Source organism: Streptomyces sp. NPDC058646 (assembly GCF_042716875.1).
GTDB lineage: Bacteria > Actinomycetota > Actinomycetes > Streptomycetales > Streptomycetaceae > Streptomyces.
The window spans coordinates 124854-181927 of record NZ_JBHXRK010000012.1 but is presented as its reverse complement, the minus strand read 5'-3'; the positions used below and the strand labels follow the sequence as shown (position 1 = coordinate 181927).

At 71.7% G+C, this 57074-nt stretch carries 49 protein-coding genes, 1 pseudogene and 2 riboswitches (1 of these 52 only partly in view); of the genes and pseudogenes, 22 read left to right on the top strand and 28 right to left on the bottom strand.

The features are described from left to right. From ACFWUZ_RS17240 to ACFWUZ_RS17190, 11 genes are all read right to left on the bottom strand, one after another. A protein-coding gene (locus tag ACFWUZ_RS17240) for a cysteine desulfurase family protein (protein WP_384372911.1) crosses the window boundary here: on the bottom strand, positions 1-1030 show its 5' portion. Its footprint begins 134 nt before the window's first position; only the first 1030 of its 1164 coding nucleotides appear in the window; its start codon is at positions 1028-1030; its stop codon lies off the left edge, out of view. A gap of 118 nt (positions 1031-1148) precedes the next feature. Further along, a complete protein-coding gene (locus tag ACFWUZ_RS17235; RefSeq protein ID WP_384372909.1) occupies positions 1149-2006 on the bottom strand; it encodes a thioesterase family protein in 858 nt (285 codons plus the stop codon). 46 nt (positions 2007-2052) lie between these two features. Beyond that, complete coding sequence (locus tag ACFWUZ_RS17230) at positions 2053-2709, bottom strand: trimeric intracellular cation channel family protein (protein WP_384372907.1); 657 nt, start codon at positions 2707-2709, stop codon at positions 2053-2055. Positions 2710-3370: 661 nt separating this feature from the next. Then, positions 3371-4468, bottom strand: a complete 1098-nt coding sequence (locus tag ACFWUZ_RS17225; protein ID WP_384372905.1) for an ABC transporter ATP-binding protein — start codon at positions 4466-4468, stop codon at positions 3371-3373. Next, positions 4465-5487, bottom strand: a complete 1023-nt coding sequence (locus ACFWUZ_RS17220) for an ABC transporter ATP-binding protein (RefSeq protein ID WP_384373000.1) — start codon at positions 5485-5487, stop codon at positions 4465-4467. The genes ACFWUZ_RS17225 and ACFWUZ_RS17220 overlap by 4 nt, the downstream gene beginning before the upstream one ends. Positions 5488-5576: 89 nt before the next feature. Next, complete coding sequence (locus ACFWUZ_RS17215; RefSeq protein ID WP_384372903.1) at positions 5577-6578, bottom strand: ABC transporter permease; 1002 nt, start codon at positions 6576-6578, stop codon at positions 5577-5579. A gap of 133 nt (positions 6579-6711) precedes the next feature. Continuing rightward, the gene (locus ACFWUZ_RS17210; RefSeq protein WP_384372901.1) at positions 6712-8484 is read right to left on the bottom strand and encodes an ABC transporter substrate-binding protein; all 1773 of its coding nucleotides are present in this window, start codon (positions 8482-8484) and stop codon (positions 6712-6714) included. Positions 8485-8508: 24 nt separating this feature from the next. Beyond that, complete coding sequence (locus tag ACFWUZ_RS17205; protein ID WP_384372899.1) at positions 8509-9501, bottom strand: ABC transporter permease; 993 nt, start codon at positions 9499-9501, stop codon at positions 8509-8511. Between the two features lie 507 nt (positions 9502-10008). Beyond that, complete coding sequence (locus ACFWUZ_RS17200; RefSeq protein WP_384372897.1) at positions 10009-10749, bottom strand: enhanced serine sensitivity protein SseB C-terminal domain-containing protein; 741 nt, start codon at positions 10747-10749, stop codon at positions 10009-10011. Positions 10750-10810: 61 nt separating this feature from the next. Next, positions 10811-11545 (bottom strand): enhanced serine sensitivity protein SseB, encoded by a 735-nt coding sequence (locus tag ACFWUZ_RS17195; protein ID WP_384372895.1) that lies wholly within the window; start codon positions 11543-11545, stop codon positions 10811-10813. Between the two features lie 125 nt (positions 11546-11670). Next, positions 11671-12351 carry an AAA family ATPase gene (locus ACFWUZ_RS17190; protein WP_384372998.1) on the bottom strand — a complete coding sequence of 227 codons (681 nt, stop codon included), beginning with the start codon at positions 12349-12351 and terminating at the stop codon, positions 11671-11673. A gap of 180 nt (positions 12352-12531) precedes the next feature. Beyond that, positions 12532-12635, top strand: a riboswitch (glycine riboswitch). Positions 12636-12796: 161 nt separating this feature from the next. On the opposite strand from ACFWUZ_RS17190, the gene gcvT reads away from it, so the two are divergent. From gcvT to ACFWUZ_RS17170, 4 genes are all read left to right on the top strand, one after another. Beyond that, complete coding sequence (gene gcvT, locus ACFWUZ_RS17185) at positions 12797-13912, top strand: glycine cleavage system aminomethyltransferase GcvT (RefSeq protein WP_384372893.1); 1116 nt, start codon at positions 12797-12799, stop codon at positions 13910-13912. Between the two features lie 111 nt (positions 13913-14023). Further along, positions 14024-14404 carry a glycine cleavage system protein GcvH gene (gene gcvH / locus ACFWUZ_RS17180; protein ID WP_384372891.1) on the top strand — a complete coding sequence of 127 codons (381 nt, stop codon included), beginning with the start codon at positions 14024-14026 and terminating at the stop codon, positions 14402-14404. Positions 14405-14419: 15 nt separating this feature from the next. Next, entirely contained in the window at positions 14420-15676 is a 1257-nt protein-coding gene (glyA, locus tag ACFWUZ_RS17175) for a serine hydroxymethyltransferase (RefSeq protein ID WP_384372889.1), read from the top strand. A gap of 677 nt (positions 15677-16353) precedes the next feature. Continuing rightward, entirely contained in the window at positions 16354-17736 is a 1383-nt protein-coding gene (locus ACFWUZ_RS17170) for an L-serine ammonia-lyase (protein ID WP_384372887.1), read from the top strand. A gap of 85 nt (positions 17737-17821) precedes the next feature. Here ACFWUZ_RS17170 and ACFWUZ_RS17165 read toward each other — a convergent pair whose 3' ends face one another. Then, positions 17822-18445: a hypothetical protein gene (locus tag ACFWUZ_RS17165; protein ID WP_384372885.1), complete on the bottom strand. Its 624-nt coding sequence runs from the start codon at positions 18443-18445 to the stop codon at positions 17822-17824. Positions 18446-18666: 221 nt separating this feature from the next. Between ACFWUZ_RS17165 and ACFWUZ_RS17160 the strand changes: the two genes are divergently transcribed. The 6 genes from ACFWUZ_RS17160 to ACFWUZ_RS17135 all read left to right on the top strand — a co-directional run bounded on the left by ACFWUZ_RS17160 (position 18667) and on the right by ACFWUZ_RS17135 (position 22931). Further along, positions 18667-19200, top strand: a complete 534-nt coding sequence (locus ACFWUZ_RS17160) for a hypothetical protein (RefSeq protein ID WP_384372883.1) — start codon at positions 18667-18669, stop codon at positions 19198-19200. Positions 19201-19513: 313 nt separating this feature from the next. Beyond that, a riboswitch (cobalamin riboswitch) is annotated at positions 19514-19709 on the top strand. A gap of 28 nt (positions 19710-19737) precedes the next feature. Beyond that, positions 19738-20436, top strand: a complete 699-nt coding sequence (locus ACFWUZ_RS17155) for an energy-coupling factor ABC transporter permease (RefSeq protein ID WP_384372881.1) — start codon at positions 19738-19740, stop codon at positions 20434-20436. Further along, positions 20433-20777: an energy-coupling factor ABC transporter substrate-binding protein gene (locus ACFWUZ_RS17150; protein WP_384372879.1), complete on the top strand. Its 345-nt coding sequence runs from the start codon at positions 20433-20435 to the stop codon at positions 20775-20777. Before ACFWUZ_RS17155 ends, ACFWUZ_RS17150 begins: the two co-directional genes overlap by 4 nt. A 3-nt stretch (positions 20778-20780) precedes the next feature. Further along, positions 20781-21530, top strand: coding sequence for a cobalt ECF transporter T component CbiQ (gene cbiQ, locus ACFWUZ_RS17145; RefSeq protein WP_384372877.1), 750 nt, complete (start codon positions 20781-20783; stop codon positions 21528-21530). Further along, positions 21527-22348 carry an ATP-binding cassette domain-containing protein gene (locus ACFWUZ_RS17140; RefSeq protein ID WP_384372875.1) on the top strand — a complete coding sequence of 274 codons (822 nt, stop codon included), beginning with the start codon at positions 21527-21529 and terminating at the stop codon, positions 22346-22348. Before cbiQ ends, ACFWUZ_RS17140 begins: the two co-directional genes overlap by 4 nt. A gap of 22 nt (positions 22349-22370) precedes the next feature. Next, positions 22371-22931: a PadR family transcriptional regulator gene (locus ACFWUZ_RS17135; protein WP_384372873.1), complete on the top strand. Its 561-nt coding sequence runs from the start codon at positions 22371-22373 to the stop codon at positions 22929-22931. Positions 22932-22988: 57 nt separating this feature from the next. Here ACFWUZ_RS17135 and ACFWUZ_RS17130 read toward each other — a convergent pair whose 3' ends face one another. Continuing rightward, positions 22989-23201, bottom strand: coding sequence for an EF-hand domain-containing protein (locus ACFWUZ_RS17130; RefSeq protein ID WP_384372871.1), 213 nt, complete (start codon positions 23199-23201; stop codon positions 22989-22991). Between the two features lie 255 nt (positions 23202-23456). Here ACFWUZ_RS17130 and ACFWUZ_RS17125 point away from each other — a divergent pair, with 255 nt between their 5' ends. Both ACFWUZ_RS17125 and ACFWUZ_RS17120 read left to right on the top strand, forming a co-directional pair. Further along, positions 23457-24260, top strand: coding sequence for a tRNA-dependent cyclodipeptide synthase (locus ACFWUZ_RS17125; protein WP_384372869.1), 804 nt, complete (start codon positions 23457-23459; stop codon positions 24258-24260). Continuing rightward, complete coding sequence (locus ACFWUZ_RS17120; protein ID WP_384372867.1) at positions 24241-25479, top strand: cytochrome P450; 1239 nt, start codon at positions 24241-24243, stop codon at positions 25477-25479. Before ACFWUZ_RS17125 ends, ACFWUZ_RS17120 begins: the two co-directional genes overlap by 20 nt. 92 nt (positions 25480-25571) lie before the next feature. Here the strand turns inward: ACFWUZ_RS17120 and ACFWUZ_RS17115 are convergent, their stop codons facing one another. From ACFWUZ_RS17115 to ACFWUZ_RS17085, 7 genes are all read right to left on the bottom strand, one after another. Continuing rightward, on the bottom strand, positions 25572-26759 hold the full coding sequence (locus tag ACFWUZ_RS17115; protein ID WP_384372865.1) for a YncE family protein: 1188 nt from the start codon (positions 26757-26759) through the stop codon (positions 25572-25574). After that, positions 26756-27571 carry a polysaccharide deacetylase family protein gene (locus ACFWUZ_RS17110; protein WP_384372862.1) on the bottom strand — a complete coding sequence of 272 codons (816 nt, stop codon included), beginning with the start codon at positions 27569-27571 and terminating at the stop codon, positions 26756-26758. Before ACFWUZ_RS17110 ends, ACFWUZ_RS17115 begins: the two co-directional genes overlap by 4 nt. Positions 27572-27984: 413 nt before the next feature. Beyond that, complete coding sequence (locus tag ACFWUZ_RS17105) at positions 27985-28488, bottom strand: ATP-binding protein (protein WP_384372860.1); 504 nt, start codon at positions 28486-28488, stop codon at positions 27985-27987. Positions 28489-28733: 245 nt separating this feature from the next. Then, a complete protein-coding gene (locus tag ACFWUZ_RS17100; RefSeq protein ID WP_384372859.1) occupies positions 28734-29501 on the bottom strand; it encodes an enoyl-CoA hydratase/isomerase family protein in 768 nt (255 codons plus the stop codon). Positions 29502-29586: 85 nt separating this feature from the next. Then, entirely contained in the window at positions 29587-30825 is a 1239-nt protein-coding gene (locus tag ACFWUZ_RS17095; protein WP_384372857.1) for an Ig-like domain-containing protein, read from the bottom strand. Positions 30826-31099: 274 nt separating this feature from the next. Continuing rightward, entirely contained in the window at positions 31100-31852 is a 753-nt protein-coding gene (locus ACFWUZ_RS17090) for a collagen binding domain-containing protein (protein ID WP_384372855.1), read from the bottom strand. 128 nt (positions 31853-31980) lie between these two features. Continuing rightward, the gene (locus ACFWUZ_RS17085) at positions 31981-33177 is read right to left on the bottom strand and encodes an Ig-like domain-containing protein (RefSeq protein ID WP_384372852.1); all 1197 of its coding nucleotides are present in this window, start codon (positions 33175-33177) and stop codon (positions 31981-31983) included. A gap of 205 nt (positions 33178-33382) precedes the next feature. Between ACFWUZ_RS17085 and glgX the strand changes: the two genes are divergently transcribed. After that, positions 33383-35749 (top strand): glycogen debranching protein GlgX, encoded by a 2367-nt coding sequence (gene glgX, locus ACFWUZ_RS17080; protein WP_384372850.1) that lies wholly within the window; start codon positions 33383-33385, stop codon positions 35747-35749. Positions 35750-35897: 148 nt separating this feature from the next. Then, positions 35898-36620, top strand: coding sequence for a CDP-alcohol phosphatidyltransferase family protein (locus ACFWUZ_RS17075; RefSeq protein WP_384372848.1), 723 nt, complete (start codon positions 35898-35900; stop codon positions 36618-36620). Here the strand turns inward: ACFWUZ_RS17075 and ACFWUZ_RS17070 are convergent. Beyond that, positions 36601-37089, bottom strand: coding sequence for an adenylyltransferase/cytidyltransferase family protein (locus ACFWUZ_RS17070; RefSeq protein ID WP_384372846.1), 489 nt, complete (start codon positions 37087-37089; stop codon positions 36601-36603). The two genes, ACFWUZ_RS17075 and ACFWUZ_RS17070, sit on opposite strands and share 20 nt — an antisense overlap. Before the next feature lie 172 nt (positions 37090-37261). Here ACFWUZ_RS17070 and ACFWUZ_RS17065 point away from each other — a divergent pair, with 172 nt between their 5' ends. From ACFWUZ_RS17065 to ACFWUZ_RS17055, 3 genes are read left to right on the top strand one after another with little or no spacing between them, the layout of a single operon-like run. After that, a complete protein-coding gene (locus ACFWUZ_RS17065; RefSeq protein ID WP_384372996.1) occupies positions 37262-38467 on the top strand; it encodes a glycosyltransferase family 4 protein in 1206 nt (401 codons plus the stop codon). Further along, complete coding sequence (locus ACFWUZ_RS17060; protein ID WP_384372844.1) at positions 38464-40236, top strand: lipopolysaccharide biosynthesis protein; 1773 nt, start codon at positions 38464-38466, stop codon at positions 40234-40236. Before ACFWUZ_RS17065 ends, ACFWUZ_RS17060 begins: the two co-directional genes overlap by 4 nt. 53 nt (positions 40237-40289) lie before the next feature. Further along, positions 40290-41531 (top strand): hypothetical protein, encoded by a 1242-nt coding sequence (locus ACFWUZ_RS17055; RefSeq protein ID WP_384372842.1) that lies wholly within the window; start codon positions 40290-40292, stop codon positions 41529-41531. A 42-nt stretch (positions 41532-41573) separates the two neighbouring features. Here the strand turns inward: ACFWUZ_RS17055 and ACFWUZ_RS17050 are convergent, their stop codons facing one another. Further along, positions 41574-43085, bottom strand: a complete 1512-nt coding sequence (locus tag ACFWUZ_RS17050; protein ID WP_384372840.1) for a hypothetical protein — start codon at positions 43083-43085, stop codon at positions 41574-41576. Positions 43086-43208: 123 nt separating this feature from the next. Here ACFWUZ_RS17050 and ACFWUZ_RS17045 point away from each other — a divergent pair, with 123 nt between their 5' ends. Together ACFWUZ_RS17045 and ACFWUZ_RS17040 are read left to right on the top strand one after the other, a co-directional pair. Beyond that, positions 43209-43748, top strand: a complete 540-nt coding sequence (locus ACFWUZ_RS17045; protein ID WP_384372838.1) for a WcaF family extracellular polysaccharide biosynthesis acetyltransferase — start codon at positions 43209-43211, stop codon at positions 43746-43748. Continuing rightward, positions 43745-44872: a glycosyltransferase gene (locus ACFWUZ_RS17040; protein ID WP_384372836.1), complete on the top strand. Its 1128-nt coding sequence runs from the start codon at positions 43745-43747 to the stop codon at positions 44870-44872. Before ACFWUZ_RS17045 ends, ACFWUZ_RS17040 begins: the two co-directional genes overlap by 4 nt. Before the next feature lie 32 nt (positions 44873-44904). Here ACFWUZ_RS17040 and ACFWUZ_RS17035 read toward each other — a convergent pair whose 3' ends face one another. From ACFWUZ_RS17035 to gmd, 4 genes are all read right to left on the bottom strand, one after another. Next, entirely contained in the window at positions 44905-45123 is a 219-nt protein-coding gene (locus ACFWUZ_RS17035) for a DUF6458 family protein (RefSeq protein WP_384372834.1), read from the bottom strand. A 133-nt stretch (positions 45124-45256) separates the two neighbouring features. Beyond that, a complete protein-coding gene (locus tag ACFWUZ_RS17030; RefSeq protein ID WP_384372832.1) occupies positions 45257-45937 on the bottom strand; it encodes a hypothetical protein in 681 nt (226 codons plus the stop codon). A 137-nt stretch (positions 45938-46074) separates the two neighbouring features. Continuing rightward, the gene (locus tag ACFWUZ_RS17025) at positions 46075-48852 is read right to left on the bottom strand and encodes a LamG-like jellyroll fold domain-containing protein (protein ID WP_384372830.1); all 2778 of its coding nucleotides are present in this window, start codon (positions 48850-48852) and stop codon (positions 46075-46077) included. A gap of 245 nt (positions 48853-49097) precedes the next feature. Beyond that, a complete protein-coding gene (gmd, locus tag ACFWUZ_RS17020) occupies positions 49098-50111 on the bottom strand; it encodes a GDP-mannose 4,6-dehydratase (RefSeq protein WP_384372828.1) in 1014 nt (337 codons plus the stop codon). Between the two features lie 243 nt (positions 50112-50354). On the opposite strand from gmd, the gene ACFWUZ_RS17015 reads away from it, so the two are divergent. Continuing rightward, entirely contained in the window at positions 50355-51299 is a 945-nt protein-coding gene (locus ACFWUZ_RS17015) for a GDP-L-fucose synthase family protein (protein ID WP_384372826.1), read from the top strand. Between the two features lie 18 nt (positions 51300-51317). On the opposite strand, the gene ACFWUZ_RS17010 is transcribed toward ACFWUZ_RS17015, so the two are convergent. Then, a complete protein-coding gene (locus ACFWUZ_RS17010) occupies positions 51318-52793 on the bottom strand; it encodes a sugar transferase (RefSeq protein WP_384372824.1) in 1476 nt (491 codons plus the stop codon). Between the two features lie 381 nt (positions 52794-53174). Between ACFWUZ_RS17010 and ACFWUZ_RS17005 the strand changes: the two genes are divergently transcribed. Together ACFWUZ_RS17005 and ACFWUZ_RS17000 are read left to right on the top strand one after the other, a co-directional pair. Next, positions 53175-55442 carry a M4 family metallopeptidase gene (locus tag ACFWUZ_RS17005; RefSeq protein WP_384372822.1) on the top strand — a complete coding sequence of 756 codons (2268 nt, stop codon included), beginning with the start codon at positions 53175-53177 and terminating at the stop codon, positions 55440-55442. 206 nt (positions 55443-55648) lie between these two features. Next, on the top strand, positions 55649-56671 hold the full coding sequence (locus tag ACFWUZ_RS17000) for a hypothetical protein (protein ID WP_384372820.1): 1023 nt from the start codon (positions 55649-55651) through the stop codon (positions 56669-56671). Between the two features lie 28 nt (positions 56672-56699). Here the strand turns inward: ACFWUZ_RS17000 and ACFWUZ_RS16995 are convergent. Then, positions 56700-57074, bottom strand: a pseudogene (locus ACFWUZ_RS16995) (hypothetical protein); the annotation flags it as partial.

Here is a 57074-nt window from a genome sequence, read left to right as displayed (position 1 = left end):
CGGTGGCGAGCAGGACGTGGCTCGGCTGGGCGACGCCCGCCGTGCAGGCCGATCCGGTGGAGCATTCGATGCCCTGGGCGTCGAGCAGGAGCAGCAGGGAGTCGCCTTCGCAGCCGGGGAAGCTGAAGTGGGCGTTGGCGGGGAGGCGGTCGTCGGGGTCCCCGCCGAGGACGGCGTCCGGCACGGCCGCGCGGACGGCGGCGATCAGCTCGTCCCGCAGGGCTCCGACCTCGGCGGCGAAGCGCTCCCGCCGCTCGGCGGCGAGGACGGCTGCCACCGCGAAGGAGGCGACGGCGGGCACGTCGAGGGTGCCGGAGCGGACGTGCCGCTCCTGGCCGCCGCCGTGCAGGACGGGTACGGGGCTCTGGTCCCGGCCGAGGAGCAGGGCGCCGATGCCGTAGGGGCCGCCGATCTTGTGGCCGCTGACGGTCATGGCCGCGAGGCCGCTGTCCTCGAAGCGGACGTCGAGCTGCCCGAAGGCCTGGACGGCGTCGGAGTGCAGCGGGATCCCGTACTCGCGGGCGGCGGAGGCCAGTTCGCGGACCGGCATGACGGTGCCGATCTCGTTGTTGGCCCACATGACGGTGGCCAGGGCCACGGTGTCGGGGGCGCGTTCGACGGCCGCACGGAAGGTGTCGGGGTGCACGCGCCCGTAGCGGTCCACGGGCAGGTACTCGACCTGCGCGCCCTCGTGCTCGGCGAGCCAGTGGACGGCGTCGAGGACGGCGTGGTGCTCCACCGGGCTGGCGAGGACCCGGGTGCGCCGGGGATCGGCGTCGCGGCGGGCCCAGTACAGGCCCTTGACGGCGAGGTTGTCGGCCTCCGTGCCGCCGGCGGTGAAGACCACCTCGCTCGGGCGCGCGCCGATCGCCTCGGCGAAGGCCTCGCGGGCCTCCTCGACGGTACGGCGGGCCCGGCGGCCGGCAGCGTGCAGGGAGGACGCGTTTCCCGTGGCGGCGAACTGCGCGGTCATCGCCGCGGCGGCCTCCGGCAGCATGGGCGTGGTCGCGGCGTGGTCGAGGTAGGCCATGATCCCCCGATTCTACGAGCCCGCCGGGCGGCGGATGTCCGCGGTACGCCGGAACCCGCCGGTTCCGCGGGCGCCCGCGCCGGGGCGCGGCCCGGCGCTGCCGGGGCCGCGCGCCCGGTCAGCCCTGCCGGGGTGCGCGGGCCAGCTGGCGGGACTGGGCGACCAGCCGGTCCGCGGAGTCCCAGACCTCGGCGTCCTCCTCCAGGAAACCGCCGGCCAGGTTGCGGGTGGTGATGGAGACCCGCAGCGGGCCCGGGGCGGGGCGGCGGCGGATGTGGGTGGTGAGCTCCACGGTCGGCGCCCAGCCGATCAGGCCCAGGTCGAAGGCGGTGGGCGGCAGGGCGTCCACCGCCAGCAGCATGGACAGCGGGTCGGCGTCGCGGCCGTCGGCCAGCTCGAACCAGGCGCGCATCTCCCCCTTGCCCGAGGGCGCGCCGACGGCCCAGCCCGCGGTCGCCGGGTCCAGGCGCAGCCGGAGCCGGTCCACGATGGCGGAGCTGCCGGGGATCGGGGCCGGGCCGGCCTCGGCGCCGAGGCAGTCCTCGTAGGCGGGCATGGCGGGCGGCACCGCGACCGTGCGCACGTCGTCGGGCAGGGCCGCGAGGTCGCCGTAGGAGGCGAGGACGCGGATGCGCTCGATCTCGGCGCCGCTCTCGTCGTACTGGAAGAGCGAGGCCTGCCCGGTGGAGAGGGTGCGGCCGGTGCGGACCACCTGCGTGCGGATCACGGCGGGGCCGGGGACGGAGGAGGTGAGGTAGTGCGCGGAGACGGTGAAGGGGTCCGGGTGCGGCAGGGCCGCCGACAGGGCCCGGCCGACCAGGGCGAGCAGATATCCGCCGTTGACGGCGGTGATGATCGTCCACCCCGCGGAGAGTTCGGCGTCGTACACCCCGGGCTCGTCCGCGCGCGGGACGATGGTGGTGTCGCGGTCGAACTCGCTGTCGCCGATGGATGCCTGGGCCGCTGCGTATGCCATGAAAACGACGGTACACCGGCTTACTACTAAGCGGTAGCTTTCTTTTCTAGGGCTCTTCGGCCACGGCGGAGCGGCGGTTCCAGGCCAGCGGCGCGCGCCAGTGGTAGCGCATGGCGAGGATGCGCAGGACGAACGTGGTCACGATCGCGAGGCCGGTGGTGAAGGCGTTGAGGCAGTCCAGGCCGATGGAGACGGCGACCATCGCCGCGCCGACCGTGGCGGGCACCGCGTACATCTCGCGGTCGCGCAGCAGCGAGGGCACCTCGTTGACGAGCACGTCGCGCAGGACGCCGCCGCCGACGGCCGTGGCCAGGCCGAGCGCCGCGGAGGCGGTGAGGCCGAGGCCGTACTCGTAGGCCTTGGTGGTGCCGGTCACGCAGAACAGCGCGAGTCCGGCCGCGTCGAAGACGTTGATGGCGCGGTTGATCCGCTGGACCTCGGGGTGCAGGAAGAAGACCAGGGCGGCGGCGATCAGCGGGGTGACGAAGAAGCTGAGCTCGCCGAAGGCGGCCGGCGGGACGGCGCCGATGACCAGGTCGCGGAAGAGGCCGCCGCCGAGCGCCGTGACGAGGGCGAGGACGGCGATGCCGAAGACGTCGAAGTTCTTGCGGACGGCGAGCAGGGCGCCGGCCGTGGCGAAGACGAAGATGCCGGCGAGGTCCAGGGCATGCTGGATCCCGGGCGGGAAGAGATCGTGGAGCACCGGGTCATTGTCGCCCGGCGGCAGGGCCTGGCGCGCACGCCGGGGCACGGGCCGGTGGCTCCGCCCGGGGCCTCCGCGGCTCGGACCCCGGCGGGCCGGAACCGTCGCCGGGCCGGTGGCTCCGTCCCGGGACCCCTCGGCTCGTGCCCCGGCGGGCCGGAACCGTCGCCGGGCCGGGCTGCGGCGGGAGGACCGGCTTCGCCGGCCCCCGGGGCTCCGCCCCGGACCCCGCGCCTCAAACGCCGGCGGGGCTGAAAATGGCCCTCGCGGGGCCGGAGCCGCCCCCGTGGCAGGAGCCGGAGCCACGGACGGGCCCGCGCCGCCCAGCAGGGACGGGAGCTACCCGCCGCGGGCGGCAGCCGCCCCCGTGGCAGGAGCCGGAGCCACGACAAGGACCCGCGCGGCCCAGCAAGGACGGGACCTACCTGCGGCTGGCCGGAGCCACCCCCGTGGCCGGAACCGCCCCCGCGGCAAGGGCCCGCGCAGCCCAGCAGGGACGGGAGCTACCCGCCGCGGGCCGGTGCCACCTTCTGCCGGGTCGGGCGCTGCCCGGCGGGGCCGAGGCCTCGGCACGGCCGGAGCCGCCGGGGGCACGGCTGGGGCGGCCGGTGGCAGGGCCTGAGGGGCGGTGTGCGGATCCGGGCCCGCCGGGGGTGGGGCGTCAGTCGGTCACCAGGGCCACCGCTTCCGCCGCGCCCGGCAGGGGCTGGTCGCCCGGGGCCTGGTCCGGGGCGTTCTCCGGGTGGTGGCAGGCCACCTGGTGGCCCGTCTTCAGCGCCAGCATCGGCGGTTCCTGCGTGGTGCAGATCTGCGTCGCCTTCCAGCACCGCGTGTGGAAGCGGCAGCCGCTCGGCGGCGAGATCGGCGACGGCACGTCGCCCTTGAGCAGGATGCGCCCGCTCTTGGCGCCCCGCCTCCTCGGGTCCGGCACCGGTACCGCCGACAGCAGGGCCCGGGTGTAGGGGTGCATGGGGCTCTCGTACAGCGACTTGCGGTCGGTCAGCTCCACGATCTTGCCGAGGTACATCACGGCGATGCGGTCGGAGACGTGCCGGATGACCGACAGGTCGTGCGCGATGATCACGTACGTGAGGCCGAGCTCCTCCTGGAGGTCGTCCAGCAGGTTGACCACCTGGGCCTGGATCGACACGTCCAGCGCCGAGACCGGCTCGTCGGCGACGACCAGCTTCGGGTTCAGGGCCAGGGCGCGGGCGATGCCGATGCGCTGGCGCTGGCCGCCGGAGAACTCGTGCGGGTAGCGGTTGAAGTGCTCGGGGTTGAGGCCCACGAGCGCCAGCAGCCGCTGGACCTCGGCCTTGAGCCCGCCCTCCGGGGAGACCCCCTGGAGTTTGAAGGGGGCTCCGACGATGGTGCCGACGGTGTGCCGCGGGTTCAGCGAGCCGTACGGGTCCTGGAAGATCATCTGCACGTCCCGGCGCAGCGGCCGCATGCCCGCCACCCCGAGGTGGGTGATGTCCCTGCCCTCGAACTCGACGGTCCCGCCGGTCGGTTCGAGCAGCCGCGTGATCAGCCGGCCCATGGTGGACTTGCCGCAGCCGGACTCGCCCACGACGCCCAGCGTCTCACCGCGCCGGACGTCGAAGTCGATCCCGTCCACGGCCTTGACGGCCCCGGCCTGCCGGCGCAGCAGTCCCTTGTTGATGGGGAAGTGCTTGACCAGCCCGGTCACCTTCAGCAGCGGTTCCGCCGAGGCCTCCGCGGAGGCCTCCGGCGCGCCGGTCTTCTTCATCTCGGTCACAGCTTCGGCGCAATCTCTTCGGTCCAGATGCGGGTCCGCTCCTCCTGCGACATGTGGCAGGCGGACCAGTGCCGGCTGTCGTCCTGGATCAGCTCGGGCCGCTGGGTGCGGGTGATGCCGCCCTTGGGGACGTCGGCGTACGGGCAGCGCGGGTTGAAGGCGCAGCCGCTGGGGATGTTGATGAGGCTGGGCGGCGAGCCCTTGACCGGGATGAGGCGGTCGGTCTGGTCGCGGTCGATGCGGGGCATCGAGCCCAGCAGGCCCCAGGTGTACGGGTGCCTCGGCTCGTAGAAGACCTTCTCGGCGGTGCCGCGTTCGATGCACCGGCCGCCGTACATCACGAGGATCTCGTCGGCCATCTCGGCGACGACGCCGAGATCGTGCGTGATCATGATGACCGCGGAGCCGAACTCCTTCTGCAGATCGCGGATCAGGTCGAGGATCTGCGCCTGGACGGTGACGTCCAGGGCGGTGGTCGGCTCGTCCGCGATGAGCAGCTCGGGGTTGTTGACCAGCGCCATGGCGATCATCGCGCGCTGGCGCATGCCGCCGGAGAACTCGTGGGGGTACGCGTCCACGCGGCGGTGGGGCTCCGGGATGCCCACCCGGTCGAGCATCTCGACCGCCCGCTTGCGGGCCGTCTTCCTGTCGACGTCCTGGTGGGTCCGGTAGGCCTCGACGATCTGCGCGCCGACCGAGTAGTACGGGTGCATCGCGGACAGCGGGTCCTGGAAGACCATGGCCATCTTGCGGCCGCGGAGCGTGCGCACGTGGTCGGCGTCGGCGCTGACGAGGTCCTCGCCGTCGAGCAGCACCTCGCCCGAGATGTGCGGGCGGCTGCGCGCGTTGCCGGTGCGGTGCAGGCCCATGATGGCCAGGGAGGTCACCGACTTCCCGGAGCCGGACTCGCCGACGATCCCGAGCGTCTTGCCGCGCTCCAGGTCGAAGGAGAGCCCGTCGACGGACTTGACCAGTCCGTCGTCGGTGGGGAAGTGCACCCGGAGGTCGCGCACGGACAGGTAGGCGCCGTCCCGCGGCCCGCCCTGTTCGGGGACGAAGGCGGGCCGGCCGGAGGTGCCGGTGCCGGGGGAAGAGGCGGGGTTCTCGGTCACGTCAGCCTCACGCGCGGGTCGATGACGGCGTACAGCAGGTCCACGATCAGGTTGGCCATCACCACGAAGAGCGCGGCGAGCAGGGTGACTCCCATGATCACGGGGAGGTCGCCGGCGCCGATCGCCGCCACGGCGGCCGTTCCCAGGCCCTGGAAGTTGAAGGTCGTCTCGGTGAGCACCGCACCGCCGAGGAGTCCGCCGAGGTCGAGGCCGAACATGGTGACGATGGGGGTGAGCGTGGAGCGCAGGGCGTGCTTGCGGATGACCACGCTCTCCTTGAGCCCCTTGGCGCGGGCCGTACGGATGTAGTCCTCGCCGAGGACCTCCAGCATCGTGGCGCGGGTGATGCGGGCGTAGGTGGCGGCGAAGAGGAAGGCCAGGGTGATCCAGGGAAGGATCAGGCTGTTGAGCCAGGCTCCTGGATCCTCGGTCAGGGGTTTGTAGTTGGAGACCTCCAGCCAGCCGAGGCTGTAGACGAAGATCGCGGGAGCCACCATGCCGGTGAAGAAGATCGGCAGGGAGACACCGGCGAGCGCACCCACCATGACCGTGCGGTCGATGGCCGTGCGGCGCTTGAGCGCCGAGACCACGCCGGTGGCGACGCCGGCGATCACCCAGATCACGGCCGCCCCGAGGGCGAGCGAGAGGGTGACCGGCATGCGGTCGAGCATGGTCTCCCAGACGGGCGCCTCGGTCTTGAAGGAGTAGCCGAAGCAGGGAGCCGCGCAGTGCGTGACGTCCGTGCCGCCGTCGTAGTCCCGGCCGACGAAGATGCCCTTGAGGAAGAGCAGGTACTGCTCGGAGATGGGCTTGTCGAATCCCATCTTCACGCGGATGCCCGCCAGGGCGGTCTCGTTGGTCTCGCGGCCGGCGTACATGAGCGCGGGGTCGCTGCCGGTCAGCTTCGGGACCGCGAAGAAGATGCCGAAGGTGACCACGGAGACCACCAGCAGCGTGGCGGCGACATTGAACAGACGCCGTATGAGGTAGACGAGCACTGCAGTCGGCCGCCCGGGGCGGGTGGCCGCCGTCCCTCGTGGGGACGGCGGCCACCGCCTGCGGCCTTCACCTGCCCTTCGGACTAGCGCATGTGCGGTGAAGGCACTTACTTACGTGCTTGCTGGCCTGCGATTACTTGGCGACACCGATGGTGGCGAGGTCGATCTTGCCCATCGAGTCGTTGAAGTAGACGTTCGTCAGACGCGGGTTGTGGTAGACGAGCGCCTTGTCGAAGTTGATCGGCAGGTAGAGCGCCTTCTCCATGACCTTCTTGTTGATGTCCGTGTAGAAGGGCGCGGCCTCGGTCGGCGAGGCCGCGGCGGCCGCCTTGTCGAAGAGACCGTTGACCTCGGGGTCGTCCAGCATCGAGAAGTTGTTGTTGGCGTTCTGGGCGATGAACGATCCGTCGACCAGCGGCTGCAGGAAGCCCGCGCCGGAGTTGTAGTCGGCGCCCCAGCCCATGACGATGATGCCGTAGTTCTTCTTCTTCACGTTCTCGGGCGAACCGATCACGGAGGAGGAGAGCTTGCCGTCGTACTGGTCGATCGTCGCCTTGATGCCGACCTTGGCGAGCGCCGCCTGGAGCGACTCGGCGGTCTTCACCTCGGGGGCGCGGTTGTTGCGGACCGCGATGGTGGTCTCGAAGCCGTCCGGCTTGCCGCAGGCCTTGAGGGCCTCCTTGGCCTTGGCCTCCTGCGGCTTGCCGCCGGTCAGACCGTACGGGTCGTAGGACTTGTCCGCGCCGGGGACGCCGGGCGGCAGCATGTTCGCGCCGAGGTCACCGCTGGTCGGACCGCCGCGGGCGGTCTGCAGGGACTTCGGGTCGGCCGCGTAGATGACGGCCTTGCGGCACTCGATGTTGTCGAACGGCGCGACCGTCTGCGGGAAGACGAAGTAGCGGATGTAGCCCGTGAAGGGGTTGTCCGCGTTCTTCTTGAGCGCCGGGTCCTTGAGGATCTTGTTCTTGGCGGCCTGCTGGACACCGGTGCCGTCGACGGCGAGGTCGATGTCGCCGGAGAGCAGACGCTGGTCCATGTCGTCCGGGTTGGTGGTCACCGTGAAGGAGACCTTGTCCGGCAGACCCTTGCGGATCGGGTCGGTCTTCGGGTCCCAGTTCTCGTTGCGGACGAAGGTGGCGCCCTTGCCCGCGGTGAAGCTCTCGACCTTGTACGGGCCCGTGGACACCGGCTTGTTGGTGTACGTGGCGCCCGTGTCCAGGCCCTTGGGGACCGGCGAGGAGGAGGGCATGGCCAGCAGGTAACTGAAGTCGGAGTTGGCGCTCGCCAGGTTGAAGACGATCGTCTTGTCGTCCGGCGTCTGGACCGACTTCAGGCCCATCTTGTCGGCGTCGGTGTCCTTGTACGGGCCGGGGTACTTCTGGCCCTGGTCGAGGAGGTCGATCAGGTACGTGGGACCGCCGGACAGCACGTCCTGCGCGAAGACGCGCTCGATGCCGTACTTGACGTCCTTCGAGGTGACCGGCGTACCGTCCTCGAACTTCACGCCGTCCTTGAGCTTGACCGTGTAGGTCTTGCCGTCGTTGCTCAGGACCGGCAGCGCCTCGGCGAGGTCCGGGACGAGCTTGGTGCCCGCCTCGCCCGGCTTGCTGTCGTACGCGAGCAGCTGGCGCACGTAGAGGCGCTGCATGTTCCACACGAAGCCGTAGTAGGCGCGGGCCGGGTCGAGGTAGTCGACGTCCTGGGGGGACCAGAGCTTCAGCTCGCCGCCCTTGGCCTCGGACGGGTTGATCACGGCCTCGGAAGCGCCGCTGTAGCCCGCGGAGGCCTTGTCGTCGCCCTTCTTGGCGTCACTGCCACCGCACGCGGCGGTCAGCGACAGGGCAGCGACCACAGCGGTGATCGCGATTGCCTGCTTTCTGCGGATCACGGTTTGTCCAACCTCCATAGGTGGGTGAATCGAAGAAGCGGTTCAGCTGCCCTTGGGGTCGAGCGCGTCACGCAGCCCGTCCCCGAAGAGGTTGAACGCCAGGACGGTGATGAAGATCGTGATACCCGGGACCACCATGTACATGGGGTCGTCCTGGTAGATGGGGACGGCGTCGGACAGCATCTTTCCCCACGAGGCGGTGGGCGGCTTGACGCCGGCTCCCAGGAAGCTGAGGGCCGCCTCCGTCAGGATGTTGGTCGGAATGATCAGCGTCGCGTAGACGAGGATCGGCGCGATCAGGTTCGGCAGGAGTTCCTTGATCAGGATGTAGCCGCGGCCCGCACCGAGGCTGCGCGCGGCCTCGACGTACTCGCGTTCGCGCAGGGAGATCGTCTGGCCCCGGACGATGCGGCCGATGTACGGCCATCCGAAGAAGCCGATCACGAGGATCAGCACGCCCATGCGGACGCCCGAACCCTCGAATCCCCACAGGGAGTTGGGGACCACGGAGACCAGCGCGATGGTGAACAGCAGCTGCGGGAAGGCCAGCAGCAGGTCCATCACGCGGCTGATGACTCCGTCGACCCAGCCGCCGAGGAACCCGGCGAGGGCGCCGAGCAGGCTGCCGAGGACGACGGACACGAAGGCCGCCAGGAAGGCGACGACCAGCGAGATCCGGGCGCCGTAGACGATCCGGCTGAACACGTCGCGCCCGTTGGTGGGTTCGACACCCAGCAGGAAGTCGGAGCTCATGCCGCCGAACGAGCCGAGCGGTGTGCCCAGGTCCGGGTCGATCAGCTCCTCGTGGAACTCGTTGGGCGGGTGGCCCAGCAGGCTCACGATCTGCGGCGCGAAGACCGCCACCAGGATCAGGAGGATCACGACCACGCCGCCGGTGAGCGCGACCTTGTCGCGCTTGAGCCGCATCCAGGCGATGCGGCCGGGCGAGCGGCCTTCGATGGCCTTGGCAGGGACGTCGGCTACGGACACGGGTGCGGGGGTTTCCGCGCTCGTGTCATGCAGTGGTGCCGTCATCGTGGTGGGGACCCCTCTCGGCCGACGTGTGGGCCGGCCCATGCCCGCCGCTGTGGCGGCGTTGGTGCGGAGTGGCGCTCGGAGTGCGTGGGATACACAGGACGCGTGTGAAGTGCGGGAATTGCGTGCAGAAGTGCGGGCGGTGCTGTGCGGAGCAACAAGCGAAGTGCACGGACCGAGCCGGGTCCGGAAGGACTGACCGGCTCTTGGGTGGGGAGTCTTCATCGGGCGCTCGAGCGCCCGCCAGACCTGCCGGGGATGTGATGCGCAACCGTGATCTGCGTCTACACCTTCCGTTATCCGAACCGCCAGCTCTGTTGAGCGGTGAAACACTGCCCGTTCGGCCCGGAACGGACATCAGGCCCAACTGCCATATCGTGCATGGTTCTTGGACGCATTCCGGGATATGCCGAAGGCCGCACCCATGGGGTCGGGTGCGGCCTTCGAGACGGATGTCTCCCTATGCGGACGCGGTGGGCGAGGTGTTCCGGCCCTGCCCGGGTCCGGTCAGTACGACGGGGCCTGCCCCTCGCGGTCGTAGAAGGGACGGGTCTGTGCGCGCAGCCACATGGCGACGGGGTCGTGCTCGTCGGCCAGCGCGACCGTGCACACCGGAACGCCCTCGGGGACCACGCCCACCGACTGGCGCATCATCTCCCGTACGGATTCCAGCGCGGGCGCGGAGGCGTCGTACAGGTCGAGCCCGACCGCGAGGTACGGCGACCCGAGCGCGGGCTGCACCCAGGCCCGGCGCAGCGACCGGACGGCGGGCGTGCGGTGCGCGTGCTGGGTCAGCAGCCCGTAGAACTGCGGGAGCTCGATGGCGGGCTCGGACAGCCGCAGCGGACCGGCCGGCATCCGGTCCAGCCCGGTCGCGATCCGGCGCAGGTCGGCCCAGGGCACGCCGAGGCCGCCGCCCTGAGCGTGCGGGTTGAGCCACAGCCCCCAGCGGTCCGGGTAGAGGGCGCGGGCGATGTCCCGCCCGGTGACCACCTCGTAGCCCCGGTTCCAGCCGCTGGCGGCCAGCTCCTGCGGCGAGGTCACGCAGGGCGCGTACCCGAGGCCCTCGACCTCCATGCCGCCGTACTGGGCCTCCGGTGAGCCCGGCTGCCCCTGCCAGAGCAGCATCCACAGCCTGCCCTCGGCGAGGGCGTGCAGCAGCGACTCGTAACTCTCGTAGCGCCCGGGAGTCACCTGGCGCAGCATGTGCTCGACCTGCCCGGCCGCGGCCGTGCCTGACGCACTCACCCGGTACCCCTCTTCGTGTCTTCTTCCGCCCGTCGTCAACGCGTGAACAGCTTAAGCGGCGCTACGGGAGGTAGAAGGGGCGTACGCGCTCACGAATCCAGTCCGTGACCGGGTCCTGGACGGCGTCCAGGAGGATCAACTGCACGGGCCAGGGCGCCGGGACGCGGGCCAGGGCCCGCCCGAGGGCCTCCATCGGGAGGTGCTGCGCACCGGGATCCCGTCCCACCAGCCGGACACCGACGTACAGCTGCGGCTCCCCGCCCTCGACGCTGGCGAGGCAGCGGTGGGCCGCGGCGACCACCCCGACGGCACGGAACTCCTCGGCGGCGGCGGCCAGGAAGTCCACCGGGTCCTCCTGCCAGTCCGGCTCGTACAGCCGGACCCGGGCTCCGGCGGCCGGACCGTCGAGCGGGGTCCGGCCGGCCCTGCACAGCTCGGCGACGGCGGCCGGGGGCAGCGGGACGCCGACCGCGCCCTCGGGGTTCAGGGCGATGCCGAGCTGCGGGGGGAGCCCGCGGGCGAACTCGACGGCGGGGGCCACCGCGAAGTCCATGCCGGGGCCGACGCAGGCGTGGAACTGGCTCTCGGAGCTGTAGACGGGGACGTACGCCGCCCCGGCGATGTCCATGGTGGGCAGGGTGAGGCCGGCCGGTCCGGGGCCTCCCCCGGCGGGCAGCGGCACCCACACCTGACTGCGCCCGAGCACCTCCAGGATCCGTCCGCCGGCGTCCGGCTGCCCCAGTGCCGCCCCGAGCACCTGCTCCAGCTCATTCCCCGGCCAGCCGCTGCCCTGCATGTGCCGTTGCCTCCGTCGGTTGCGCCTGCGCGATGTGTGGTGCCGAGGCTATCGGTGCGCGGCCGGGCCCCGCTGCCGGGGCCGCGCCGGGCGGCCAGGGGAGGACCGGCCCGGCCGGCAGGCCCCTACGGGTGGAAGGCGATCCGCGTCACGGCGGAGGCGGAGCGGCGGTCCAGCAGGGTGACGGAGGCGCAGCCGGCCGGCGCGAGGCCGGCCTCGGCGTCGCGGAGCAGGCGGGCCACGGCCCCGCGGTGCCGGGCGAAGGCGTACGCGGAGACGCGCCGGCCCCGGGCGGCCTGCCCGGCCAGGGCCTCCTCGGCGCTGCTGTCCAGCAGCAACAGGTGCAGGGCGCGGCCCCGGCGGCGGGCGGAGGCGGCGAGCAGGCCCCGTACCCAGCTCTGCGTGCCGCAGTCGTGGACGACGACCGAGGTGCCGGAGCGCAGGCTGCGCCACAGCCCCCAGTAGTGGGCGGCCCGGACCAGCGGCCGGTACACGGCGTACGGCAGCGCGGCCGGCATCCGCTGCTCCCAGCGCTCACGGGTGTCCTGGGAGTCGATGGAGCCGCCCTCGGCGGCCGCCCGCTTGATCAGGGTGCTCTTGCCGCCGCCCGGGAGGCCGGACACCACGACGATGTCGCCTTCCGTGAAGCGGAGCCGCCGGGGGTCGGCGGTGCCCGGTCCGCGCAGGTCCCGCACCCGGCCGGGTCCTGCCCCCTGCGCGGCCCTGCGCTCGCGCGGGCCGCGCTGGACCGGTACCCCGTCCACGGTCCCGGTCGTCGCCAGCACTCCGAATCTCCGCACAGTGATCGCCTCCCCCGAATCGGGTCGCCAGGACCCATGCCCACTGAGTGTAAAGAGACGGTAATCCGGGAGCCCCGGTTCCGGTCCTGCCGTCCGAAGCCCGGACAGACTTCCGGCCCGCACGCCCGATCACGGCAGTGGCGTGCAATGATGTGCGCCATCTGGACCAACTGCATACCGGCCGCTTGAATCCGCGCGGGAGAGTCCCGGCACGCCGCAAGGCCGTGCGCGGGCGCCGAAGGAGCAAGAACCTCCCTTGAATCTCTCAGGCCCCGTACCGCGTGGATGAGGCAGATCTGAAAAGCGAGCTGCTGCGCAGCTCCACCCAAGGTGCAAGTCGACTCTCCCGGGCGACCGGGACTCTCGGCGAACCTCTCAGGTTCCGATGACAGATGGGGAGGAACGTCCTCGTCATGTCATGTCGATGCCCTGGGACCCGGGAGTCACACCCATGAGCACTGCCCCCCGTCTGACCGCCCTCGATGCGCTGCACCGTTCGCTCGGTGCGACCATGACCGACTTCGCGGGCTGGGACATGCCGCTGCGGTACGCAAGCGAGCGCGACGAGCACAACGCCGTGCGCACCAAGGCCGGCCTCTTCGACCTCTCCCACATGGGCGAGATCACCCTCACCGGCCCCGAGGCCGTCAAGGCCCTGGACTACGCGCTGGTCGGCAACATCTCGACCGTCGGCGTCGGCCGGGCCCGCTACACGCACATCTGTCAGGAGGACGGCGGGATCGTCGACGACCTGATCGTCTACCGCCTCGGCGAGACCGAGTTCATGGTCGTCGCCAACGCCTCCAACGCCCAGGTCGTCCTCGATGCCCTGACCGAGCGTGCCGCCGGCTTCGACACCGAGGTCCGCGACGACCGCGACGCGTACGCGCTGCTCGCGGTGCAGGGCCCCGAGTCCCCCGGCATCCTGGCCTCGCTCACCGACGCCGACCTGGACGGCCTCAAGTACTACGCCGGCCTGCCGGGCACCGTCGCGGGCGTGCCCGCGCTGATCGCGCGTACGGGCTACACCGGCGAGGACGGCTTCGAGCTGTTCGTCTCCCCCGAGCACGCCGTGGAGCTGTGGCAGGCGCTGACCAAGGCCGGCGAGGGCGTCGGCCTGGTCCCGGCCGGCCTGTCCTGCCGCGACACCCTGCGCCTGGAGGCGGGCATGCCGCTGTACGGGCACGAGCTGACCACCTCCCTCACTCCGTTCGACGCGGGGCTGGGCCGGGTCGTGAAGTTCGAGAAGGAGGGCGACTTCGTCGGCCGCGCCGCTCTGGAGGCCGCCGCCGAGCGCTCCGCCACGAACCCGCCGCGCAAGCTGGTCGGCCTGATCGCCGAGGGCCGCCGCGTCCCGCGCGCCGGCTTCCCGGTCGTGGCCGGCGGAGAGGTCGTCGGCGAGGTCACCTCGGGCGCGCCGTCCCCGACGCTGGGCAAGCCGATCGCGATGGCCTACGTCGACGCGGCACACGCCGCGCCCGGCACCTCCGGCGTCGGCGTCGACATTCGCGGTACGCATGAGCCGTACGAGGTCGTGGCCCTGCCGTTCTACAAGCGGCAGAAGTAGTTCCGCGACGATCTCCGCCGTACGGGCCGCATCGGCGCGCCCGTGGGGCTCCGTCCCAGTACCCAAGACCACCGTTCGTATCCACTCCCCCGCATCCAGGAGAATCAGGTCATGAGCAACCCCGAGAAGCTGCGTTACACCAAGGAGCACGAGTGGCTGTCGGACGCCGTGGACGGCGTCGCGACGGTCGGCATCACGGAGTTCGCGGCCAACGCGCTCGGTGACGTCGTCTACGCCCAGCTCCCCGAGGTCGGCGAGACCGTGACCGAGGGCGAGACCTGCGGCGAGCTGGAGTCGACCAAGTCGGTCAGCGACCTGTACTCCCCGGTCTCCGGCGAGATCGTCGAGTCCAACCAGGACGTCGTGGAGGACCCCTCGCTGGTGAACTCCGCTCCCTTCGAGGGTGGCTGGCTCTTCAAGGTGCGCCTCTCGGAGGAGCCGAAGGACGCGCTCTCCGCCGAGGAGTACGCCGCACTCACCGCCGGTAACTGACCCCAGGGGACCCTGATGTCTGTACTGAACACCCCTCTCCACGAACTCGACCCGGACGTCGCCGCCGCCGTCGACGCCGAGCTCGTGCGCCAGCAGTCGACCCTGGAAATGATCGCGTCGGAGAACTTCGCTCCGGTCGCCGTCATGGAGGCCCAGGGCTCGGTCCTGACCAACAAGTACGCCGAGGGCTACCCCGGCCGCCGCTACTACGGCGGCTGCGAGCACGTCGACGTCGTCGAGCAGATCGCGATCGACCGCATCAAGGCGCTGTTCGGCGCCGAGGCCGCGAACGTGCAGCCGCACTCGGGCGCGCAGGCGAACGCCGCCGCGATGTTCGCGCTGCTCAAGCCGGGCGACACGATCATGGGCCTCAACCTGGCCCACGGCGGTCACCTGACCCACGGCATGAAGATCAACTTCTCCGGCAAGCTCTACAACGTGGTCCCGTACCACGTCGACGAGTCGGGCCAGGTGGACATGGCCGAGGTCGAGCGCCTCGCCAAGGAGTCCAAGCCGCAGCTGATCGTCGCGGGCTGGTCCGCCTACCCGCGCCAGCTGGACTTCGCCGCCTTCCGCCGCATCGCGGACGAGGTCGGCGCGTACCTGATGGTCGACATGGCGCACTTCGCCGGCCTGGTCGCCGCGGGCCTGCACCCGAACCCGGTGCCGCACGCCCACGTCGTCACCACCACCACGCACAAGACCCTCGGCGGTCCGCGCGGCGGTGTCATCCTGTCGACACAGGAACTGGCCAAGAAGATCAACTCCGCGGTCTTCCCGGGTCAGCAGGGCGGCCCGCTGGAGCACGTGATCGCGGCCAAGGCCGTCTCCTTCAAGATCGCGGCCTCGGAGGACTTCAAGGAGCGCCAGGTGCGCACCCTGGAGGGCGCGAAGATCATCGCCGAGCGCCTGGTGCAGCCGGACGTCACCGAGGCCGGCGTCTCCGTCCTCTCCGGCGGTACGGACGTCCACCTGGTCCTGGTCGACCTGCGCAACTCCGAGCTGGACGGCCAGCAGGCCGAGGACCGGCTCCACGAGATCGGCATCACGGTCAACCGGAACGCCATCCCGAACGACCCGCGGCCTCCGATGGTCACCTCGGGTCTGCGGATCGGCACGCCGGCGCTCGCCACGCGCGGTTTCGGCGCCGAGGACTTCACCGAGGTCGCGGAGATCATCGCGGCCGCGCTGAAGCCCGTCTACGACAGCGAGGACCTGAAGGCGCGCGTCTCCGCGCTCGCCGCGAAGTTCCCGCTGTACCCGTCGCTCTAGGCAGCGCCCACGAGGGGGCCCGGCCCTGGTCGTGCACAGGCCGGGCCCTTCTCATGACCGAAGCCCAGGTGGACGCGGCCCCTTGCCACGGAACCTCGGCGGCCATGGTGATCTCGTAACCTGACCGGTCCGGTCGCGGTGGGCGTCTTCCGCCGCACCGAGCCGGACCTGCCCCGCCCCTCCCGCCTCCCGGCGGCGAGGATCCTCTCCCCGCTGACCTGCGCCTTCGCCGCCTGCGCGCCGTACTGGCCGAAGTGGCCCCACACCGGCACCGTCACCGCCCCGACCCTGCCGGCCGCCCCGATCGCCGCCCCGGCGCTGTCCCGGCTCGACTCCGCCGGCTTCGGCGGCCGCTACGTCCTCCCGGGCGGCCTGGACATCGCCCTGGCCGCAGCCGTGGCGCTGGTCACCTCCTCCTGGACCGTGCGGGCTGGCGTCAGGGCCAGCCACGCGGGCCTGGCAGGGCCCGACCCGGTCCTGGAGGCGGGCGGCGCCGCACGGGCCGGCGTACCGGACCGGGAGCTGACACCCGCCCGACCGTCCGGGTACCCCCTCCCGACCCCGTCCGGCAGACGAGCCGTTCATCCCACCGCGTTAAGCTCGTCTGTCGGACAAAATCCGCACAATCCACCTCTCCTGCCCCCTCCCACCCCACGAGCAGACAAGGGAGTCCGCCAGTGGCCATCTCCGTCTTCGACCTCTTCTCCATCGGCATCGGCCCGTCCTCCTCCCACACGGTCGGTCCGATGCGGGCTGCACGCATGTTCGTCACGCGGCTGAAGAAGGACGGCCTCCTCGCCCAGACCGAGTCCGTCCGCGCGGAGCTGTACGGCTCGCTGGGCGCCACCGGCCACGGCCACGGCACCCCCAAGGCGGTCCTGCTCGGCCTGGAGGGGCACTCCCCCCGCACCGTGAACGTCGAGACCGCCGACGACGAGGTGGAGCGCATCCGCAAGAGCGGCCGCCTGCGGCTGCTGGGCGCGGAAATAGGCGATGGGCACGAGATCGCCTTCGACGAGCCGAGCCAGCTGATCCTGCACCGCCGGCGCTCCCTGCCCTACCACGCGAACGGCATGACGCTCTTCGCCTACGACGGCTCGGGCGCCCCGCTGCTGGAGAAGACCTACTACTCGGTCGGCGGCGGCTTCGTCGTGGACGAGGACGCGGTCGGCGAGGACCGGATCAAGCTCGACGACACCGTGCTGAAGTACCCCTTCCGCTCCGGCGACGAGATGCTGCGCCTGGCGAAGGAGACCGGCCTGTCGATCTCCTCGCTGATGCTGGAGAACGAGAAGGCCTGGCGCACGGAGGAGGAGATCCGCGAGGGCCTCCTGGAGATCTGGCGGGTCATGCAGTCCTGCGTCTCGCGCGGCATGTCCCGCGAGGGCATCCTCCCCGGCGGTCTGCGCGTCAAGCGCCGGGCCGCCTCCACGGCGCGCCAGCTGCGCACCGAGGGCGACCCGATGATGCACCGCAGCGAGTGGACGACGATCTACGCGATGGCGGTCAACGAGGAGAACGCGGCCGGCGGGCGCGTGGTGACGGCCCCGACCAACGGCGCGGCGGGCGTCCTGCCCGCGGTCCTGCACTACTACGTGAACTTCGTGCCGGGCGCGGACGAGGACGGCGTGGTCCGCTTCCTCCTCGCGGCGGGCGCGATCGGCATGCTCTTCAAGGAGAACGCCTCCATCTCCGGCGCCGAGGTCGGCTGCCAGGGCGAGGTGGGCTCGGCCTGCTCCATGGCGGCCGGCGCGCTGGCCGAGGTCCTCGGCGGCACCCCCGAGCAGGTCGAGAACGCGGCCGAGATCGGCATGGAGCACAACCTGGGCCTGACCTGCGACCCCGTCGGCGGCCTGGTCCAGATCCCGTGCATCGAGCGCAACGGCATGGCCGCCGTCAAGGCCGTCACCGCCGCCAAGATGGCGATGCGCGGCGACGGCACCCACAAGGTCTCCCTCGACAAGGTCATCAAGACCATGAAGGAGACCGGAGCGGACATGAAGGTGAAGTACAAGGAGACGGCCCGCGGCGGCCTCGCGGTCAACGTCATCGAGTGCTGACCGGAGCTCCTTCCCGCGTGCGACACCGCAGGGCCCGGCGCGGGTGCGCCGGGCCCTGCGGCTGTCCCCGGACACCTGCGGCTGCTCACTGCTCCTTGCGGAGCGCCTTCAGGACGCCCCGGGCGAAGTCGTCCACCGAGGCGTCCAGGGCCTTCAGGCTCTCGGGGGTCGGGGCGGTGCGGGCCTCGGCGGTGACGGTCACGTCGAGCATCAGGTTGCTGTCCCGCACATGCAGGTCGCGCACCTGGCGCAGCTCGGTTGGACCGTTGTGGAGGACCCGGTAGGCCTCCTTCCCGACGCCCTTCACCTCCGCGGTACCGCCGTCCGGCCGCTCCCGTCCCGGTTCGTCCCGCACCGCGCGGAAGACGTCCTCGGCGAAGCCCACGCTCTCGGCGTAGGCGAGGTCCAGTTCGATCTTGACGTTGCCGTACCGGGCCGGGCCGGTCTCGACGAGCAGCTGGACGCACTGGACGCCCGGCGCTCCCCCGCCCGGCCTCTCGTTCCGGTCGGCGGCCTCCTCCCGCGCCCCCAGCGGGTCGGCGAGTTCCCCGTAAGGCAGCGCGTTGCAGATCTCGTCCGTGGCCTTCCAGAGGTAGCCGCCCTTCCCCTCCTGGGAGACCTCGCCGTCCGCGCCGCCGGCGCAGGCGGTGGCCGCCAGGACGAGGACCGCGCAGACCAGCACCTGACGGGGACAGCGGTGAAAACGCATCCGGTTCTCTCCCGTCACACGGGGCCTCGCGGGCCATCGATCGGGCAACCAGCTTGCCATCGAAGCGAGTTGAGCATCGGGGATTTCCTTCATCCGGCCCTTCGGCGGCGGGCCGGAACCGGACGGGCATCTTCCCGCCCCGGGGTGCAACCGCCTGCGCCCGGCCGGCGTCTCCACCGGTGACAGCACTGTCCCCGTCTCTGGAGAATCGGGGGGACGTCATGAACCGTCTACGTTCTCGTCTGCGCCGTCGGCAGCTCGTGGCCCTGGCCACGGGCGCCCTGCTCACCGCCGGAATCGCGCTCGCAGCGCCGGCATCCGCCGCCGTCACGGCCTCCGCGACGGCCGCGCAGACCCAGACCCCGCTCGTCGTCAACGCCCGCTGGGGCGGGCACTGCACCTACGACCGGCTCGTCGTCGACCTCGAAGGGTACGTCCCCGCGGTCACCGTCACTCCCGCCTCCCAGCTGTTCTACGACGGGTCCGGCCAGCCGGTCCCGCTGGCCGGGAAGCACTTCCTGGAGATCAGGCTGAACCCCGCCGCCGGTCACGACGACGCGGGACAGAACGTCTACCGGGGTCCGCGCCTGCAGAAGATCTACCTGAGCAAGCTCAAGGGCATCGCCCTGACCGGCGACTACGAGGGGTACGTGACCTTCGGCGCCGCCTTCGACACGAAGCCGTACTACAGCACCACCGTCCTGCACTCGCCCGAACGGTTCGTGCTGGACATCGCGCACCCGAACGTCTGCTGACGCGACGCTGCCCGGGGCGGCGACGCCCCGGGCAGCCGAGCGGGCCTACCGGTGCCCGGGACGCTCGTTGAGGATCGACGAGCAGACGTAGAGCCGTTCGGCGACCTGTGCCATCACCGAGCTGTGGTCGCCGAGCTGTGGTCACCGAGCCGGATGGGGCCGCAGAGCACGAGGAAGGTCGGAGTAGCCGCAGTCGGCAGCCACCCCCTCAGCATGAGCAGCAGAAGGCGCGTCCGCAGGCCGGCCACGCCCGTCCGTGACCGGCGGGCGCCCCCGGAGGCTGGGGCGGGTTGTTACCGGTCCTCGCGGACGACTAGGGTCAGCGGGCCTTGGTGTTCGGGAAACCGGTGGAAAACCGGTGCGGCCCTCGCCACTGTGATCGGGAAGTCCGGCTCCATTCCTGCGGGAAGCCACTGGGCCCGGGCGGGAGACCGCGCGGCCCCGGGAAGGCGGAGACCGGGCATGAGTACCCGTGAGCCAGGAGACCGGCCGGGGCGCGTTGTCCATCCACGAGGTGCTGGAGAGGTCTCCCCACTCATGCATATTGCCGAGGGGTTTCTGCCCCCTTTGCACGCGGTCGCCTGGGGCGCCGCGTCCGCTCCCTTTGTCGTACACGGCGTGCGCGCCCTCACCCGCGAGGTGAAGGCCCACCCGGAGAGCACCCTGCTGCTCGGTGCGTCCGGAGCATTCACATTTGTCCTGTCCGCCCTGAAGATCCCTTCGGTGACGGGCAGTTGCTCGCACCCCACCGGTACCGGCCTCGGGGCGATCCTGTTCCGGCCGCCGGTCATGGCGGTGCTCGGCACCATCACCCTGCTCTTCCAGGCGCTGCTGCTGGCCCACGGCGGTCTGACCACCCTCGGCGCCAACGTCTTCTCGATGGCGATCGTCGGGCCCTGGGCCGGCTACGGCGTCTACCGGCTGCTGCGCACGTTCGACGTGCCGCTGATGGTGACCGTCTTCTTCGGCGCCTTCTTCGCCGACCTGGTGACCTACTGCATGACCTCCCTCCAGCTGGCCCTGGCCTTCCCGGACGCGAGCAGCGGCTTCGTCGGCTCGCTGGAGAAGTTCGCGGGCATCTTCGCGGTCACCCAGATCCCGCTCGCGGTGAGCGAGGGCCTCCTGACCGTCCTCGTCGTGCGGCTGCTGATGCAGTCCAGCAAGTCCGACATGGTGCGTCTCGGCCTCGCCAGGCTGACCGGCACCAAGGCGAAGCAGGAGGCGACCGCCCGATGACCAGGAACGCGAAGATCAACACCCTGCTGCTGCTCGTGGTGGCGGCGCTGGCCGTGCTCCCGCTCGCGCTGGGGCTCGGCGAGGGCAAGGAGGAGCCGTTCACGGGCGCGGACGCACAGGCGGAGGCCGCCATCACCGAGCTGAAGCCGGACTACGAGCCGTGGTTCACCCCGCTCTACGAACCCCCCTCCGGCGAGGTCGAGTCAGCGCTGTTCGCGCTCCAGGCGGCGCTCGGTGCGGGCGTGCTCGCGTACTACTTCGGCGTGCGCAAGGGCCGCCGGTCCGCGGCCGACGGGGCCCCGGAGGCGACCCCGGCCCCGGCGGCCGGGGCGGAGCACTAGGCGGTGCTGCCGATCGACGTGGCGGCGCACGGCAGCCGCTGGCGTCACCGGCACCCCGGGGAGAAGGCCCTGCTGGGGATCGGGCTGACGGTCACCGCCGTGTGCCTGCCGCCCTGGCCGGGCGGACCCCTGGTCGCCGCCGCCACCCTGGCGGTCCTCCTCGGGCCCGCCGGGGTGGCGGGGCGGCAGCTGTGGCGGGCCTTCCGGATCCCGCTCGGGTTCTGCTTCACGGGGGCGCTGCCGCTGCTGGTCTCGGTGGGCGGCCCGGCCGGGTTCCTCGCGTTCGCCCCGGAAGGCCCCCGGCAGGCGGCGGAACTGCTGCTGCGCACCTCGGCGGCGTCCCTCGGGGTGCTGCTGTTCGCCTTCACGACGCCGGTCTCGGACGTCCTGCCCCGGCTGGTGCGGGCCGGGGTGCCGGCTCCCGTGGTGGACGTGGCCCTGGTCATGTACCGGATCGGCTTCCTGCTGCTGGACTCCCTGGCCCAGGTCCGCCGGGCCCAGGCGGCCCGCCTGGGGCAGAGCGGCCGGGCCGCGGCGTGGCGTTCGCTGGCCGGGCTCGCGGCGACCTCGTTCGTACGGGCCTTCGACCGCGCGGCGCGGCTGCAGGACGGGCTGGCCGGGCGCGGCTACGACGGCGCGCTGCGGGTGCTCGTCCCCGAGGCGAAGCTGTCCTGGCGGTTCCTGGCCGGCTCCGCCGCCCTCCTGGCCGGCGTGAGCGCCGTGACCCTCGTACTGAAGGAGCTGTATCTGTGACCCCGTTGGTGGAACTGGTCGGCGCGGGCTACGCCTACGAGGACGGGCCGCCCGTGCTGTCCGGGGTGGACTTCGCCATCCGGGAGGGCCGTGCGCTGGTCCTGCTGGGCCGCAACGGCAGCGGCAAGACCACGCTGATGCGGCTGCTGAGCGGGGGCCTGCGGCCGGGTACGGGGGAACTGCGGCTCGACGGGGCGGTGGTGGCGTACGACCGCGCGGGCCTGACCCGGCTGCGGACCGGCGTCCAGCTGGTGGTGCAGGACCCGGACGACCAGCTGTTCGCGGCCTCCGTCGAGCAGGACGTGTCCTTCGGCCCGATGAACCTGGGCCTGCCGGTGGCGGAGGTCCGCGCGCGGGTCGACTCGGCCCTCGCAGCGCTGGACATCACCGCGCTGCGGGACCGCCCGACGCACCTGCTGTCGTACGGGCAGCGCAAGCGCGCGGCGATCGCCGGGGCGGTGGCGATGGCGCCGCGCGTGCTGATCCTGGACGAGCCCACGGCCGGGCTGGACCCGGACGGGCAGGAGCGGCTGCTCGACGTGCTCGCGGGGCTGCGGGCGGACGGCACGACGGTGGTGATGGCCACCCACGACGTGGACCTCGCGGTCCGCTGGGCCGACGACGCCGCGGTCCTCACCCCGTCGGGCATCCGCGTGGGGGCGGCGCAGGACCTGCTGTCGGAGCCGGAGCTGCTCGCCGCGGCGGGGCTGCGCCAGGCCTGGTCCCCGGCGGTCACGGCGTTGCTGCGCGCCCACGGCCTCCTCGGTGCGGAATCCCCCGGCCCCCGCAGCCCGGAGGCACTGGCGGCCTGGCGGTAGGGGGTGTCCCTAGGATGGCCGCATGTCGCTCCCGCACGCCATCCTCACCGCCCTCCTCGAGAAGCCCTCGTCGGGGCTGGAGCTGACCCGGCGGTTCGACAAGTCCATCGGGTACTTCTGGTCCTCGACGCACCAGCAGATCTACCGCGAGCTGGGCCGGCTGGAGGAGGCCGGGCTGATCCGGGAGCTGCCCAGCGAGGTGCCCGTACGGGGGCAGAAGAAGGAGTACGCGGTGCTGCCCGACGGCAGTGCCGAGCTGGCGCGGTGGGTCGGCGAGAGCCAGGACCCCAAACCGCTGCGTGACGCGCTGCTGCTGCGGATCCGCGCGGCGGCGGTCGTCGGGCCGGGGCGGCTCGGGCCCGAACTGCGGCGGCATCTGGGGCTGCACCGGGAGCAGCTGGCGAAGTACGAGGCCATCGAGGCGAAGGACTTCCCGCCGGAGCGCGACGCGGTGGAGGACCGGCTTCGCCGGCTCGTGCTGCACGGCGGGATCGCCCTGGAGACCTTCTGGCTGGCCTGGCTGGAGGAGGCCCTCGCCGAGGTCGAGGACATGACTCCGCCGGAGGGCACCACGGCGGCCTGACGCGCCCCCGCCCCGGGCAGGCGGGGGCGACGGCGCGTGCGGGGGGACGGAGCGGTGCTACTTGTTCAGGGCGGCCCAGAACTCGTCGAAGCTCAGCAGGCCGTCACCGTTCGCGTCCTTGGAGGCCACGACGGCGTCCGCGACCGAACCCGTGACGTACGCGTCGCCCATCGCCTTCATGGCCGCGCTGTACTCGTCGGCCGTGATGAAGCCGTCACCGTTCACGTCGAACCGGTCGAACGTCGTCCGTGCGCTCTCGATGTCCGCCACTGGGTCCACCCCTTCTTCGTGCTTGTTGACCGGCTCAGGGTAGCGGCCCCGGCGGAGCACCCCCGCCGCGGGTCCCGTTCGAGCGGCAGATAGAAATTCAAATTACCCTTCCGTAATGCGGAAGCGATAATTCCAGCCAATAAATCCGGCCCCGACTTGTCACGCTCCGGGATCACGGCATAACGTACCGACATTGCCGCCACACCAGGAGCGCAGGGCTCCCAGGGACAAGCGGCAATGAGGGCGATCACACAGGTGACGATCACAGTCGACGCATCATTCGAAGTTCTGCCCTTCACCCGCACCTGCCGCCATATCTGGGAAGACGGCGACCATGTGCTCATCGGAGTGAGTCCGGGAAACAGCTACTTCAGCTCCGAGCGCATCACCAGTCTTGCCCAGTGGGCCACGACCCGCTTCGCGCAGGTCGACTTCGTCTACGCAGACCTCCACGTGGACCGGATGTTCGCCGCCTTCGGCTACACCCGGGAGCACGCGGAGAAGCGCGCCACGAAGGAGATCAAGGCGGTCCGGCGAAGGATCCTCAAGGGCGTGGAGGAATCAGGGACCGCACACGCCGAGATTCGCGTCAGAGCACTTTCGGAGTTCCAGGAGAACCCCGTGTACCAACTGCTGCACAGGCGTGTACTGCATTTCCTGGAGACCGACGACGAATTTCGTAAGGGCTGCGAAAAAATGGCCCTGCATTTTGTTGGATCCAAGTTGCCGGAGGGTGAATCGATCACGGCCGGGCAGTTGCAGGTCTGTTTCGATTACATGGCGGCCGAGCTGCCGTTCTTCCTCGACACCCCGAGCATTCTCGACGTCCCGTCCTCCGTGGCGGCCTACCACGTCAAGATGCCGCTGACGGACGTCCTCTTCGCCCGCGGCGGGGGCCTGCGCGCCACCAGGAACCAGGCCTACGCCGTCGTGCGGCCCGAGGCCGGTGAGGCCGTGCGCGAGGTGCCGGGGCACGGAGCCGCCACGGGCACCGCACCACAGAACAGCGTGAACCACGTACCGACCGAAAGGACCGTCGATGAGCGTCGAGCAGCTTGAGAGCCGGGGGACCCAGGAGCAGCCGCTCCTCGACTTCCCGCTCTCGCGGCGCGGTGACGTGCTTCCGGAGGAGTGCGGGTGGCTGCGCGAGAAGGCCCCGGTCGCCCGGGTCCGCACGCTGACCGGGGACTCCGCCTGGCTGGTGAGCAGCTACGCGCTGGCCAAGCAGGTGCTGGAGGACGAGCGGTTCAGCCTCAAGGACACGGCGAACGCCGGGGTCCCCCGCCAGTACGCGCTGACGATCCCGCCCGAGGTCGTCAACAACATGGGCAACATCAACAGCGCCGGGCTGCGCAACGCGGTGATGAAGGCGCTCAACCCACGCCAGAAGGGGATCCAGGACCGGCTGCGCGCCACGGCCGGGGAGCTCCTCGACCTGATCGTGGCCGAGGGCGGCCCGGCCGACCTCCGGGCGGGGTTCGCCGACCCCTTCTCGGCGGCGATGCACTGCCAGGTGCTCGGGGTGCCCTTCGAGGACTGGCGCCGGCTGATGTCGGGGCTGGACGTGGCCTTCATGACCGCGCGCGAGCCCTTCGCCGACTCGGCCCTCAACTGGTACAAGGACGTGGGCTACTTCACCGAGCAGCTCCGGGCCCAGCTCGCGCTGCCCGCCGAGGAGCGTACGGGGCTCCTCGGCAGGTTCGCGGACCTGAAGGAGGCCGACCCCGAGTCGGCGCACCTGACCGACGACATGTTCGCCACGGTCGCGGTCTCGCTCTTCGGGGCGGGCGCGGTGTCCACGTCGGCGTTCCTCACCCTCGCGGTCCTCGCACTGCTCCAGAAGCCGGAGCTCATCGGCTACCTGCGCGCGCACCCGGAGCGCATGGGCCGGGCCGTGGACGAACTGCTGCGCTGGAACCTGTCCGTGGGGGACGGCCTGCCGCGCATCGCGCTGGCGGACATCCAGGTCGGTGACGTCCTGGTGAAGGAGGGCGAGCTCGTCCTCGTCCTGCTGGAGGGGGCCAACTTCGACCCGGAGGCCTTCGAGAACCCGGACGAGCTGGACCTGGAGCGCCAAAGCCCCCACGCCAACCTGGCCTTCGGCGCCGGCCGGCACTTCTGCCCGGCCTCCGCGCTGGGCCGGGCGCACGCCGAGATCGCGCTGGAGGTGCTGGTGGAGCGCCTGCCGGGGCTGCGGCTCGCGGTGCCCGCGGAGAACCTGGTCTGGCGCACGGGCTTCATCAAGCGCCTTCCGGAGCGGCTTCCCGTCGCCTGGTAGTGCGGAGGCGGGCGGGTGCGGCGGCGTCCCGGGAGCTGTGCGAGCTCCCGGGGCGCCGCCGCACCCGTACGTCCGCCCGGCCGCGCCCCGTCCTAGCGGAAGATGCCGGTGTGGCCGAGCGAGTAGCGGCCGGGCTGCGGGTACACGGCGAGGCCGTGCGGGCCGCCGCCCACCGGGACCCGGGCGAGCTGCTTGCCCGTCACGGTGTCGATCGCGTAGACCTCGTCGTTGTAGCGGCCCGACAGCCACAGCACCTTGCCGTCGGCGGAGACGCCGCCCATGTCGGGGCTGCCGCCGTCGGGCAGCTCCCACTTCTTCGTCAGCTTGTTCTGCGGGAAGTTGAAGACGGAGACGGTGCCCTCACCCCGGTTGGAGACGTACATCTCCTTGGAGTCGCGGCTGACGTACAGGCCGTGGCAGCCCTTGCCGGTGGGGAGCAGCTTGGGGGTCTCGAAGGTGTCGCCGCTGAGGACCCACATGCCGTGGGCCATCATGTCCGCGACGTAGAAGGTCTTCCCGTCGGGCGAGACCTTGACGTCCTGCGGCATCGCGCCCTCGAAAGGCAGTTTCTGCTGTCCGACGACCTCCATCCGCTCGGTGTCGACCTTGAGGAGTTCACCCGAGAACTCGCAGCTCACGATGAAGTACCGGCCGTCGGCGGAGAAATCCGCGTGATTGACGCCGAAGCAGGTCACGGGGACGGTCTTGACCCGGTCCATGGTGTGCGGATCGCGGAAGACCAGCTCTTTGTCCAGGGAGGCCATGACGATCGCGTACTTGCCGTTCGGCGTGAAGTACAGGTTGTACGGGTCGTGCACCTCGACGGGCTCTCCGGCTTCGCCGGTGGCCGGGTTGATGGGGGTGAGGGTGTGGCCCCGGTTGTTGTTGACCCACAGCGTCTTCATGTCCCAGGAGGGGACGACGTGCTGGGGCTGGATGCCGACCGGGATGGTGTCGATGACCTTGTAGGTCACCGGGTCGATGACGGACACCGTGTTGGAGTTGGTGTTCGGCACGTAGACCCGGGACGGGAAGTCCTTGACCACCGGGGAGAGCTGGTTGGGCCGGTCCGCCGCGTAGACGTCGTGCGGATCGAGGAGCGGGGGCATGCCGGGCAGGCCGGGCGGGGCCGCCGGGACGGCCTTGACGGGCTTGGCCGGGCCCTTGGTGCCGAGTGCCTCGGCGGGTCCCTTGCCGGCTGATCCGCAGCCGGCCAGGGCGGCGAGGACCAGACCGGCGAGCAGCACGGTGGCCTTCCGGGGAAGGCGGATGGTCGTCATGGGGTCAGCAGCTCCGTGGTGGTCACCGCGCGCAGTCTGCGGCGCGCGAGTTCTTCGAGGAGGGGCGGCATCGCGTCGACCGTGTCCGCGTAGCCGAAGTGCAGGCTCACCACCGATCCGCTGCGGATCGTCCCGGTGACGGTGCGGATGACGGCCGCGGCACCGGGCGAGGTGAAGTCGAGGGAGTCCACGTCGTAGGAGAGGACGTGCGGGTAGCCGGCCCGCTGGGCCAGCTTCTGGACCAGGGGGGTCGCGTACTGGGTCCGGGAGGGCCGGAACCAGGTGCCGATGGAACCGGTCAGGCGCTTGAGCCGCTGGGCACAGGCGGTGATCTCGGCGTAGGCCTCCGCCTCGGGCATGGTGTTGATCGCGAGGTGGCGCTGGGTGTGGTTGCCCAGCTCGTGGCCGCCGTCGAGGATCCGGCGGGCCAGCTCCGGGTGGGCGTCGAGCCAGCTGCCGATCGCCAGTACGGTGACCCGCGCACCCGCTCTCTCCGCCTCGGCCAGCACCGACCGGGCGGTGGCGGGGTCGCCGTTGCCGTGGAAGGTGAGGGCGACCCGGGGCCGGTCGCGCGGGCCGTGCCCGATCTCGACGGGCTGTCCGGCGAAGCGGCGCGGCGCGGCCGGTACCGCCCGGGCCGGTCCGGCGGGTTCGGCGGGTCCGGCGGGTCCGGCCGGGCGCGGAGGTGTGGACGGGGGCGCGGGGGCGGGGCGCCCCGGGCCGCAGGCGGCGCTGAGGCCGGCCGCGGTGGCGCCGGTCGCGGCGAGGCCCGCTGCGCGCAGGACCGCACGGCGGCCTGGATGTGAGAGCACTCGCCCATTTAAGGGGTGGATGACCCGGAAGGTAATGATTGACCCAATTCCGACGTCCACCCAGGGTGGCCATACGGACACCCTCTCCGCTATGTGATCAACGATTCACACTGAGCGGTCGATATTTATTCACTGATTGCCAGGTGAGTGGCCCACCTCACCTAGGATTTAGCTAGAAACTCTCACTATTTGCACACTTATGTCCGACTGAGGACTTTTGGCATTCGGGGCCACGTCTGCCATAGTCGGAACCACGGCTTCCCATTGACCCGAGCGAAGTCGCCACGCCGAGGATCACACCCCCCAACGATCCTTGGCGCACCCATGAAGCCCCCGAGGCGCCCCACCGCGGCGACAGGGGGCTTCAGGCTTCCCCGGGCGTCGCGGGCCAGGCGCCACTGTGACGACAGGGCCTAGCGGTCGGCGACGCGCATCTCGAACCAGGTGATCTTCCCTCGGGGCAGCAGGTCCGCGCCCCAGCGGTCGGAGAGCTTGTCCACGAGGAACAGCCCGCGGCCGGTGGTGTCCAGCTCGTGGACCGGCATCAGGCAGGGCAGCCCACGCGAGGGGTCGCGCACCTCGACGCGGATCCAGCCGCGCCGGCGCACCATGCGTAAGCCGAAGGAGCGGGCACCGGTGTGGCGCACCGCGTTGCCGACGAGCTCCGAGACCAGCAGGACGGCGTGCTCGGCGAACTGCGGCGAGAGGCCCCACAACCGGACCACCACGCACTGGGTGAGGCGGCGCGCGGTACCGGCCGACTCGGGCTCGGACGGCAGGGTCACTTCCGCCTCGGCCGGATTGCCGAACAACTCCAGCGCCTTGAGGCCCTGTTCGTCCTCAAGAGCCGCCGTGAGCCGCACGGCCGAAGCGCTGCTGCGCTGCCGCGGCTGTTCCACACCCTCCAGGCCCGCCATGCATCCATCATGGACGGCCGACCTGCCCGTCCGGGCCGTTCCGCGGGAAAACGCCCCCCGGATGCAACGACTCCCAGGGGGCGTTCCGTCATACGCGTGAGGCAAGCGGAGGGCCACGATGCGCGGGATGACCTGCTGTGACGCATCGCAGCAAGTCGATCACCGTGAGTGGATCACCGCTTCCCCTTAAGGCTCTCTTAAGGCCTGGCTAAACCACCCACAGGGAGGATCCGGCATGGAGCGGGTCACACGAACTTGGCCTTGCCCGGGCCCTCTTCGACGAAGCTGCGCATCCCGCGCTCACGGTCCTCCGTGGCGAACAGGCCCGCGAACCAGTTGCGTTCGATGGTCAGCCCGGTGTCGATGTCCGTCTCCAGACCCGCGTCCACGCACTCCTTCGCGGCGCGCAGTGCGATCGCCGGGCCCTGGGCCAGCCGGGCGGCCCAGGCGTGCGCCTGCTCGTACACCTCGGCTGCCGGGACGACCCGGTCGACCAGGCCCAGGGTCAGCGCCTCGTCGGCCTTGACCATGCGCCCGGTGAAGATGAGGTCCTTGGCCTTGGAGGGGCCGATCAGCCGCGACAGCCGCTGCGTGCCGCCCGCTCCGGGGATCAGCCCCAGCAGGATCTCGGGCTGGCCGAGCTTCGCGTTCTCGGCGGCGATCCGGAAGTCGGCGCAGAGGGCGAGCTCGCAGCCGCCGCCCAGCGCGTAGCCGGTGACGGCCGCGACGACGGGCTTGGGGATCCTGGCCACGGCGGTGAACGCGTCCTGCAGCGCGCGGGACCGGGCGATCATCGCCGCGTGGTCCATCGTCTGCATCTCCTTGATGTCCGCGCCGGCCGCGAACACCTTCTCACCGCCGTAGATGACCACCGCCCGGACGTCGGACCGGTCGGTGGCCTCCACCGCGAGCTCGCGCAGCCGGTCCTGGGTGGCGATGTCCAGGGCGTTCATGGGCGGCCGGTCCAGGCGGAGGGTGCCGACGCCTTCGGAGACTTCGAGAGAGAGGGTCATACGGCCAGGTTAGTGGCGGTTAACGCAATGCGGCCCGGTGCTGTGTGTCACAGCACCGGGCCGGCGTCCTACGGGGCGGGGAGGACTACTTGATCCAGTCCGACCACGCCATGTTCCAGCCGTTGAGGCCGTTCTCCGGGGCGATCTGTTTGTCCTTCGAGTTCTTCACGACGACCACGTCGCCGATCAGCGACTCGTTGAAGAACCAGGCGGCGGGCTGGTTCCCGTCGCCGCCGCCGCGGGCGTCCTTCAGGCCGACGCAGCCGTGGCTGACGTTCTCCGAGCCGAACGTGCCGGCGGAGGCCCAGTAGTTGCCGTGGACGAAGGTGCCCGAGTTCGACAGGCGCATCGCGTGCGGGACGTCGGGGATGTCGTACTCGCCGCCGAAGCCGACGGTGGCGCCGTTCATCCGGGTCACCTTGTACTTCTCGCTGATGACCATCTGCCCGTTGTACGTGGTGGTCGACGGGGCGCCCGCGGTGATCGGGATGTTCTTGAGCACCTGCCCGTCCCGGACGACCTCCATCTGGTGCGTGCTCGCGTCGACCGTGGAGACCTGGGACCGGCCGATGGTGAAGGTGACCGTACGGGTCTGCTTGCCGTAGACCCCCGGGCGGCCTTCGACTCCGTCGAGGGCGATCTTCACGGTGACCTTGGTGCCGGCGGCCCAGTAGTTCTCGGGACGGAAGTCGAGGCGGTCGTTGCCGAACCAGTGCCCCTCGACGGGGACGGACGGCTCGGCCGTCACCGTGATGGCCTTCTCGACGGCTTCGGGGTTGGTGATCCCGCGGGTGAAGTTGATCGACACCGGCATGCCCACGCCGACGGTCGCCCCGTCCTCGGGCGTGTAGTGGCCGATGAACGTGTTCTTGGGGGTCAGGGTGGTGAAGGTGGTGTCCTTCGCGGACTCCCGGCCGGCCTCGTCCTTGGCGACCGCGTGCACCTTGTACTCGGTGGCGGAGGCCAGGTGGCGGGCGGGCTCCCAGCTCGCGCCGTCGTCGGCGATCTTGCCCTCGACCGCGTTGCCCTTGGTGTCGGCCACGGTCACCGTGGCCAGCTTGCCGCCGGTGGTGGAAATCTTCAGGACACCGCTGGTCGCGACCTCCTTGGCACCGTCGTCCGGCTTGATGCTGACCACGGCCTTGGACGCCTCGGTACCGGTCTGGCCGCCGCCCCCGGGCTTGTCACCGCCGCCGCCCCCACTGTTGCCGCCACCGCCGCTGCAAGCGGTGGTGAACAGCAGGGCCGCCCCCAGCAGGAGGGCCGGCAGGCCGGTGCGGCCGCGGCCGCGTATCGGCTGCAGGTTCACTCTTGTTCTCCCCATGTCCCCCGCGCGCATGCAGTCGCGCGCTTGCCGACAGGTAATCACATGGGGAGAACACGAAGAGGCACGGTCTTGTCACCGTTCCGTCCCAACTGCCGGGGACGTGGCGGTGCGGTCCCCGGTCGGTCCTCGGTGCCGGCTCTGCCCCCGGACGCGGCCGGCGTCGCCCTCGTCGAGCAGGTCCCGGAGGCGTTCGGCGTCCGGGACCGGGAGGTCGACGCGGCCTGCCGAGCCGCCGTGGGCGTACAGGCCGCCGCCCCGGCCGGGGCCGGGGTCAGGTCCGGGGGCCCTGGGCGTCCTGGGAGTGCTGCGGGCGCTCCGGGTGCTCGGGCCGGTCCTCGCCGTGACCGCCCTTGCCGTGGTCACCCTTGCCGTGGCCGTCGCGCCGGTTCTGCAGCGTGACCACCAGACGCCGGTCCGGGGTCGTGGAGTCCAGCCGCAGGAGGCCGGTCACCCGGTCGGCGGGCAGCGCGTAGCCGTCGGGGACCGCCGTCTCCAGCAGGTAGTACCGGCCCTCGGGGAACGGGCCGAAGTCGCAGACGCCGCTCCGGTCGGTGGCACAGCCGGACGCGGCCCGGCGGTCCGGGTTGATGCCGAGGGTCTGGAGCCCGGCGGTGCTGTTGGTCTCCTGCCAGACCTCGAAGACCGCGCCGCGCAGCGGTCGCCCGGTCTTGGCGTCCTGCTTCACGATCCGGATCGAGCCCTCGTACCCCTCGCGCTGCGGGGTGTTGGGGACGGTGACCACGATGCCGTCCGTCACGTCGCCGGCATCGAGGTCGAAGCGGGTGACCGGGTTCGCCGGCGGCTCGTACCCCGCCGGGGTGAGGGTCTCGCGCCAGTAGTAGGTCTGCCCGACCGGCAGCTCCACGGTGCAGGTGCCGGCCGGGCCGGTCACGCAGACCCCGTCGAGCCGGGTGTCCCCGCCCGGCGTGCCGGTCTGGAGCCCGGCCGTGCCGTTGCTCTCCCGCCACAGTTCGAACCGGGCTCCGGCGAGTGCCGCGCCCGTGGCCGCGTCCCGCTCTGACATGATGCTCCGTCCGTTACCCGCCGATCTGCCCTGTCAGGCTCGGCGGGTGCCGGCGGGCTCGTGGCAGGACGCTCCTGGCCAGGGCGTTCCGGTCACAGGCATCACCCTTCCGGGTCCACGGGCTGCGGTCAGGTGAGGGCGGAGCCCGCCACCCAGTCCGTCCAGGACATGTTCCAGCCGCCCAGACCGTTGTCCGGGGCCACCGTCTTGTCCTGCGAGTTGAGGACCTCGACCACGTCGCCGACCAGCGTCCGGTCGAAGAACCAGCCGGCCGGGGTGTCCGAACCGCCGCCCTTGTCGTCGCGCAGGCCGATGCACCCGTGGCTCACGTTGGTGGTGCCGAAGGTGTCGGGGCTGGCCCAGTAGTTCCCGTGCAGGAAGGTCCCGGAACGGGTGAGGCGCATGGCGTGCGGGACGTCGGGGATGTCGTACTCGCCGCCGAACCCGACGGTCTGGCCGTTCATCCGGGTCACGTCGAAGAGTTCCATCACCACCATCTTCCCGTTGTACGTGGTGGTCTTGGGCGCGCCGGCGGTGATGGGCAGGGTCGAGAGCAGCTTCCCTTCCCGGCGGACCTCCATGGTGTGCGCCGCGGCGTCCACGGTGGAGATCTGGGAGCGCCCGACGGTGAAGGTGACGGTCTTGTCCTGGATGCCGTAGGAGCCGGCGGCGCCCTCGACGTCGCGGAGCTTCAGCCGCACGGTGACCACGGTGCCGGGCTTCCAGTACTGCTTCGGCCGGAAGTCGAGCCGGTCGTCGCCGAACCAGTGGCCGACGATCTCCACGGGCGGGACGGAGGTGACGGTGATGGCCCGCTCCACCTGCGCCCGGTGCTCGATGGAGCGGCTGAAGCCGAAGGAGACGATCATGCCGGTGCCGACGGTGGAGCGGTTCTCGGGCTTGAAGTAGCCGATGAACCGTTCCTCGGGCACGTAGGTGGTGAAGGTGGTGTGCCGGGCCTGGCGGCGGTTGTGCCCGTCGAGGGCGACCGCGTCCACGGTGTACTTGGCCGCGAGCGCGAGCCGTCCGGCCGACGGGTTGGGGCTCCAGCTGAGCCCGTCGGCGGCGATGGCGCCGGGGACCGGTTCCTCCTGGGCGTCCTCCACCTTGGTGACCACGACCCGCTCCAGCCGGCCCTCGGGGACACTGACCGTCAGCCGCCCGTCGGCCCGGACCCCCTTGGCGTTGTCCTCGGGACTGATCCGGATGGCTTCCTCGGGGGAGCGGGGTTTTCCGGGCAGCCCGATCTCGACCGGGGATCCGCCGTCCCCGGTGCATCCGGCCAGGCCGCCCAGGAGGGCCGCCCATGCCGCCACGGCGGCCAAGCCCGCCCCTGCCCGCCTCGTCAGAAAAGTCACGAACCGTCCAACGACCGCGCCCCTCCGGGGGAAACGTGAGGGCGGCGTACGTTCCGGGCAGAACAGTCGGGGCAGAACAGTGGGAAGGACCACACGGGGGCGGGCCCAGGCCGGGACGCCGGGGTCGCACTCCCCTCCCCCTGCCGGTACCCAGGAGCCGTGGAGGCGGGCAGTGTCGAGCGCAGCCGAGCAAGAGGCGGTGGAAGCCGTCGGGAACGCCGGGGACTCCCTGGAGGTGGTGCGGAGCGGCCCTGCCGCGTCCGCACCGCGGGCCGAGGAGCTCAGGGACGGCCGCGGCAAACGGCCCGAGGGCCGGCCGGACGGCCGGACCGGAGGTCAGGTGTCACGGGTGTCCGCGCGGCCGGGGCCACCGGTGTGGCCCGGCTCGGCGCACCCCCTGGGGGCCCGGTTCCACACCGGCCCGGACGGGACGGCCGGCACCAACTTCGCGCTGTGGGCCCAGGGCGCGGAGGCGGTGGAGGTGTGCCTGTTCGACGAGCGGGGGCCCGGCACCGAGGGGTACACGGAGACCCGCTGCTCGCTGACGGAGCTCACGCACGAGATCTGGCACGGCTTCGTGCCGGGCGTGCGCCCCGGTCAGCGGTACGGGTTCCGGGTGCACGGGCGCTGGGACCCGTGGACGGGCGCCCGGTTCAATCCGGCGAAGCTGCTGCTGGACCCGTACGCGCGCGCCGTGGACGGCGATTTCACCCTGCCGCCGGAGGTGTACGGGCACGTCCGGGACTGGCCCCAGCAGTACATCGCGGACACCGTGCGGGACGACCGGGACTCGGCTCCGTACGTCCCCAAGGGGGTCGTGGTCCACGATGACGACGACTGGGCCGACGACGTCCGGCCCAAGACGCCCTGGGCCGACTCGGTGATCTACGAACTGCACGTGCGCGGCTTCACCATGCGCCACCCCGGCATTCCGCCGGAGCTGCGGGGCACGTACGCGGGCCTCGCCCATCCGGCGGCGGTCGAGCACCTGCTGAAGCTGGGGGTGACGGCGGTCGAGCTGCTGCCGGTGCACCAGTTCGCGCACGAGGACCACCTGCTGCGCCGCGGGCTGCGCAACTACTGGGGGTACAACTCGGTCGGCTACTTCGCCCCGCACGCCGGTTACTCCTCGTCCGGTACGACGGGGCAGCAGGTCGGCGAGTTCAAGCGGATGGTGAAGGCGCTGCACGCGGCCGGGATCGAGGTCGTCCTCGACGTGGTCTACAACCACACGGCCGAGGCGGGCGAGCTGGGGCCGACGCTGTCGTTGCGGGGGATCGACAACCGGGGGTACTACCGGCTCCAGTCCGACCAGCGCCGGTACGCCGACTACACGGGCTGCGGGAACACCTTGCATGCCGGGCGCCCCCACGTGCTGCGCCTGATCACGGACTCCCTGCGGTACTGGGTGACGGAGATGGGGGTGGACGGCTTCCGCTTCGACCTGGCGGCGGCGCTGGCCCGCTCCATGCACGACGTGGACATGCTGTCGCCCTTTCTGGCGGTCATCGCCCAGGATCCGGTGCTGCGGCGGGTCAAGCTGATCGCCGAGCCGTGGGACGTGGGCTCGGGCGGCTACCAGGTGGGGGCGTTCCCGCCGCTGTGGACGGAGTGGAACGACCGCTACCGGGATGCCGTACGGGACTTCTGGCGGGGTGCACTGCCCGACGTACGGGACCTCGGGTACCGGCTGTCGGGGTCCAGCGACCTCTACGCGTGGGGCGGGCGGCGCCCCTACGCGTCGGTGAACTTCGTGACCGCGCACGACGGTTTCACCCTGCGCGACCTGGTGTCCTACGAGCGCAAGCACAACGAGGCGAACGGGGAGGCGGGCCGGGACGGGACCGATGACAACCGCTCGTGGAACTGCGGGGTGGAGGGGGAGCCCCCCGAGGGCACCGACCCCGGCATCGCGGCGCTGCGCAGGCGCCAGCTGCGCAACCTGCTGACCACGCTCCTGCTGTCGACGGGCGTGCCGATGCTGGTGGCCGGCGACGAGTTCGGGCGGACCCAGGGCGGCAACAACAACGCGTACTGCCAGGACAACGAGACGGGGTGGGTGGACTGGTCGCTCCTGGAGGACCCGTCCTGGGCCGGGCTGTTCGCCCTGGCGGCCCGGCTGGTGAAGCTGCGCCAGGAGCACCCGGTGCTGCGCCGGCGGGCGTTCTTCTCGGGGCGCCCCCAGGCCGCCGACGGGCTGCGGGACCTGGCCTGGTTCACGCCCGCGGGGGCGGAGATGACCGAACGGGACTGGTACGCGCCGGCCGCGGCGCTGGGCCTGTACCTGTCGGGGCGGGACATCCCGGGCCGTGACGAGCGGGGGCGGCAGGTGACCGACGACAGCTTCCTGGCCCTGCTGCACGCCGGGGACCGGCCGGTGCCGTGGGTCCTGCCGGACGCGCCGTGGGCGGCGGGGTACGAGCTGGTCCTGGACACCTCGCGGGAGGACCAGGCCGCCGCGCCGGGGACCGCACACCGGGGCGGCGAGACCCTGACGGTCCCGGCCCGGTCGGTGCTGCTGCTGCGGGTGGTGAGCTGAGGCGGCGGCGCCGCGAACCGCTCCGTACCACTGATTCCGGACGTACGGGATCATCCGGAGCGGAACGCGGGCTCCGCCCTGCGATGATGTGCCCGTCGCACGCGCGTGCATACGGACACGCGTTCCATCGAGGGGGTCAGGGGTACGCATGGCGAGTGTCGGGACCGCGTTGCGGGAGCTGCGCGGGGCGCAGAAGTCGGCGAAGGGGGTGTCGCTCTATTCGAGGTTCGTCAACCGGCCGGCCGGGCGGTACCTGGCCGCCGGATCGTACGCCGTCGGGCTCACCCCGAACCAGGTGACGCTGGTCAGCGCCGCCTTCAGCTTCGCCGCCGTGGCGGCGGTCGCACTGGCCGCGCCCTCCTGGGGGCTGGGACTCGCCGTGTGGGCCGCCCTGGCCGTCGGCTTCGCCTTCGACTCCGCCGACGGGCAGCTGGCCCGGCTGCGCGGGGGCGGCAGCGCCGCGGGCGAATGGCTCGACCACGTCGTGGACTGCGCCAAGCTCACCGCGCTGCACACCTGCGTGCTGATCGCCTTCTACCGCTTCCCGGACGCGTACGGCACCGGCTCCGCGGGCTGGCTGCTGGTGCCGCTGGGCTTCCAGTTCGCCTCGGTCGTCACCTTCTTCGGCGGGCTGCTGACCGAGAAGCTCAAGCCGAAGCCGGCCCCGGGGAGCCCCGCCGCCGCGCCGTCGACGGTCCGCGCGGTGGCGCTGCTGCCCGTGGACTACGGGGTGTTCTGCCTGGTGTTCCTGCTGCTGGGCGGCGGGGAGCTGTTCCGCTGGGCGTACGCGGGCCTCGGTGTCGTCGCCGCACTGTTCCTGCTGGCCTTCCTCGCCAAGTGGTTCCGGGAGCTCAGCGCCGTTCCGCGGTGAACGGCTCCGGCGCCGCGAGGGGTTCGGAGAGCACGTCCAGGGCCCGGCGCAACTGGGTGCTGGACGTGTGGACGGTGTAGGGGAAGTAGACGACGTCGACGCCGACGGCGGCGAAGTCCTTCTCCAGCCTGGCGCCCTTGGGGGTGCCCCGCCAGTCGTCGCCCTTGAAGATGACGTCGAAGCGGACCTGCTTCCAGGTCTCCACCTTGTCCGGGACGGTCTCCACGAAGGCGGCGTCGACGTACTTCACGCTGCGGACGATCTCCAGCCGTTCGACCAGCGGGATCATCGGCCGCCGGCCCTTGGCGAGCTCGGCCATCTCGTCGGAGACGACTCCGGCCACCAGGTAGTCACACTGACTGCGGGCGTGCCGAAGGATATTGAGATGTCCGATATGGAACAGATCGTACGCACCTGGCGCGTAACCCACTCGATACGGTCTGCGCGTGGGCGCACCAAGCTCGGACATGTCCTGCTCCGTCATCTGTTACCCCCCAGAAGCCACACCCCCCGGTGCAGCGGATTAGCAGACAATAGCGTGCACGTTCCGCACCACGCGGGTGAACGAATAGGGTGACGTGCGCATCATCCAGGGGAGAAGGGGACCTCCAGTGTCCAGATCCGGTCACCGGCGCCTGCTGCTGGTTTCCACCAATTACGCTCCTGAGCACGCGGGGATCGGTCCGTACGCGACCCAGATCGCCGAGCACTGGGCGGATCTCGGCCACGAGACCCACGTCCTCGCGGGCATGCCGCACTACCCGGCCTGGTCGCTGGAGCCGGAGTACAAGGGGGCGCTCCGGCGCACGGAGGAGCGCGCGGGGGTCACCGTGCACCGGCGTGCGCACACCGTGCCGCCGCGCCAGACCGCCGTGAAGCGGGCCCTTTTCGAAGGATCGATTCTGTTGCACGGTGCCGTGGCCCCGCCGCGGATGCCGAAGCCGGACGCGGTCATGGCCCAGATGCCCAGCCTGGCCGGCGGGGTCCTCGCCGCCCGGCTCGCGGCGCGGTGGAAGGTCCCCTACGTCCCGGTCGTCCAGGACCTGATGGGCGCCGCGGCCGCGCAGAGCGGGATCAGCGGCGGCGACAAGGCGGCCGCGGTCGCCGGCCGCGCCGAGGCCTACGCCCTGAAGCGGGCCACCCTCGTCGGCGTCATCCACGAGACCTTCGTGGACCGTGTCGTCGGCATGGGCGTGGACCCGGAGAGGATCCGCCTCGTCCCGAACTGGTCCCACGTGGCGGTGCCCACCAAGCCGCGCGGCGAGACCCGCCGCCACCTCGGCTGGGCACCCGGCCAGACCGTCGTCCTGCACTCCGGCAACATGGGCCTCAAGCAGGGCCTGGAGGTCCTCGTCGGCGCCGCCCGGCTGGACCCCGGCGTCCGCTTCGTCCTCATGGGTGACGGCAGCCAGCGCTCGGCGCTCGCCGACCTCGCGGCCGACGTGCCGAATCTGGACATCATCCCCCCTGCCCCCGACGGAGAGTTCCCGGATATCCTCGCGGCGGCGGACGTGCTCGCGGTCACGCAGCACGCGGCGGTGATGGACATGAGCGTGCCGTCGAAGCTCACCTCCTACTTCCAGGCCGGCCGGCCCGTCGTCGCCTCCGTGGCGGCCCAGGGCGGCACCGCCCAGGAAGTGGAACGCTCGGGCGCGGGGGTACTCGTACCGCCGGAGGACCCCGGCGCCCTGCTGAAGGCCGTACGCGCCCTGGCCGAGGACCCGGCGGGCGCGGACGAACTCGGAGCGGCCGGACCCCGCCACGTGGCGGCCCACCTGAGCCGTGAGGCGGGCCTGGCCCGCATCGACGCACTGATGGACGAAGCACTTGGGGGGCCCAGGCCGTGATCGAGACGAACCGCCCGGCAGCGGCCCCGGCGGAGGACGAACCCGACCTCCTCCGGGACCAGTTCCGGCAGCTCCTGCGCTACCGCCGGCTCATCGGCGCGGGTATCGGAATAGGCCTGCTGGGCGGCGTCTACCTCGGTGTCTCCACGGCCGACACGTACGTCGCGACCGCGGACATCGTGCTGCGGGCGCCGACCGACGACCCGTTCAACCCGAGCCTCGCCCCCGACAAGGCGATCAACATCGGCTCGGAGCGCCAGGTCGCGCTCAGCTCCTCCATAGCCAACGAGGCCGCGAAGAAGCTCGGCGTGACCGCGGGCGGCTTCGCGGCCCTGCGCAGCGGGCTGCAGGTGACCAACCCGCCGCAGTCCATGGTGCTCCGCTTCACCTACACCGCCTCCTCCCCCAAGGAGGCCGCCAAGCGGGCCAACGCGATGACCGAGGCCTACCTGCTCAAGCGCCAGGAAGCCCTCGACCTGACCCGTGACCAGATGGTCAAGGGCTACACGGACCAGCGCGATCCCGTGGCCAAGCAGCTCGACGACGTCGTGAAGCAGATCAACACGATGCCCGCCGGTACGGCGCGCGACGCGGCCTACGTCACCAAGACCGACCTGCAGAGCAAGGTCAACACCCTCAACAACAACATCGCCAAGCTCCAGGCCCTGGACATGACCCCGGGCCGGGTCACCAGCGCCGCGACCCCCCCGAGCGCCCCCGACGGCCCCGGCATCCCCCTGTCCCTCGCGCTCGGCGCTGCCGTGGGCCTGGCCCTCGGCCTGCTGGCCGCCTGGGTCCGGCTGGTCTTCGACCCGGCCCCGCGCTCCGAGGGCGACGTGGCCCGGGCCCTGCGCGCGCCCGTCCTCGGCTACCTGCCGCGGGACAAGACCGGCGGCGGGCCGCTGCTCGCGGCGGGCGAGGCCGATCCCCGGCTCGCCGAGGAGTACCGCTCGGTGGCCTTCCGGCTGGCCTACGACTCCCGCTTCGCCGACCGGCGCCGCCTGCTCGTCGTCGCTCCGCGCGGCAGCAGCGAGACCGCCGCCGCGGTCGCCGTGAACCTGGCCGCCTCCTTCGCGGAGACCGGCAAGGACGTGCTCCTCATCGAAGCCGACCTGCGCACCCCGGTCCTGGCCAGCCAGCTGCCGACCGACGCCGGCGGGCGGCCGCGCTGGAGCCAGATGCCGGGCGGCCCGGCCGCCGGCGGACGCTCCCCGCAGCACGGGGACTCCGACTGGCCCGACGGGCGCCAGCTCGTCGTGGACGCCGGCGAGTCCGGCGCCTTCGACCTGATCCCGGGCGAGCGGGTCCGCAACGTCGCCCGCGCCCTGACCTCCCCGCGCGCCACCCGGCTGGTCTCCGAGGCCGACTCCCCCAACTCCACCGTCGTCGTGCTCGCGCCGCCCGTGCTCTCGTACGCCGACGCGCTGGCCCTCGTCGACCGCGTCGACGGCGTCCTGGTCGTCTGCGACCCGCGCGCCGTCCACCGCACCGACCTGTCCCGGATCCGCGAGCTGATCAGCGGCGCCGGCGGCACCGTGCTCGGCGCCGTCCTGCACACCCCGCTGCCCGGCGAGAAGCGCGCCCGCGGGAAGGGCCGCAAGGGCGGCGCGGCCGAGCCCGCGTCGGACGGCCCCGCGGCCCCCTCCGGGCCCGCGCGGCCGTCGCAGCCCCAGCCGATCCCGTACGAGGTGGCGGAGCCTGAGCAGCACATCCCCGGGGACGGCACCGACACCGTGGCGCTGCGCACCGTCCGCACGGGCCGTCGGTGACCGGTGCTCCCGACGGGTCCCGGATCCCCGGGCCCCGGACCGAGCGCGCCGCCGTGCCCCGCGAACCGCGGCGCGCGGTGGCCCTGCTGGCCTCCGTCGGGGACCAGGCCGCCTCCAGCCTGACCAACATCCTGGTACTCGTCCTGGCCGCACGGCTGTCCTCCGCGGACGGGTTCGCCGCCTTCTCGATGGTCTACGTGGCCTTCAGCGTGCTGCTCGGCCTGAGCATGGCGTACGTCGGCCAGACCGTGGTGCTGGAGCGCGGCGGGGCCGTCGGCCCGGCCTGCCGCTCGGCGGTCTCCTTCACCGCCCTCGCCGCGACCGCCGCCTCCGCACTCCTGCTCCTGACCGGCCTGGTCCTGCCCGGCGACGGCGGACGGGCGCTGCTCGCGCTCGCCCTGGTCCTGCCACTGGTTCTGCTCCAGGACGGACTGCGCTACTGCTTCTCCGCACTGCGCCGACCGCACCGTGCCTTCGCCGCGGACCTGCTGCGGCTGGCCTGCGCGGTGGGTGCGCTGGCCGTCCAGCCGCAGGGCGCGGGGCCCGCCCGGCTCGTGCTGGTCTGGGGGCTGTCCGCGCTGCCCGCGCTGGCCCTCGGGCTCCTGCTGCTGCGCCCGTTCACCGCCGGCCACCGCACCGATCTGCGCCGCTTCCTGCGCCGGGACCACCTCGGCCGCCGCTTCGCCGTGGAGTTCGCCGTCGGCAACGGCTCCAGCCAGCTCGCCGTCCTCGGCCTCGGGCTGTTCGCCACCCCGCTCGCGGTCGGCGCCCTGCGGGGTGCGACCACCCTGTTCGGGCCGCTGAACGTGCTGTTCAACTCCGCCAACGCCTTCGGGCCGCCCGTGCTGTCCCGGCTCGGCGGCAAGCGGGCCACCGTCCGGGCGACCCTGCTGCTGGGGCTGGTGCTGGGCGGGCTCGGCGCGGGCTGGGCAACCGCCCTGTACCTGCTGCCCGACCGGATCGGGCGGGAACTCCTCGGCGACACCTGGGCGGCCGCGTCCGGGCTGCTGCCCGCGACGGGGGCCCAGTACGCGGTGATGGGCCTGGGCACCTGTGCGCTGCTGACCCTGCGGGTGCTGAACCCGAGGGCCACGCTGTCGCTGCAGATCGTCTTCTCGCTGCTCTCGGTGGGCCTGCTGCTGGGCGGGTACGCGCTGTGGGGCGTGACCGGCGCGGCCTGGGGGCTGGCGGCCGGCTCGGCGCTCAAGGCTGCGGCCGCCTGGTGGCGGGTCGCCCGCCTGCGGGTGCCCGTCGCGGCGCGGGCCGACGGGGCCCGGCCGGCCCCGGCGGCCTGACCGTCCCGACGCGCGGGCGGCCCGACGCGCGGGCGGACGCGGTCAGCGCAGGGTGGTGGCCCTGTCCTGACGGTACGTCGCCACCAGCGCCAGGCACATCGCGGCGATCGCGACCCGCCCCGACGCCTGGAGCAGGGGTCCGCGCAGCAGGATGAACGAGTAGCCCGCGACCAGCGGGACGACCACCGAGATCAGGCTGCCCGGCGGGGCCCGCCGCGTGGCCCGTTTCGCGTAGCGCCGGTCGACGCGCGCGGAGGCGTACCCCATGCCCAGCAGCCCGGCCCCCATGCCCAGCGGCCCGAAGTCGATCCACAGCTCCGCCCAGATCGGGGAGGAGAGGTTGGTGTTGACCGTGCCCATCCACTGGCCGACCATCACGCCCGTGTCGCGCGGCTTCCCGGGCCACACCGCACGGGGCACCGCGAAGAAGACCGACCCGGCGAGCTGGCGCCCGTAGAAGTGGCCCGGCCCGGACTCCGAGAAGGTGATGGTGTTCGCGAACATGCCGATCTGGTCGTAGTCCTTGAGCGCCATCGGCTCCAGGAACGACGTGGTCTCGACCGGCTTGTAGTTCTTCTCGTCGTAGCGGAAGCGGTCCGCGAACGGGAAGATCAGCAGCGCCACGACCACGGCCATGGACAGTGCCACCCGGTACATCGCGGCGCTCACCGGGAAGACGGTGAACAGCAGCGCGAACATGACGGTGAGGAACCAGTAGCGCGGGTTCGAGATCGGGTTGTTGACCACCAGGTTCAGCACGGCCAGCGCCGACCAGGTGACGATGACCGACACCTTGCGGCGGGCGAACTTCGAGGTGATCAGCCAGCGCGTGTACAGCAGCAGGGCCAGCAGGGCGGGGACGGTGCCGAAGCCGCGCAGCAGCGCCTGGCCCGCCTGCCCGTCGCCGTTGGAGACGCCCGCCTCCTCGATTCCCGCGATGATCTCCTGGCGGCTGGAGAAGAAGACGGCGGGGCCGCCGAGCTTCATCACGAAGGCCGCGCTGGCCGCGAAGGCGAACACCGTCAGCAGCTGGAGGCGCCGCCGGTGCGCCATGACCGGGCGGGGCTCCTTCTGGGAGCCGCCCGCCCGGCCGGCCGGCCGGTGACGGGCCAGCAGGACGCCGACGTCGAAGGCCGTGCAGCCGAGCAGGACCAGGCCGATGGCGGCGGTGAGGTCGGAGCGGGGACCGACCACCGGGGTCGGGACCTGGCCGAGGACGGCCTGCGCGAGCGGGGCCACGCCCATCGCCATGTAGACGAAGAGCCAGAAGGAGCCCTGGAGCAGCTTGCGGCGGCTGGTGAGCACCATCGCGGAGAGCCGGGCGCCCGCGTACATGGTGAGCAGGAGCTGGAGCCAGAAGGCCGCGTCGTGCCGGCCGGCACCCGACTGGGCGGCGACGAACAACGGCAGGAAGACGGTGAAACCCAGGATGAGCGGTACGGACAGCGCCCGGGAGAGGAGGGTCCGCGGGAGGGTCGCCCTGCCCCACTGCGCCTCGTCCTCGGCCAGTTCCACGGCGGGCGGGACGGCGGGCCTGCGTATGTCCGTTGCCACTGCCGCCCCCACCCCATGTGCCTGGTCCGCGCGCAGTCTAGTCTGAGCGGGCGGCGCCCGGGGAGGCGCCCAGGGGCGGGGGTCCCCGGGACGGAGTCCAGGGGGAGGACGAAGGGGCTTCAGTTGCGGGATCTTCCTGCCTTCACGCTGGCCGGGTACGACAAGGGCCGCGGGCTGTTGACGCAGGCACTCTGGTTCGCCGTGATGAACACCCTGTTCATGGCCTGGTTCTGCCCTGCGCGGCTGCGGGTCGCGCTGCTGCGGGCGTTCGGGGCGCGGATCGGCGAAGGGGTGCTGATCCGGCACAAGGTGCGGGTGCTGTGGCCGTGGAAGCTCACCGTCGGGGACCACGCCTGGATCGGGGAGGGTGCCTGGCTGCTGAACCTGGAGCCGGTGACGATCGGTGCGCACGCGTGCATATCGCAGGAGGCCCTGCTGTGCACCGGCTCGCACGACCACCGCGCCGCCGACTTCCGCTACCGCAACGCGCCGATCGTGGTCGAGGACGGCGCCTGGGTGGCGGTACGGGCCACCGTGCTGGCCGGGGTGACCGTGGGCCGCTGCGCGGTCGCGGGCGCGGGCTCCGTCGTGCACAAGGACCTGCCGGAGCTGACCCTGCAGACCCAGGACGGGCGTCGCCGCCCGGTGGAGGAGCCGAAGTGAAAGTCCTGCACGCCGTCACCCTGCACTCCCCCTCGCACGCCTTCGGCGGGCCGGTCCGGGTCGCGCTGAACCTGACGAAGGGGCTGCGGACCCGGGGCCACCAGGCACGGCTGCTCGCCCTCGGAGAGGGTTTCCCCGAGCCGTGGCCCACGGAGGTCGAAGGGGTCCCCGCCCAGCTGTTCCCGGCCCGGCGGCTGCTTCCGCTCGGCTTCAGCGGGATGACCTCACCGGCGCTGCTGGCCTCGGCCGGCCGTCTGGTGCGGGACGCGGACGCCGTCCACGTGCACCTCGCCCGGGACCTGGTGACCCTGCCGGTGGCCCTGGCGGCGCTGCGGGCGGGCAAGCCGCTGGTGCTGCAGACCCACGGGATGGTGGACCCGAGCGAGAAGCTGCTGGCGAAGGTGCTGGACGCGGTGGCCGTACGCCGGCTGCTGCGCGGGGCGGACGCGGTGCTGTACCTGACCCCGCACGAGCGGGCAGGCCTGGACGCGGTGGCGGGGTCGCCACTGGAGAAGGCGGTCCGCCTGGTCAACGGCACTCCGGCGCAGGAGGCGCGTCCCGCTCCCGCCGGCGCGCCGCGGATCCTGTACTCGGCGCGCCTGCAGGCCCGCAAGCGGCCGGTGGACTTCGTGGACGCGGCCCCGGCGGTCCTCGCCGCGCACCCGGACGCGCAGTTCGTGGTGGCGGGGCCGGACGAGGGCGAGCTGGCGGCCGTACGGGCCCGGATCGCGGAGCTGGGCCTGACGGACCGCTTCACGGTCCCGGGGGCCCTGTCGAGCGCGGAGGTCCTCACGGAGCTGCGCCGCGCTCACGTCTACGTACTGCCCTCCGTGGACGAGCCGTTCCCGATGTCGGTGCTGGAGGCGCTGGCGGTGGGCGTCCCGCCGGTGGTGACCCACTCCAACGGCCTCGCCCGGGACATCGCCCGCTCGGGAGCGGGACTGGCCGTCGAGCCGGGCCCTGCGGGCGTGGCGGCGGCGGTGCTGTCCCTGCTGGACCCCGGGGCCAACCGGGCCGCGTCGCTGGCGGCCCGTGAACTGGCCGCGTCGTCCTTCTCGATGGACGCGGTGCTGGACACGCTGCTCGCGGTGTACGAGGAGGCCCGCCGGCCGGCGCTCCGCTGAGGCGGGGAACCGGCCGGGAGCCGCCCTGCGTGCTAGATGACGTCCCGGCGGTGCTCCTCCACCACCGGGAGGGCGCCCATGGTGCGGCGGCGCTTCAGGACGCTCGTGTACACGGCGAGTCCGATCGCCCCGACCGCCATCATGATCAGTCCGACCAGGTCGAGGTCTACGCTCTGCATCTCCCAGTCGGTGGCGAAGGTGAGGATGGCCCCCACCACGATCAGGCCTATGCAGCCACCCAGGCCGCCCATATGACTCGCCTCCGCATGCATGCCGGTGTCTCGTGGTCACCTACTGGGAACGCGGCTACCCCGGACGGGAACACGGAAACGCCCCGGGAGTCCGGCAGTCCGGACCTCCGGGGCGTTCACGCCTGCGTCGGCCCTACGCCGGCACCCAGGCGTAGCAGCCGCTGGAGTTGAACTCGGCCGTGCCCGCCGGGACCGCCGCCGTGATCTTGTCCCCGGCCTTCGGCGGGGTCTCGGGGCCCGAGGCCAGGAGCGACCCGTCCTTGCCCTTCGCCTCCCACGTGCAGTTCGTGGCCTGCGTCAGGGCCCGGTAGTTGCCCGCGGCGGGCGACTTGCGCGGGCCCTCGGCGAAGCCCTTCTCCGCGGCGGCCAGGATCGGCTTCTGGGCGGGGCACAGCATCGGGATCGCGTCCTTCGCGCCCGGGATCTCCCCGGTGATGACGGCCCCCGTGGCCGCGTCCTTGTCGCGCTTCGCGGTGCGCTCCACCCGCTGGCAGGCCTCCTGGCCCGTCTGCAGGACGGCCGCCGGGTCCATCTTCTCCGGGACCCGGCCGCTCAGGTACTTCTTCTCCTCGGCGGTGAAGCTGCCCGTCTTCGGGGTGAGCTTCGCGTCGGGGAGTACGGGGCCCGTGGGCTTCGCCTCGGGCGAGGCCTCCGCCGCGGGCGGGGCGTCCGCGGGGTCGGGGGCGGAGGACGAGGCCGGGGGCTTCGCCTTCACCTCCGAGCCGGAGTCGGCCTTGTCTCCGCCCGAGCTGCAGGCGGTCAGGGTGAGGGCGGCGGCCAGCAGGACAGCAGCCGCTGCGGAGCGTCGGTACATCGGGGGGCTCCCGTACTTACTGGGTGGGGTGAGGGGGCGTCGGGCGGTTCGGGGCCGCACTCCCCAAGGGTGCGGGGCCCGGCCCCCGTAGGAGCCGGGCCCCGCACGCCGTCAGGCGGTTGTCCGGTCGCCTTCGGTTACGGTGCGCCGAAGGTGAGGACCAGCTGCGGAGTGCCCTCCGCCGCGGTGGCCTCCGAGGACCAGATCCACAGCGGATCGGTGCCCTTGCTCGTCAGGCCCATGCTGTAGCTGCTGCCCAGCACCGCGGAGACCGCGGCGGTGTCCAGCTCCACGTTGTGGACCGCCGAGCCGTCCGGCACGCCCGCGAGGGTGCCGAGCGGGGTGGTGCCGAGGGTGGGCTTGGTGTTGAAGGTCGTGCCCGCACCGCTCCAGGTGCCGGTGACCGGGACCACGGAGACGGTGTCGGCGGTGCCGGCTCCGGCCTGCGTGGAGGTCTTGATCTGGAGCGAGGCGGCCTTCAGGACCTGGCCGGCCGGGGCTGCGGGCAGGTTGAACCGCAGGTACGTCTCGTACGCCGAGGTCCCGCGCACCGCGAGGGAGGTGGAGGAACCGTAGGCGGTGCCGGGGGCTCCCTGGTTGATGTAGGTGTCCTCGGTCGCGTTGACCTCGGTGACCGTGTCGGCCGCGGCCTTGGCCAGGTCGAAGTGGCTCTTGACCTGGGCCTGGGTGAGCGCCGTCGGGTAGACGGCCGACTCGTCGAGCTGACCGGCGAAGAAGTTGCTGGTGGGGCGGGTGGGCCAGCCGGAGAGGTTGTCACCGCCGACGTGCCAGTAGCCGCCGTAGGTGCCGGTGCTCTTGGCGTTCAGCGAGCCCTTGTTCTGGCCGTCGACGTACAGCGTGATCCCGTTGGGGCCCTGGGTGCCGACCACGTGGTGCCACTTGTTGTCGTTGTAGGTCTCGAAGAAGCCGGTGGACACGGTCCGGTTGGAGCCGTCGTTCACGCCGAAGACCAGACGGCCGGTGTTCGTCATGTAGAGGTGCCGGTCGTACATGCTGCTGTTGCGGGTGGTGTTGTTGCCGAACCCGATCAGCTTGCCGCCGCGCGTGCTGTTCGTCTTGAACCACGTCTCGACGGTGAAGGTGTTCCCGACGCTCTGGCGGCGGTCGCCGTGCAGCTTCTGGCTGGTCCCGTTGAATCCCATGGCCGTGCTGGCACCGGTGACGGCGCCGGGGCTCTGGCGCAGGGCCGGGGCGTTGATCTGGACACCGCTGGTGTTGCCGGCCGAGGAGTCGGCGACGTACGGGCTGACGGTGTCGTCGTAGCGCCAGTAGAGCTGGGCGCCGTCCGTGCGGACCTGGTTCGGGTAGGGCTGGACCGAGGCCGGGACCGTCACCGAGGCGGCGGCCGACAGGGCGCTGGTGTTGCCCGCCGCGTCGGTCGCCGTCACGCGGTAGGTGTACGACTGGCCGGCCTTGACGGTGCTGTCGGTCCAGGAGGCCTGCGGGCGCTCCCACTCCAGCGAGTCCGCGGTCACGGTGGCGGCCGGGGTGGCCGAACCGTTGCGGTAGATGCGGTACGTCAGCTTGCTGTCGTCCGCGTCGTAGCTGGTGCGCCAGCGGACCTGGGCCTCGCCCGGCTTGACGCCGGCGGCGCTGGCGACCGGGGTGGTCGGGACGCCGACGTCACCGGTGGAGGCGAAGCGGGTCAGACCCTGTTGCGGGGTGCCGTTGATGAGGGTGAACTCACCGCCGACCCACATGTACTTGACGTCGTTCTTCTCCGCCACGGCCATGACGCGCGGCCCGATGCCCTCGCCGAGGCCGTCGTTGGCGGTGGGGTGCCAGCCGAGCTTGCGCGGGCCGCGGACGAAGCCGTCCACGGGCGCGGGGGCGGCGCCTTCGTGGTCGGTCGGCTGGGCCAGCAGGAAGTGGCGCTTGCCGTCGGGGAACTCCTGCTCGGTGGTGCAGTCGTGCGCGTGCGAGGAGCTGTAGAGCACTCCCTGGTACGGCAGCACGAACTGGGTGGCGCCGAGGCAGCGGTCGCGCCACTTCTCGCCGAAGTCGCTCAGGCGCAGGCCGATGCGGCCGTCGAAGACGCCGCCGCCGGATCCCTCGTTGCCCGTGTAGAAGCCGGTCTCGTCGGTGGAGATGTCCTTGACGACCGAGTTCGACGGGATGTTGGTGTACGTCTTGGCGACCGCGCCGGTGGTGGCGTTCACCACGGCCAGTGCGTGCGTGTTGGAGCCGTTGACGGTGAAGAAGTCGCCGCCCAGCAGCACGTTCTTCCCGTCCGGGGTGACCTCGATCGCGCGGCCCGGCTCGTCGGCGTTGGCGACGAAGGGCTTCAGGGCGCCGGAGGTGGCGTCGACCGCGGCGAACCGCTCGCGGGTCTGGCCCTCGACCTGGTAGAAGTCTCCGGCCGCGTACAGGGTGTCGTCGGTGACGGCGAGCCCGCGCACGGTGGAGGGGAAGCTCGGGTGGAACGAGGCCTTGGGGGTGCAGGTCGCGATGTCGATCGCCGCGACGCTGGAGACCGGGGTCCCGTTGACGGCGCCGAAGTAGCCTCCGGCGTACAGGGTCTTGTTGTCCTTCGAGACGACCAGCGTGCGCACGGTCGCGGTGCCCTCGCCGACGGTGAAGGCGAGCTTGCAGGCGGTGGGGGTGCCCGTCGCGGCGTCGAGCGCGACGAAGTTCACGGCCTCCTGCTCGGTACCGCTGCCGGAACCCTCGGGCGGGCGGACCGCCGAGAAGGTGCCGCCGGCGAACACGGTGCCGTTGGCCTGGGCCATCGCCCAGACGATGCCGTCGGGCTGCCAGGTGGGCAGCTGGTCGGCGGTGAATGCCACGGGCTGGGTGATGGCCGACGCCTGGGGCATCAGCACCAGGCCTATACCGGTGCCGGCACCGGCCAGTGACAGGACGAGGGCAGCAGTCAGCCCTCTGGATCTACGCATGAGCCCCCCAGGGCATCGCCCGGTTTGATGGCTGAAACTATCCGAACAGCCATATGTACTGGCGCAGACTAGGGCTCACGTGAGGGCCCGGTCACCTCACTTGACCCCTTGCATACCAAATTGGAATCAACAGGGTTCAGCACGGAGGGTGCACTACGGACATACGGCAGCTTTGCCCCGGTCACGCCCGCATCGAACGGTGCCGCATGACCGGAACACGGCAAAGCGTAGGGGAAATATAAGGCCTAGCGATCGATGCGAACGGTCACGCCCGCCAGTTGGTCCTCGACGTGGCGGATGTCGGCATCGACCATGATCTTGGCCAGATCCGCAACCAGGACGGTCGGCTTCCAGCCGAGCAGGTCATGGGCCTTGGAGGCGTCGCCGATGAGGGCGTCGACCTCGCTGGGGCGCTCGTACTTGGGGTCGTAGCGCACGTGCTCGTTCCAGTCGAGGCCCGCGTGCGTGAAGGAGGCCTCGACGAACTCGCGGACGGTGGCGGCCACGCCGGTGGCGACCACGTAGTCGGTGGCCTCGTCCTGCTGGAGCATCCGCCACATGGCGTCCACGTACTCGGGGGCGTAGCCCCAGTCACGGACGGCGTCGAGGTTGCCGAGGTAGAGCTTCTCCTGGAGGCCGGCCTTGATCCGGGCGACCGCGCGCGTGATCTTGCGGGTCACGAAGGTCTCGCCGCGGCGCGGGGACTCGTGGTTGAAGAGGATCCCGTTGACCGCGAACATGCCGTACGCCTCGCGGTAGTTCACCGTGGTCCAGTAAGCAAAGACCTTGGCGGCGCCGTACGGGCTGCGCGGGTGGAACGGGGTGCCCTCGTTCTGCGGGGGCGGGGTGGCGCCGAACATCTCCGAGGACGAGGCCTGGTAGATGCGGGTGTCGATGCCGCTGGCCCGGATCGCCTCCAGCAGCCGCAGCGCGCCGAGGCCGGTCACGTCGCCCGTGTAGAGGGGCGCGTCGAAGGAGACGCGGACGTGCGACTGGGCGCCGAGGTTGTAGACCTCGTCGGGGCATATCTCGCGCAGCAGGTTCACCAGGGCGACGCCGTCGGACAGGTCCGCGTGGTGCAGGACGAAGGACCGGTTGGCGGTCTGCGGGTCCTGGTAGATGTGGTCGATCCGCTCCGTGTTGAAGCTGGAGGAGCGCCGCACCAGCCCGTGCACCGTGTAGCCCTTGGAGAGCAGGAGCTCGGCCAGGTACGAGCCGTCCTGCCCGGTGACGCCGGTGATCAGTGCGGTCTTGCCCATGTGGGGTCCCCCTGAGGTTCGTTCGTTGCGGTTCATGATGATTCGGTGTGATTCGACGTGGTTCGGTGCGGGCGCGGGCCGCACGTGCCGGGTCCCGGCAGGGGGAGGCTCCGCACCGGGCCGTGGCCCGGGGCCGGATGGGTACCGTACACGGCCCCTCCGGCCCGCCCGCGGGGCCGGGACGCCGCGGTGCGATCCGGACCTCTGCCACCCGCGCGCGGGCGGACTGGCATCATCGGCGGTATGACAAGTTCGCTGCCGCTCCTGCCCCCGAACGCCCGTGTCTTCGTCGCGGGCCACCGCGGCCTCGTGGGGTCCGCGGTCGCCCGCCGGCTCACCGCCGACGGCCACGAGGTGCTCACCCGGGGCCGGACCGACCTCGACCTGCGCGATGCCTCCGCGACCGCGGCGTACCTGAAGGACGCCCGCCCGGACGCGGTGGTGCTGGCCGCCGCCAAGGTCGGCGGGATCATGGCCAACAGCACGTACCCCGTGCAGTTCCTCGAGGACAACCTCAAGATCCAGCTCAGCGTGATCGCCGGGTCGCACGAGGCCGGAGTGGGCCGGCTGCTGTTCCTCGGCTCCTCCTGCATCTACCCGAAGCTGGCCCCGCAGCCGATCAGCGAGGACGCCCTGCTGACCGGCCCGCTGGAGCCGACCAACGAGGCGTACGCCCTCGCGAAGATCGCCGGCATCGTCCAGGTCCAGTCGTACCGCAAGCAGTACGGGGCCTCGTACATCTCGGCCATGCCGACGAACCTCTACGGCCCCGGCGACAACTTCGACCTGGAGTCCTCGCACGTCCTGCCCGCCCTGATCCGGCGCTTCCACGAGGCCGCCGCCGAAGGGCGCGAGGAGGTCACGCTGTGGGGCTCCGGCACGCCGCGCCGGGAGTTCCTGCACGTGGACGACCTGGCCGCCGCCTGCGCCGTCCTGCTGGAGCGCTACGACGGGGACGAGCCCGTCAACATCGGCTGCGGCGAGGACCTGACCATCAGGGAACTGGCCGAGACGGTCGCCGAGGTGACCGGCTTCCAGGGCAGGCTCGCGTGGGACACGTCCAAGCCGGACGGGACCCCGCGCAAGCTGCTGGACGTCGGCCGCCTCACCGGGCTCGGCTGGAAGCCCGGCATCCCGCTGCGGGACGGCATCGCCGCCACGTACCGGTGGTGGCGCGAGCAGGGCTGACCTCAATTCATCGGCCCCTCAGTACGCTCCGCGACCGTCGACGACGGCGCGGAGGGTACGGCCCATGACGTCGACATCGCTGGTGAAGGACCAGTTGTCCACGTACTGAAGATCAAGCTGAATCGTTTCGTCCCATGACAGGTCCGACCGTCCGCTGATCTGCCACAGCCCCGTCATACCGGGCCGTACGGTGAGCCGGCGCAGCTCGACCTCGTCGTACTTCGCCACCTCCTCCGGCAGCGGCGGGCGCGGTCCGACCAGCGACATGTGCCCGCTGAGCACATTGAAGAGCTGCGGCAGTTCGTCCATCGAGGTGCGGCGCAGCAGCCGGCCCACCCGGGTCACCCGGGGATCGCGGCGCATCTTGAACATCAGGCCGTCGTTCTCGTTCGCCCCCGCGAGGTCCGCCTTGCGGGCGTCGGCGTCGACGACCATGGTGCGGAACTTCCACATGACGAACGGCACCCCGTCGCGGCCGATCCGCCGCTGACGGTAGAAGGCCGGGCCATGGGAGCCGAAGCGTATCGCCAGGACGATCCCGAGGAACAGCGGCGACAGCAGCAGGAGTCCGATCCCGGCCCCCGCACGGTCCAGGACCGACTTGAGCAGGGTCTGCCAGCCGCGGCTGACCGGCGGTGCGACCCGCAGCACGGCGAGCCCGCCCGCGGTCAGGGTCTCCAGCCGCTTGACGGAGACCTCCACCAGACCCGGGAAGACCGCGAGTTCCAGCCCGGCGTCGTGCAGCGCCCAGGCGACCCGGCGCAGCCGGTCCCCGGCGAACCGTGCACCCGGGGCGACGAGCACCAGGTCGGCGTGGTGGCTGCGGACGGCGCCCAGCACGGCCGCGGAATCGCCGCCCGGCGCCTGGGGCATGGCCTCGCCGAGCCGGGCCGCGACCGGCACCCCGCTGGCGGAGGCCCCGGCGCCGACCGGGACCACGCCGACCACGACGTACGGGTGGTCGGTCCGTGCGGCGAGGTGCGCGATGACGTCCTCGGCGGCCTCGGGCTCACCGACGACCAGGACCCGGCTGACGGCCTGGGCCTCACGGCGGGCCGCGGATAGATGACGGTAGGTCAGCTTGTGACAGGCCACGGTGATCAGCAGGGCGGGCAGCAGGGCGCCGAGGGCGGACAGCCGGGGGGTGTCCTCCTCCGTCACCACGCGGGCCACGGCCAGGACGCCGATGAGAATCAGCCAGTCGTGGAGGACGGGCAGCACCCCGCGCGACTCCCCGAGCATCCGGGCCGCGTACCGGCGGCGCAGCGCCTGCACCCCGGTCCACGCGAGGGCCGCGCCGAGGGCGCAGTACACGGGTCGTACCTGCTGGGCGGCCTCGAAGACGAGCCCGACGGGAACGGCGGCACCGAGGAAATCCGCGGCGAGGGCGGCGGGCAGGTACCACCGCGCCTTGTCACCGAGCCGACGGGCAGGCGCCGTCGACCCCTGGGCCGTTCTGGCCACTCTTTGCGCAGGAAAATGAACATGCCTCATGGGCCCCCCTGGCACGTGGTCTATGTCTGTCGCGAGTGTCCACGGCTTCCCCAGGCAACGGACATCTGTCGCACCGGGAAACAGTACGACAAACGCCCGTACGGTAAATGCCGTTTGGGTTAACGAGGCCTCTTGTTGCCCAAGCGTTAGAAACCGGTATCAGTCGTTCCTGTTGTCGCACTCTTCTCTCGCACACAAAGGTGAATGGTCCGGATACCGGATACGTCTCTTCGGACAACGAACCGTTTCCGGCCAACCTTTTGACGCGACCCTGACATTCCGCGCCGCAAGTGGCAATCTTCGACCGTTCATCGCACCAGCCCTGATCTGCCCGGCGGCCCACCCAGCCTGCCGGAACCCCCCTTGCAGAAGGAGTCTGCGTTGAGGTCCACCCCCCAGCGGCGCGCCACGGCGGCCGGCGCGCTCATTGCCGCGGCAGCCCTGCTCGCCGTAGGCATACAGACCGGCACCGCCACCGCCGACGCCACCGCGTCCCAGGCAGGCACCGCCGTCCAGTCCAACCCGGGCGCGGCCAACCGCGTACTCAGCGCTTCGGAGCGTGCGACGCTCCTCGCCGAGGCCAATTCGACCACCGCGCAGGCGGCCAAGGCGCTCGGCCTGGGCGGCGGCGAGAAGCTGATCGTCCGCGACGTGGTCAAGGACGCGGACGGCACCACGCACACCACGTACGAGCGCACCTACGACGGCCTCCCGGTCCTCGGCGGTGACCTGACCGTCCATGCCAAGGACGGGGTCACCAAGAGCGTCACCAAGGCCACCCACCACGAGATCAAGGTCGCGGACACCAACGCCACGGTCACCCCCGCGGCAGCGGAGAGCCAGGCCGTCTCCGCCGCCGCCGAAGAGGGCTCGAAGGACGCCAAGCCCTCCAAGAACGCCCGCAAGGTGATCTGGGCGGCCGAGGGCGCTCCGGTCCTCGCGTTCGAGACCGTCGTCGGCGGCCTCCAGCACGACGGCACGCCGAACGAGCTGCACGTGGTGACCGACGCCAGGACCGGCGCCAAGATCACCGAGTGGCAGGCCGTCGAGACCGGCACCGGCAACACCATGTACTCCGGCCAGGTCACGATCGGCACCTCGCAGTCGGGCGGCAGCTACAACCTGACCGACGCCACCCGCGGCAACCACAAGACGTACAACCTCAACCGCGGCACCTCCGGCACCGGCACCCTCGTCTCCGGCCCGGACGACACCTGGGGCAACGGCCTGCCGGCCAACCTGGAGACGGCGGCCGCCGACGCCCACTACGGCGCGCAGGTCACGTGGGACTACTACAAGAACGTGCACGGCCGCAACGGCCTGCGCAACGACGGCGTCTCGCCGTACACCCGCGTCCACTACGGCAACAACTACGTGAACGCGTTCTGGCAGGACTCCTGCTTCTGCATGACGTACGGCGACGGTGACGGCAACGCCAAGCCGCTCACCTCCACCGACGTGGCCGCCCACGAGATGACCCACGGCCTGACCTCGGTCACCGGCAACATGACCTACAGCGGTGAGCCCGGCGGTCTGAACGAGGCGACCTCCGACATCATGGCGGCGGCCGTCGAGTTCTACGCCAACAACCCGCAGGACGTCGGCGACTACCTGGTCGGCGAGAAGATCGACATCCGCGGCAACGGCACCCCGCTGCGGTACATGGACAAGCCGAGCAAGGACGGCTCCTCCAAGGACGCCTGGTACTCGGGCATCGGCTCCATCGACGTCCACTACTCCTCGGGCCCGGCCAACCACTGGTACTACCTGGCCTCCGAGGGCTCGGGCGCCAAGGTCGTCAACGGCGTGAGCTACGACTCGCCGACCTCCGACGGCCTCCCGGTCACCGCCATCGGCCGCGACGCCGCCTCGAAGATCTGGTTCCGCGCGCTGACCACCGGCCTGTTCAAGTCGAACACCAACTACGCGGCCGCCCGTACGGCGACCCTGCAGGCGGCGGCCGACCTCTACGGTGCCGGCTCGGTCACCTACAACAACACGGCGAACGCCTGGGCGGCCATCAACGTCGGCCCGCGCATCGTGAGCGGCGTCTCGGTCACCCCGATCGCCAACCAGACCACCCAGGTCAACACCGCTGTCAGCCTGCAGGTCCAGGCCACCAGCACCAACCCGGGCGCGCTGAGCTACGCGGCGACCGGCCTTCCGGCCGGCCTGTCGATCAACTCCTCCACCGGCCTGATCTCCGGCACGGCCACCACCGCGGGCACGTCCAACGTGACCGTCACGGTGACCGACTCGCAGAGCAAGACCGGGACGGCGTCCTTCACCTGGACGGTCGGCACCGGCCAGCAGAACGTCTTCGAGAACACGAACGACTACCAGATCGCGGACAACGCCACGGTCGAGTCCCCGCTCGCGGTGACCCGCACCGGCAACGCCCCGAGCACGCTGAAGGTGGACGTGAACATCGTCCACACCTACGTCGGTGACCTGGTGGTCGACCTGGTCGCCCCCGACGGCAGCGTCTACAACCTGCGCAACCGCAGCGGCGGCAGCGCGGACAACATCGTCCAGTCCTTCACCGTGAACGCCTCCTCCGAGGTCGCGAACGGCACCTGGAAGCTCCGCGTCAGGGACGCTGCCAGCCAGGACACCGGCTACATCAACAGCTGGAAGCTCACCTTCTGACCCCACCGGGGTCCGGGTGAACGACAGCTGAACCGCTGAACACGGGGCCGCCCGGGAGCAAACCCCCCGGGCGGCCCTGTCCCATGGGCCGTGTCCGGCCGGGACCACCTGCCCCCGGGCCCGGGATCTCCGGCGCCGCCGCGCGGCTCCCGGACGGGGAGACTGATTGCCATTTCCGCGAGGGGGGCCTCGACGAGGGCGCACCGATGCGCACCACCCCGCGGCTGCGCGCGACCGGCGGGGCCCGGGCAGAGATCCTCACCGTCCTCGGCGACTTCGCCGAGGTCTGGCTCGCGAAGGAGGGACATGACGGCCTCGTCGGCATCAACTACCTGGAGAAGATCCAGCTGGCCACCGCCCCCGCGATGTTCGGCGCGATCCTGGCAGGCGTCGACCACGTGCTCGTGGGCGCGGGAGTCCCCGGTCAGATCCCTGCCCTCGCCTCGCGGCTGGCGCGCTGCGAACCCTGCGTGACCAAGATCGCCTTGGAGGGCGAGGAGCAGCCGGTCGACCACCTCTTCGACCCGGGTGCGCTGCTCGCCGGACACCTGCCGGGCCCGCTGCGCCGCCCGTCCGTCATCGCCATCGTCTCGCTCCCGGTACTGGCCGCCTACCTGGCCCGCGACGAGGCGACCCGCCCCGACGGCTTCGTGATCGAGACCAGCGGGGCGGCCCCTTCGGCCCGGGCCGAAGGGGCCGCCGGGGTGCAGGTGGGCAGCGCCTTCGCCCTCTGCGAGGAGTCCGCGATGGCCCCCCACCTGCGCGAGGAACTGCGCGGCCGGGCCCACGAGGGCACCCTCACCGTCCGCAACGACCCCGAGGCCTCGCCGACCGCCTTCCCCTTCGAGGTGGCGGAGCTGCCGGGCACCGTGTCGGAACCAGAGGTGGCCGCGGCGCGGCGGCGGGTGTGCGACCTCGGTTTCCTGCGCACGCCGGTACGGGGGCCCCGGGGCCTCGCGTACCGCTGCGCGGCCGAGCCGGTGGGGAGTTACGTCCGCAAGGGCGGGGACGCGGCCGACACCCGGGGCCGGCAGTGCCTGTGCAACGGGCTGCTCGCCACCATCGGGCTGGCGCAGCGGCGGCCCGGCGGCCGGGTGGAGCCCCCGCTGGTCACGATCGGCAAGGACCTGTCGTTCCTGCCGGTGCTCTCCCCCGGCGCCGGGCCCTACACGGCGGCGGACGTGGTGCGGTGGCCGGCTGCCGGGGCCGGCGAGCAGGTGCGGGGCTGACGGTGCGGGGCCGGCGGCCGGCCGGCGGTCAGCCGAGGGAGCGGAAGACGTCGGTGAGGAAGCCCTCGTCGAACTCTCCGCCCTGGTCCGCCCCGAAGTCGGCCGCCCCGTCGGCCCCGTCCGCGAGCCCCTGGTCGTCGCCGCCCTGACCCTGCTCGGGACGGCCCTGGCCCTGCTCCGGACGGCCCTGGCCCTGTTCGGGACGACCTTGGCCCTGCTCCGGGCGGCCTTGGCCCTGCTCGGGACGGCCCTGGCCCTGGTCCTGCTCGGGACGGCCCTGGCTCTGGTCCGGACGGCCCTGGTCCTGCTCGGGACGACCTTGGCCCTGCTCCGGGCGGCCTTGGCCCTGCTCGGGACGGCCCTGGCCCTGGTCCTGCTCGGGACGGCCCTGGCTCTGGTCCGG

What these genes read in the sequence shown, in the direction of transcription:
- gcvH (WP_384372891.1), top strand. Translation starts at nt 14,024, where the DNA reads ATGAGCAACCCCGAGAAGCTGCGTTACACCAAGGAGCACGAGTGGCTG.
- gcvT (WP_384372893.1), top strand. Translation starts at nt 12,797, where the DNA reads ATGAGCACTGCCCCCCGTCTGACCGCCCTCGATGCGCTGCACCGTTCG.
- ACFWUZ_RS17025 (WP_384372830.1), bottom strand. Translation starts at nt 48,852, where the DNA reads ATGCGTAGATCCAGAGGGCTGACTGCTGCCCTCGTCCTGTCACTGGCC.
- glyA (WP_384372889.1), top strand. Translation starts at nt 14,420, where the DNA reads ATGTCTGTACTGAACACCCCTCTCCACGAACTCGACCCGGACGTCGCC.
- ACFWUZ_RS17070 (WP_384372846.1), bottom strand. Translation starts at nt 37,089, where the DNA reads ATGTCCGAGCTTGGTGCGCCCACGCGCAGACCGTATCGAGTGGGTTAC.
- ACFWUZ_RS17235 (WP_384372909.1), bottom strand. Translation starts at nt 2,006, where the DNA reads ATGGCATACGCAGCGGCCCAGGCATCCATCGGCGACAGCGAGTTCGAC.
- ACFWUZ_RS17120 (WP_384372867.1), top strand. Translation starts at nt 24,241, where the DNA reads ATGAGCGTCGAGCAGCTTGAGAGCCGGGGGACCCAGGAGCAGCCGCTC.
- ACFWUZ_RS17115 (WP_384372865.1), bottom strand. Translation starts at nt 26,759, where the DNA reads ATGACGACCATCCGCCTTCCCCGGAAGGCCACCGTGCTGCTCGCCGGT.
- ACFWUZ_RS17135 (WP_384372873.1), top strand. Translation starts at nt 22,371, where the DNA reads ATGTCGCTCCCGCACGCCATCCTCACCGCCCTCCTCGAGAAGCCCTCG.
- ACFWUZ_RS17155 (WP_384372881.1), top strand. Translation starts at nt 19,738, where the DNA reads ATGCATATTGCCGAGGGGTTTCTGCCCCCTTTGCACGCGGTCGCCTGG.
- ACFWUZ_RS17015 (WP_384372826.1), top strand. Translation starts at nt 50,355, where the DNA reads ATGACAAGTTCGCTGCCGCTCCTGCCCCCGAACGCCCGTGTCTTCGTC.
- ACFWUZ_RS17000 (WP_384372820.1), top strand. Translation starts at nt 55,649, where the DNA reads ATGCGCACCACCCCGCGGCTGCGCGCGACCGGCGGGGCCCGGGCAGAG.
- ACFWUZ_RS17210 (WP_384372901.1), bottom strand. Translation starts at nt 8,484, where the DNA reads ATGGAGGTTGGACAAACCGTGATCCGCAGAAAGCAGGCAATCGCGATC.
- ACFWUZ_RS17160 (WP_384372883.1), top strand. Translation starts at nt 18,667, where the DNA reads ATGAACCGTCTACGTTCTCGTCTGCGCCGTCGGCAGCTCGTGGCCCTG.
- ACFWUZ_RS17150 (WP_384372879.1), top strand. Translation starts at nt 20,433, where the DNA reads ATGACCAGGAACGCGAAGATCAACACCCTGCTGCTGCTCGTGGTGGCG.
- gmd (WP_384372828.1), bottom strand. Translation starts at nt 50,111, where the DNA reads ATGGGCAAGACCGCACTGATCACCGGCGTCACCGGGCAGGACGGCTCG.
- ACFWUZ_RS17205 (WP_384372899.1), bottom strand. Translation starts at nt 9,501, where the DNA reads ATGACGGCACCACTGCATGACACGAGCGCGGAAACCCCCGCACCCGTG.
- ACFWUZ_RS17095 (WP_384372857.1), bottom strand. Translation starts at nt 30,825, where the DNA reads ATGGGGAGAACAAGAGTGAACCTGCAGCCGATACGCGGCCGCGGCCGC.
- ACFWUZ_RS17090 (WP_384372855.1), bottom strand. Translation starts at nt 31,852, where the DNA reads ATGTCAGAGCGGGACGCGGCCACGGGCGCGGCACTCGCCGGAGCCCGG.
- ACFWUZ_RS17010 (WP_384372824.1), bottom strand. Translation starts at nt 52,793, where the DNA reads ATGAGGCATGTTCATTTTCCTGCGCAAAGAGTGGCCAGAACGGCCCAG.
- ACFWUZ_RS17075 (WP_384372848.1), top strand. Translation starts at nt 35,898, where the DNA reads ATGGCGAGTGTCGGGACCGCGTTGCGGGAGCTGCGCGGGGCGCAGAAG.
- ACFWUZ_RS17035 (WP_384372834.1), bottom strand. Translation starts at nt 45,123, where the DNA reads ATGGGCGGCCTGGGTGGCTGCATAGGCCTGATCGTGGTGGGGGCCATC.
- ACFWUZ_RS17165 (WP_384372885.1), bottom strand. Translation starts at nt 18,445, where the DNA reads ATGCGTTTTCACCGCTGTCCCCGTCAGGTGCTGGTCTGCGCGGTCCTC.
- ACFWUZ_RS17105 (WP_384372860.1), bottom strand. Translation starts at nt 28,488, where the DNA reads ATGGCGGGCCTGGAGGGTGTGGAACAGCCGCGGCAGCGCAGCAGCGCT.
- ACFWUZ_RS17030 (WP_384372832.1), bottom strand. Translation starts at nt 45,937, where the DNA reads ATGTACCGACGCTCCGCAGCGGCTGCTGTCCTGCTGGCCGCCGCCCTC.
- ACFWUZ_RS17195 (WP_384372895.1), bottom strand. Translation starts at nt 11,545, where the DNA reads ATGCAGGGCAGCGGCTGGCCGGGGAATGAGCTGGAGCAGGTGCTCGGG.
- ACFWUZ_RS17100 (WP_384372859.1), bottom strand. Translation starts at nt 29,501, where the DNA reads ATGACCCTCTCTCTCGAAGTCTCCGAAGGCGTCGGCACCCTCCGCCTG.